This is a genomic window from Flavobacterium sp. P3_A6, from assembly GCF_056403035.1.
On sequence record NZ_JBFUGG010000014.1, the window covers coordinates 1 to 57,671 of the forward strand.

Below are 57,671 nucleotides of genomic sequence, written 5' to 3' on the forward strand. Positions count from 1 at the left end.
CGATCATCGAACAGGAAGCGCAGATGCGTTTGCTGGAAAAGGTAAAAAACCATTCGGGACACCAAAGTTTATTGGCACTGCGCCCTGCCGATGCCATTGAAACTTCCGTGGCTTGGGATATGGCTTTGAAAAACACCAAAACGCCAACGGCTTTAATCCTTTCCAGACAAGGCATAAAAGATATTCCAGCAGCTAAAACTTCAAGATACGATGAAGCAACTGGAGCCAAAAAAGGCGGTTATTTGGTAAAAGAAACCACAAATCCAGACATCACTTTAATTGCAAACGGGTCGGAAGTTTCGACGCTTATCGATGCTGCAGTGATCTTGGAAAAGGAACACAATCTAAAAATAAACATTGCTTCCATTATTTCAGAAGGCTTGTTTAAAACGCAGTCTAAATCATATCAAGAAAGCATTATCCCAAAAGAAAAACTAGTTTTCGGACTCACCGCAGGTCTTCCTGTAAACCTTGAAGGACTCATTGGCGACAGCGGAAAAGTAGTAGGACTGGACCATTTTGGCTATTCGGCTCCAGCGAGCGTTTTGGACGAAAAATTCGGATTTAACAGCCACAGCGTTTCTGCAGAAATATTAAAATATATTGAAGAGAGTGCTCAGATATTGAGCAATTAAGACTTTAAGAAACTAAGTAAAAAACTTAGATTCTCAGTATCTTAGAAACTTAACAACTATTAAAAAAAATTAAAAACTCAGAATCTTAGATTCTCTAAAAAAAACAAAAACCATGAAATTTTTTATCGATACAGCAAATTTAAAAGACATCAAAGAAGCCAATGATTTAGGAGTATTGGACGGAGTAACTACAAACCCTTCGCTAATGGCGAAAGAAGGAATCACCGGAGCCGACAATATCATTGCGCACTATGTAAAAATATGTGAATTGGTGGATGGCGACGTAAGCGCCGAAGTAATTTCGACTGATTTTGACGGAATGGTTGCCGAAGGAGAAAAATTGGCAGCATTGCATCCGCAGATCGTGGTTAAAATCCCAATGATTAAAGACGGAGTTAAAGCCATTAAATATTTTTCGAACAAAGGAATCAGAACCAACTGTACATTAGTGTTCTCTGCAGGTCAGGCATTGCTTGCCGCCAAAGCTGGAGCAACTTACGTATCTCCATTTATCGGAAGACTTGATGATATTTCTACAGATGGCTTACAGCTGATTGAAGACATCAAATTAGTTTATGACAATTATGGCTATGAGACTCAAATTCTGGCAGCTTCTGTGCGTCACGTCATGCATATTATAAATTGTGCCAAAATTGGTGCCGATGTAATTACTGGACCATTGAGCGCAATCGAAGGTTTACTAAAACATCCGCTTACCGACAGCGGATTGGCAACATTCTTGGCGGATTACCAAAAAGGCAATAGTTAGGACTAAAGTACCTTTAAAAAAAACACTCTTAGCCTAATACATGTTCTTGTATTGTGTCTATGTAATAAAATAATAGGGCAATTGATTGCCCTATTATTTTATATGAGCCCCGTATTACTTTTTCAAGCCTAGACCATAACCATAAATTAGTAAAAATGAAAAATATCTTATCCTCCCTGATTGTCATATGCTTTTGTTTAAGCGGTCATGCTCAAAATTTTCAAAAAACAAGTCATGGGATTAAAACTGTTGCAAATGGCAACACTGTTGAAATACAATTTTATAGTCCGTCTATTGTGAGAGTTATCAAATTCCCTGTAGGCAAATCTTACTCCAAAGAAAGTCTTTCAGTAGTTTTAAACCCTTCCCAAACAACTTTTACAGCCAAAGAGGACAACAGGTTTATAGCCTTAAAATCAGATAAATTAAGCATAACGATAAATGCTACGTCTGGAGATATAACATTTGGCACAGCTTCAGGAAAGCCACTGTTAAAAGAGAAACCTGAGGGAACAAAATTTGTCCCTTTTAATGATGCCGGAGTTAATTCATATAATGTGTATCAATCCTTCAATTTAGATAAAGAGGAACCTATCTATGGTTTGGGTCAGCATCAAAGAGGAAATTTAAACCAAAGGAACCAAAAATATCATCTGGAACAGGGAAATACTGAAGATGCTGTAACCTTTTTCCAATCCGTAAAGGGTTACGGACTGTACTGGGACAACTATTCTCCGACCGAATTTACGGATGATGCAAACGAAACCTCTTTTAAATCGGAAACTGGAGATGGTGTAGACTACTATTTTATGTATGGAGGCAATGCCGATGGGGTGATTGCCAATATGAGAGAACTCACAGGAAAAGCTCCAATGTTTCCATTATGGACATATGGTTTTTGGCAAAGCAGAGAACGTTATAAAAGCCAAGATGAATTAGTAAATGTAGTAAAAAAATACCGCGAGCTGGGCGTTCCGCTAGATGGTATTATACAGGATTGGCAATATTGGGGTAATAATTATCTATGGAATGCCATGGATTTCTTAAATCCAGAGTTTTCAAATCCTAAAAAAATGATCGACGATATTCATGGTCTTAATGCTCATATGATAATTTCGATCTGGTCTTCTTTCGGGCCTGAAACCAAGGCTTACAAGGAACTGAACAAAAAAGGAATGCTTTTTAATATAAGAACCTGGCCTGAATCGGGTATTGAAACTTGGCCTCCCAACCTTGATTATCCTTCGGGGGTAAGAGTATATGACCCTTATAATCCTGAAGCACGCGACATATACTGGAAATATGCCAACGCCGGTTTATTTGCCAGAGGCATAGACGGATGGTGGATGGATTCAACAGAACCCGACCATTTTGGGGCAAAACAGGAAGATTATGATACCCAAACATATCTGGGCTCATTCCGTAAAGTACGTAATGCCTTTCCGCTGATGACTGTAGGCGGCGTGTATGACCATCAGCGCAAAACCACTTCAGATAAACGTGTATTTATCCTAACTAGGTCAGCCTTTGCCGGTCAGCAGCGTTATGGAGCCAATACATGGTCAGGCGATACAGGTTCTAGTTGGGAAACACTTCGTAATCAGATACCGGCCGGTTTAAATTTTTCGCTTAGCGGAATTCCGCATTGGAACTCTGATATAGGTGGTTTTTTCGCAGGAGCATATAATACAGGGAACGGAGGAACTGGCTCTAAAAACCCTTTGTATCAGGAGCTGTATGTTCGCTGGATCCAGTTCGGTACATTTAATGCGATGATGCGTTCTCATGGTACGGATATCCCGAGAGAGATATACCAATTTGGGAAAAAAGGAGAACCGATATATGATGCTATAGATAAATTCATCAACCTGCGTTATGCGTTGTTGCCATATATCTATTCTACTTCGTGGGAGGTTACCAACAAACAATCCAGTTTTATGCGTGCCCTATTTATGGACTTTGCAAATGACAAAAAAGTTTGGGACATCAATAATCAATACATGTTTGGCAAATCCATTCTTGTAGCTCCAATTGTCCAAGCTCAATATACTCCTGAAACTATAGTAAAAGTAAATGAAGAAAGTGGATGGGATAAACAGGATTCTAAAAGGAATGATGCAAAAGACACTGTAGACTTTACTTCAGAAAAAACGAGAAAAGTATATTTGCCTGAAGGGAATGTCTGGTATGACTTCTGGACAAATGAAAAACTCAATGGTGGCCAAGAGATTACAAGAAAAACGACAATTGACATGATTCCGCTCTATATTAAGGCGGGAGGCATAATTCCTGTGGGGCCACAGGTACAGTATGCCACAGAAAAAAAATGGGATGATCTTGAAATAAAGATATATTCTGGTGCAGACGGCACCTTTACACTCTATGAAGACGAGTTTGACAACTACAATTATGAAAAAGGAGCATACACGGAAATAGAATTTTCATGGAATGATGCATCGCAAAAATTAACTATTGCCTATAGAAAAGGGTCATACAAGGGAATGCTCCTTAATAGAAAATTTACTATTATACTGTCTTCTGGACAAAAGAAAGCAGTAAATTATGATGGTAAAAAAACGGTAGTAAAATTTTAGATTACACAGTAGAAAAAATATCACTTGAGTTTTTTCATTTTTAAAACTTAAATTTAACCACAATAAAAAAGGAAGTTTCTGTCGAAGAAACTTCCTTTTTTATTTATTTCAGAATTAAAACTAATTAATTCTTCTTAAAAATTTATAGCAAAATCATTCAAGAGTTTGGCATCATATTTCTCTTTGTCAAAAGTATACAGATAAGAACCTTTTCTTGATGATGTCATGTCTTTCTCATCCAATTTTATCAGGATATCCAATGAATTTATTTTGCTGATAAAATTTCTCTTATCAATTTCTTTGTCCAAAATCGATTCATACAATTTAAGCAACTGACTCATTTTAAACTTTTCGGGCAAAAGTTCAAAACCAACAGGCCGCATCGACGTTCTGTAGCGCAATCTTCTGATGGCATGTGCCAACATCTTATCGTGGTCAAAAATCAGTTTTGGAACTTCCGAAACACTAAACCATTTGGCATGATAATTCTGAATCAATTCAGCATTATGGTTTTCAATATTTATCAAAGCATAATAAGCAACCGAAATCGTCCTTTCAACTGGATCACGGTCTATTTCACTATACGTGTAAAGCTGCTCCATATAAATATCATTAAATCCTGTATAAGTATTTAAGACCCTAATGGCTGCATCATCTAATACCTCTTCTTTCTTAAGAAATCCTCCCATTAATGACCATTTTCCTTTTTCGGGTTCAAAATCCCTTTTAATCAAAAGAATTTTCAACCCTCCTTCATCAAATCCAAAGATGATACAATCGACCGCTAAAAGAACTTTATCTTCTGTACTATAACTATTTAACATATTTACATTTATATATATGATGTAAATATAAGAACTTCCTCAAAACTACCAAATTAATTTAGTGTGGTTTACACACTAATACTGCCTAGATCATAGAATATCGACTTTAAGTTACTGATTATCTGAATTTTTAATTAGAATTACGATTTTTTACACTATAGATTAAGTGCTGAACTAAACAATCAAAATTGTACTAAAACATCCCGTTACAAGTTGTTTTTAGAAAGCAAACAGAATAATTAAGTGTTAAAAATACATTTAAATCTATTTTTTAACTGATTTCAAGAGTCAAAAGGAGTTTTTTTCAATAAATTTTAACAAGTTTAATATTATGTTTTTAATAAAAATTTAGATGATGCTGAAAAAAATCAAATCAATTATTTAAAATTKAAAAAAATATTTATATTGTTGATTTACAGCATATTAAAAATAACGAAAACGTTTTTCAGTTACAAAAAATACACATATTCCTGCATTTTAAACTATATTTTAGGATATCCGTTTTTTTTATTGACTTTTTTTATCAGATTAATTTGTTTTTATGTTTTTTTTTTATTTAAATTTACAAATGTAAAAACTACACTTATAATTAACCCAAAATGCAATCAGTATGACAACAAACCACAGATTATTTTTTTATTGCAATTTTTTATTGCCTAAAAAAGAATGGCTAATAGCATTATTTATGATGCTCTTTAGTGTTTATGTATCGGCTCAACAGGCTGGTACTGTGACAGGAAAAATTACTTCCGACAAAGACGGAATGCCACTGCCAGGAGTAAATATTTTAGTTAAAGGAAGCTCAACCACTGCTTCTACAGGATTTGACGGCCAATATTCTATCAGTGCCAAACCTACAGATGTACTTGTTTTCTCGTACGTAGGGTATGAAACTAAAGAATTAACTATTTCTAACCGTACACAAATCAATTATGCCCTAAAAGATGACAACAACAAATTGAATGAAGTTGTTGTAATTGGATACGGAACGCAAAAGAAAGCGGATCTTACTGGTTCCGTTAGTATTATTAATGCGCAAGACGCAAAAAAAACAATCAGCTATGATGTAGCAAAAATGCTTCAGGGACAATCGGCTGGGGTTACTGTTCAATCATCTGGTGAGCCAGGTGGATTTGTAAACATTAAAGTCAGAGGAATATCGTCTTTCAAAAACAATAATCCACTTTTTATTATAGATGGTATTATTGTTAATGACCCTTATGATTTCGCTCCTGGAGATATTGAATCCATGCAAATATTAAAAGATGCATCTGCTGCAGCAATTTATGGAGTTCGTGGGGCAAATGGTGTTGTCATCATAACGACAAAAAAAGGGAAAGCAGGTAAAATAAACATGTCCTTTAAATCATTGTTTGGCGTACAGAATGCAATAAAACGGTGGTCATTAACAGATAGAGTAGGATACCAAACTATCACAAGTGAAGCAGAAAGGAATAAAAATATTCAAAGTGGAGAGGCTATAAACATAGCACCAGGTAACAATCCTGCAAGCCCATCGTACATCAATAATGTAGATACGGATTGGCAAGATGCTGCTTTTAAAACCGGGACAATTCAAAACAGTTCGCTAAATGTAAATGGCGGAGCCGAAAGTTTGGGTTACAACATGAATGTGGATTACTTTAAAAACAAAGGTTATATAGAAACACCACAAGACTATGAGAGAATTTCAACAAACATAAACTTAACGGGTAAAAAAGACAAGATAAGTTATGGAGCAAAAGTAGCCTATACTCAATCAAACAAAGCTTCTTTCAACGAATATAATGCTGGACAATCTCCTATAAGCGATTTATTGAGTGCTATCCCAACAATGCCAGTTTATGACAGTAACAGATTAGGCGGATATGGAGGAACAGATAATGCTACGCAAAGGGCAATATCCATGAATGTCATTGGTTTCAACAATTTAATAGAAAATACGACCAAAAGAAATCACGTTCTAGGTAATCTTTGGTTTCAAGCTGAAATATTCAAAGGCTTTAAATATAAACTTAGCGGAAGTTATGATAGACTTGATGTCCAAAACAGAAAATATAATCCACAAAGCGATTTAGGATGGTATTACGTAACAGAAGCTGCAGAAGCTGCTTTAGACGTATCCAACTCAAATACATCCACAACAAGCTTAGATAACATTTTCACTTATGAAATTACATTGGGCAACCATAAAATAGATGCGTTGGCAGGATTAGTACAACAAAATATTGATTTTTACAATCATTGGTCAAGAGGTGTTGGCTATCCAACTGGCACAATAGCTGAAATACAATATGCTAACGCTGGCATTTCAGCTGGAGAATACAACAGCAAAGAAACTACTAAGTCTTACATTAGCAGATTAAATTATAGTTTTAATGATTTATATTTCATAACAGCAAACTTCAGACAGGATAAATCTTCAAAATTTGCACCAGAAAACAATACTGGTAATTTTTATGGTGTTTCGGGAGCTTGGAAATTGAGTAATGAAAAATTCATGAGCTTACCAAGTTGGTTCAACACAATAAAATTAAGAGGAGGATATGGAGAGTTAGGAAACCACACCATAGGTCTTTATGCATATGCTTCAACTCTTAATTCTTTTGCAGCATACAATTTCAATAACACATTGGCAAACGGAACAACTTCTGTAAGAACAACTGACCCAGACATTACTTGGGAAACTACGGCTACGACAAATTTCGCTTTGGATTTGGCTTTTTTCAATAATAAATTGCAATTTACGGGAGAATATTACATTAAAAAATCATCAGATTTACTACTTAATTTCCCTATTCCATATTCAACAGGATCCATTTCATATGCTGGTGGTGGATTCGCGAATCCAGACATAGAAACGAACGCTGCTTCATTGCAAAACAAAGGTTTAGAATTTACTGCATCATATAGAAATGATGACCACGCTTTTAAATATGGTATTTCAGCTAACTTTAGCACATTAAAAAATAAAGTTTTAAGTTTAGGCAAAACGAATTCACCTATTTATGGTGCGGCTTCAAAAACAGAAGTAGGACGTTCAGTGGGTGAAATTTACGCATATCAGACTGATGGTATATTTCAAAATGTGGGAGAAATTGCTTCATCAGCAACACAAACCAATGCAGGAGTGGGAGACATCAAATTCAAAGACCAACTAACAGTGGATACTGATGGTGATGGTGTGAACGATAAAGGCGATGGTATAATCAATGACAAAGACAGAATATATCAAGGTGTAACTATACCTAAATATTATTACGGTTTGACGTTTAACGCCGAATACAAAAATTGGGACATGTCATTAATGTTTCAAGGTGCCGGAGGAAATAAAGTATTTAATGGTATGTACCGCAATTTAATGTTAGGAGACTATGGAAATCATCATACAGATGAATTAAATTACTGGACACCAACCAATACAAATACAAATGTTCCAAGACCAATTATTGGAGATCCAAATGCAAATGCAAGAGATTCCAATCGATTTATTGAAGATGGTGATTACGTAAAATTACAAAATTTTGAAATTGGATATTCATTACCAATCGGTCCGAAAAGCCCAATACAAAAAGTTCGTCTATACGCAAATGGACAAAACTTATTAACAATAACAAATTATCGTGGATATGACCCGGACTTCAACAGCAACGATGGACTGCTGTCAAGAGGCTATGATGGGGGATCTTTTCCAAACCCAAGAACATTGTCTTTGGGAGTTCAAGCTAATTTTTAAAAAAAGATAAAATTTAACATATATACATATGAAAAATAAAAATATAAAATACTTAATCTTATTTCTTTCACTTGCTTTAACAACAAGTTGTGTAAGCGATGATGATTTAGTTCAGGTTAATCCAAACGAAGCTTCATCCGAATCTTTTTGGAAAACAGATGCAGACGCATTAAAAGGATTGAATGCAGCATACAGCAGTCTTTTAAATGAAGGAACCTATATGAGAAGCTCCCCTCTTTTGTTGGATTTAAAGGGTGATGACACTCGCAGTAACAGTCCTTGGGGATCTATGAAAAATGTGGGATATTTCAATTCTAATGTTTCAGATCCAGCAATTTATGGATGGGCATTTAGAGAATATTATCAAGGAATTAATCGTGCCAACCAGGTTTTAATAAATGTGCCAAATATTACTTTTACCGACGAAGCACTTAAAAATAGAATTTTAGGACAGGCTTATTTTTTAAGAGGATTATATTTATTTCATTTAGTAAATATGTTCAAAAACGTGCCAATACCTTTGGACTTATCTGTATATCATCAACAAAAAAGCCAGGCAGAAGGTTGGACGCAAGTTATGGACGATTTTAAGCAAGCTGCTGCTTTATTACCAGCTACTTATAGTGGCATTTCAGGAATAGACACAACAGTTGAAGCAGGAAAAGGTTTGGGGCGCGCAACAAAAGGAGCCGCTTTAGGATATTTGGGAAAAGCTTATTTATTCACCAAAGATTTTGAAAATGCTAAGAAAACTTTTAAACAGGTAATTGATTTAGGTGTATATTCTTTAGTTTCTAACTATGCCGATAATTTTACGGATACTAATGAGAATAACTCAGAATCACTATTTGAGGTACAGTTTAGCAGAGCAGTAGGCGGTGTTGGTTTGAGTTGGGGAGGTATTCCAGCATCTGACTGGGGAAAAACATCTGCCAGAGCGATTACTTATGGAGCTGCTGCTTTTGGGTTCAAAGATGTACAACCAACATTTACATTGTTAAATGAATTTCAACAAGAAAAAACGAAAACAGGTGCACTTGACCCTCGTTTGGATGCTACAATTTTTTATTTAAAACCTGGAGGTGCTACACCGATATACCAAACGACATTCGAAATACAATATAAAAATTCACCTGCAGATTTAAATGATATTTATTGCAAAAAATATGAAAATGGAGGCGGTGCATTTGCAAATGAATACGATTGGCGTTCAGGAAATAACGAACGTTTACTTAGATATGCTGATATTCTTTTGATGTATGCTGAATGTTTAAATGAAACTGGCGATACTCCGGGTGCTTACACTTACATCCAAATGGTGAGAGACCGTGTAAATTTACCAAACTTAAGTACTGCAAAACCTGGACTTAGTCAAGCTGGTATGAGAGACCAAATCGGACACGAAAGATTCTTAGAATTTGCACTTGAAGGCCACCGATTCGATGACATTCGCCGTTGGGGATGGTTGCAGGATCCTACAAAATTGGCTTGGTTAAAATCAAGAGATGCTGAATTTAATTCGTATGCTCCAGGAAGAGAATTCTTCCCAATACCACAATTAGAAATAGATACAAACGAGTTTCCAATAACACAGAACGATAGTTATTAAATTTATTTGAGTTAGTTAGTTTTAAAATCATGTGGTAGCCTCTAAAAGGATACCATGTGATTTTATAACATAAAAACTAATCAAAAAAAATAAGTTTTAATTAAAAATACTAATAACATATTTTATGAAAAACACAAAATTGATTGCTTGTATTTTATTATTTGGAATGCTTATTGTTAGTTGTCAAAATGAAGAAGCCAATACTGCTTCATCAGATATAATTAAAACATCTACCGGTACTGTAACAAACACTAAAAGTATAACAGCTAAGACCGTAACTGGTACTGTAGCATCACATGATCCTAGTACGATTGTAAAAAGCGGTGTCAACTATTATGTATTTACCACCGGAGACAATATCCCAATGACATATTCAACCAATTTAATCAATTGGTCTTGGGGAACATCTGTTTTTACTTCTACTCCAAGTTGGATAACCAGTTATGTTCCGGGTTTTACAAAAACATATTGGGCGCCTGATGTTGCTTGGTTTAATAATCGATGGAATATGTATTATTCTTGTTCTACTTTTGGTTCATCCACTTCAGCAATTGGTTTGGTAACTTCTCCATCTATTTCACAAAGTGCTGGCACAAAATGGACAGATAGAGGACGAGTAGTTTCATCTACCTCATCATCAGACGTAAATGCTATAGATCCTTCTATTTTGGTAGATGGCTCCAATGTATACATGGCGTATGGCTCTTGGCACGCAGGAATAGGCGTGGTACAAATTACTCCATCAACTGGAATGCCAATAGGAACTAGAACAATTGTAGCTGGAGGAAATTCAGCCTCTTGGGAAGCTCCTTGTTTAATTAAAGAAGGAAGCTATTATTATATGTTTGTAAACCGTGGTAACTGCTGCCAAGGAGTTAACAGTACTTATTACATTATTGTGGGCCGTTCTACAAGCCCGTTTGGACCATTTGTTGACAAAAATGGCGTAAACCTAACCGCTGGCGGAGGAACAACTGTACTAGCAACACAAGGAAACTATATTGGCCCTGGACATTTATCAAGAATTTCAGGCACTCAAAAAGGATCTGTACATTACTACGACGGAGCCGATAGCGGTAATCCAAAACTAGAAATTGTTTATTTTACATGGTCAAACGGATGGCCAACGCTTTCATATTAAAATTATCATATTATACATTAAAAAAAAGTCATGGGGTAAACTCCACAAAAGAACCCCATGATTTTATAAATCAGAAAAGACATGAAAAAGACATTTTTATTATTACTAGTTTTAACTTTTTGCGGCCAAACCGGTTTTGCACAAAAAGAAACTACAGCACTTACTATAAAAAATACTGCAGATGCACCAACAATCAACAAAAATATCTATGGCCATTTTGCAGAGCATTTAGGAAGGTGCATATATGGTGGCTTTTTTGTGGGTGACACTTCTAAAATACCAAATACTGCGGGTGTGCGTAATGATATTGTCAAGGCCTTAAAAGAATTAAAAATTCCAAATTTAAGATGGCCGGGTGGCTGTTTTGCAGACACATATCATTGGAAAGACGGTATAGGGCCTAAGGAACAAAGACCAACTATTGTAAACAAATGGTGGGGCGGTGTTACTGAAGACAACAGTTTTGGAACACATGATTTTTTAAACATGTGTGAATTACTTGGAGCAGAACCTTATTTATCTGGAAACGTAGGAAGCGGAACGGTTCAGGAATTAGCTGACTGGGTTCAGTACACCAACTTTGGAGGTAAAAGCCCAATGAGTGATCTGCGTAAAAAAAACGGGAGAACAGAACCTTGGAAAGTGAAATTCTGGGGAATTGGAAATGAAGCTTGGGGCTGCGGAGGAAATATGACCGCAGATTATTATGTTGGTGAATATAGAAAATTTGCAACCTTCATGTCTGATTGGGAAAACACAGGCGGTTTAACCCGCATAGCTTCCGGATCAAATAGTTCCGATTATAACTGGACCGAAACTTTAATGAAAGATATTCCCCTAAATATGTTGGGAGGAGTTGGAGTGCATCATTATGCTGTAATCAATTGGGATAAAAAAGGAGACGCAACAGATTTTACCGAAGACGGATATTTCCATACGATGAAATCAGCTTTAAAAATGGAAGAACTGGTAACTAAACATTCTGCTATCATGGATAAATACGATCCAGAGAAAAAAGTAGCGATGATTGTAGACGAATGGGGAGCTTGGTATGAAGTGGAAAAAGGAACAAATCCAGGTTTCCTATACCAGCAAAACACAATGAGAGATGCCGTTCTAGCCGGAGCGACATTAAATATTTTCAACAACCATGCCGACAGAGTCCGTATGGCGAACTTGGCACAATGCGTAAACGTTTTACAAGCTGTAATCTTAACCGATAAAGCAAAAATGATTACAACTCCAACCTATTCTGTAATGAAAATGTACAGTGTACATCAAGATGCCAAATTATTGCCAGTTACTTTTCAAACGCCTTTATACACTTTTAATGGAGAAACACTTCCTGCAATATCTGCATCTGCATCAAAAGATAAAAATGCTGCAATTCACATCTCATTAGTAAATGTTGATGCACAAAAAACAAACAAAATAGAAATTGATATAAATGATCTTGGCGTTAAAAATTTCACTGGAACAATATTAACGGCAGCTAAATTGCAAGATTACAATTCATTCGAAAACCCAAACAAAATTATACCAACAGTTTTTAAAGGTTTCGAAAACAAAAAAGGAAAACTTGAAATCACTATTCCTCCTTTCTCAATAGTTGTTTTAGAAGGAAAATAAAAACATACAGAAATGAATAAGTCAAATTCAATTTTAAGGTTAATGTTAAATACTGCAATTCTATTGTTAGTATTTACTGTGGCTAGCTGTTCTAAAGGAGATGATCCGGCACCGGATCCAACTCCGACACCCACACCCACTCCTACTCCGACTCCCACATTTCCAGGGCCAACCTATGCTGATAATTATTCGTCGATAGCTTCTTGGAGTACTAATTCGCAATGGAATTTGGCTAATGTGCATGATCCATCGGTAGCCAAATGTGGCGATTATTACTATATGTACCAAACAGATGCTTCTTACGGAAATGCAACTGATGGTCACGGACATTTTTTCTACAGACGTTCCAAAGACCTTATTACTTGGGAATTCATGGGATCATCTATGACCACGGCACCTGCTTGGGTAAAAGATTCTTTGAATAACAAGAGAGCCCGCATGAATCCGGCTCTGCCAGCCATCACAAACCCTAATTATGGATATTGGGCACCTTGTGTTCGAAAAGTGGGTAACAAATACCGTATGTATTATAGCATTGTAGTCGATAATCCAATAATCGGCACCAGTTTTGACAACTCTTGGAGTGAAAGAGCCTTTATTGGTTTGGCAGAAACCGATGATTTAGCCACAAATGTTTGGACAGATAAAGGAATGGTCGTTTGTTCAGAACCCGATGGCTTAAAACCATATTCATTTACAGGTACCCGAAATTGGGAAGATGCTTATTTTAAATTTAATGCAATTGACCCTAGTTTTATTGAAACTCCAGAGGGAGAGCAATACTTAATTTATGGCTCATGGCACTCAGGCATCGCTGCCTTAAAACTGAATCCAACAACAGGAAAACCAGATCAATTAAAAACCCTTGCCGATTATGGGACTCGTATCGCAACACGCAGTGCAACCAGCCGTTGGCAAGCTTCAGAAGGTCCAGAGATAATCTACAACTCCGATACTGGCTATTATTATTTATTTTTAGCCTATGATGGTCTTGATGTACCCTACAATACCAGAGTTTGCCGTTCCAAAAATATCATGGGACCTTTCGTGGGAATCAACGGTGCCAATGTAACAGCTGGCGCCGATTGCTGGCCAATGCTGACGCATCCTTATAGCTTCAATAATCATACTGGCTGGGTTGGAATTTCGCATTGTGCTATTTTCCAAAATCCAGAAACAAAACAATGGTATTACTCTTCACAAGCTCGTTTACCAGTAGGTGTTTCGGGAATTGCTGTTTCTAATGCCATAATGATGGGACATGTCCGCGAAATCCAATGGACAGAAGACGGATGGCCTGTAATTGCTCCCGAGCGTTATGCAGGCGTACCAGCTACAACCATTACCGAAGCTTCTTTTATTGGATCTTGGGAGCAAATTACTATGAATTATCAATATGCGACCATTCAAAAATCAGCTACTATTTATTTAACCGCAGATAAAAAAGTGAGTGGAGGCGTTTCTGGAACATGGTCGTATGACAGCACTGCTAAAACATTAACCGTAAATGGCGTAAAATGCAAAGTAAATGATGCTTGGGACTGGGAAAGTGCTACACGCAAAGTGACACTTACTTATTCCGGACTTACCGGAGCTGGCTTACCAGTTTGGGGCAAAAAAATAAATTAATCTTTAAAACAATCAAAACCCTTTTTTAAGCTTTAAAAAAGGGTTTTCAATTTCAGGAAATCCCGTTTTCAAAAAATCTGACTATAATGAAAAATATTTTTATCCCTATTCTTTCTTTTATTCTGATGACATCAGCCGAAACAATAGCACAAGATAAAGCTTTGGCTTCCGCCAATAGACAAAAAACAGCACCAGTAACCAATAATCCAATTATAAAAGACAAATACACAGGTGATCCTGCGGCTTTGGTTTACAAAGACAAAGTGTATCTCTATGCAGGCCATGATGAAGCTCCAAATGATTTCAATTTTTATAAAATGAACGAATGGCTGGTATATTCCAGTTCCGATATGGTGCATTGGCAGGAACATCCCGTTCCGCTGAAAGTCAATGATTTCGCTTGGGCAAAATCCGATGCTTGGGCAGCTCAAGTAATTGAACGCAACGGAAAATTTTACTGGTATGTTACTGTTGAACACGGAACAATCAATGGAAAAGCCATTGGAATTGCGGTTTCCGACAGTCCGACCGGTCCTTTCAAAGATGCATTGGGAAAAGCCCTTATCACCAATGACATGACAACCCAGACCAGCATTACTTGGGATGATATTGACCCGACGGTAATGATTGATAATGATGGACAGGCCTATCTGTTTTGGGGAAATACCGTTTGCCACTATGCCAAACTAAAAGCCAATATGATTGAACTTGACGGTCCTATCCAAACAATCACATTACCCAATTATACAGAAGCTCCTTGGATTCACAAGCATAACAATTGGTATTACTTATCGTATGCTTATCAGTTTCCGGAGAAAATTGCCTACTCCATGAGTAAATCTATCAACGGACCATGGGAGTACAAAGGAATTCTGAATGAAATAGCCGGAAACTCCAATACCAATCATCAAGCAATTATTGACTTCAAAGGGAAATCCTATTTCATTTACCACAATGGGAGCATCGAACCCAATGGTGGCAGTTTTAGAAGATCTGTTTGTGTGGATCGTTTATTTTACAACAAAGACGGAAGCATGAAACGCGTGATTATGACAACCGAAGGAATAACGGAGTAGACAGTTTGCTGTCGCAGTTTCCAATTTTCAATGCGCAGAATCGTATTGATATAAACGATTAATAAAACCAGTGAAACTCATATTTCTTAAATGACTTATATGTTTAAAAACCTAGCTATGAAATTACACAAAAACATACAACTCTTATTTTTCCTCCTATTTATTTTAATTGGGACATCGTCATTTGCCCAAGACGTTACCGTTCACGATCCGGTAATGATTAAGCAAAAAGACACCTACTATTTGTACTGCACCGGTAAAGGCATCAGTGTTTTCAGTTCCAAAGATTTAAAAAACTGGAATAAGGAACCTCAAATATTCCAAGAAAAACCAGTTTGGGCAGATGCGGTCGTTCCAAGTTTTGACAATCACATTTGGGCACCGGACATTTCTTTTCACAACAATAAATATTATTTGTACTATTCAGTTTCCGCTTTCGCAAAAAACACTTCGGCGATTGGCGTTACAACCAATACCACTTTAGACCCAAAAGACCCTGCTTACAAATGGGTAGATCAGGGAATTGTCATTCAGTCCGTTCCTAACCGTGACCTTTGGAATGCCATCGATCCTAATTTGACATTTGACGAAAACAATACGCCTTGGCTGGCTTTTGGTTCTTTTTGGGAAGGATTGAAAATGGTTAAATTGAATCCCGATTTAAAGTCGGTTGCACAACCGCAGGAATGGCACACAATTGCTAAACGCAAAAGAACATTTGAACTTGCTGATTCGGATCCAGGTGACGGTGCTCTTGAAGCTCCTTTCATTTTCAAAAAAAACGGTTATTATTATCAATTCCTGTCTTGGGATTTGTGTTGCCGAGGCGAAAAAAGCACCTACAAAGTAGTAGTAGGCAGATCCAAAACCATTACTGGTCCTTATGTAGACAAAGACGGAAAATTATTGACTGAAGGAGGAGGAACTTTACTCATTCAAGGGGATAAAAATTGGTTCGGTGCTGGACACAACAGCACCTACACTTTTGACGTAAAAGATTATATCATCTATCATGCGTATGATGCCAAACAAAACGGGAGGCCATTACTGCAGATAAAACAATTACAATGGGATGCTGATTTATGGCCAATGCTTTAAAAAAGAAATCAGTAATCATTTTTAGTACTCAGTCAAAAAAAACAGTTTATCTGTAATTATGTAAAAAGACATTCAATAAAATTTAAAATATTTTAAAAATGTATTTTATACACTTAATTTTTTTTATATTGCAGCTTGATAATAAAAACCAACAATCTTAAATTCTAAGTTACTAAGACTATAAAATTGTTGTACTAAATAAAAGAAATATGAAACCAAATTTAATTACTAAAATAACCCTTTGCGGACTATTATTAAATGGTATTTATGCTAATGCGCAAAAAACAACACTCGAGGTAAACACCAGCAAAACTATTACTAAAATTCAGCCTACAATGTATGGTGTGTTTTTTGAAGACATCAACTTTGCCGCCGATGGAGGTTTGTATGCCGAAATGATTAAAAACCGTTCATTTGAATTCGAAACTCCGCTTATGGGTTGGAAACAGCCTAACAGTGATACGCATTCTTTCAATAAACAATCCGGTATTGCTACAACCATAAAAATATCTGAAAATAAAAACAACCCAAACTTTTGCCGTGTTTTAATTAATGATGACAAAGGATATGAGCTTATTAATGAAGGCTTTCGAGGCATCGGAATCAAAAAAGACGCTAAATACAATCTTTCGCTGAAAGCCGATAACTCAAGTGGCGACATCAAAAAAATTATCATTCAGTTTATTGATAAAGACAAAAAAGTTCTGGGTGAAACCAGCATTACTCCTACTGCTAAGGATTGGCAAAATTACACCGCCCAATTTACCGCCACACAAACTGAAGCAAAAGCAAAACTGAAAATTACTTTTCAAGGAACAGGAACTATTGATTTAGACATGATTTCTATATTTCCGGAAGATACTTGGAACAATAGAAAAAATGGTCTGCGCAAAGACATTGTACAATTATTATATGATATGAAACCAGGATTCCTGAGATTTCCTGGAGGCTGTATTGTGGAAGGAAGAACTTTGGCGCAGCGTTACCAATGGAAAAAAACTGTTGGTGATGTAGACAAAAGAGAAACCTTAGTCAATCGTTGGAATACTGAGTTTGCCCATAAGCAAACTCCTGATTATTTCCAGTCTTTCGGATTAGGATTTTTTGAATATTTCCAGCTTTCTGAAGATATTGGAGCGGCTCCGCTTCCAATCTTAAGCTGCGGTATGGCTTGCCAGTTCAACACTGGGGAATTAGTTCCTTTAACCGAATTGGATCCTTATGTACAAGATGCCTTAGATTTAATTGAATTTGCAAACGGTGGTGTTGATACTCCTTGGGGGAAAGTACGTTCGGATATGGGACACCCAAAACCGTTTAATTTAAGACATATTGGTGTAGGTAACGAGCAATGGGGGCCTCAATACATCGAAAGATTCAAAGTTTTTGAAAAAGCAATTAAAGACAAATACCCAACAATGACAATTGTTTCGGGAGCTGGACCATTTCCAGATGGTGATTATTTTGACTATGGAATGCAGGAACTAAAAAAACTGAATGCCGAAATTGTAGACGAACATTATTATAAAGATGCAAAATGGTTTAGAGAAAATGCAACTCGTTATGACAATTATGACAGAAAAGGCCCCAAAGTATTTGCTGGAGAATATGCTGCTCAGAGTGTTGCTACTGTAAGCCCAGAAAACAAAAACACTTGGGAATGCGCTTTCTCCGAAGCAGCTTTTATGACAGGTCTGGAACGAAATGCAGAAGTGGTTCACTTAACTTCCTATGCTCCTTTAATGGCGCACGCTGAAGCTTGGCAATGGACACCTGATATGATTTGGTTCAACAACTTAGAAGCTTATGGATCGGCAAATTATTATGTGCAAAAACTGTTTGCTAACAATAAAGGAACTGATTTATTAGCCATTACCAAAGACGGAAAAGCGCTTATTGGTCAAAACGACTTATTTGCATCGGCAGCGAAAGATGTTAACACCAAAGAAATAATTGTAAAACTAGTGAATACAGCTTCAAAACCGCAGGAAATCAATATTGATTTAAAAGGAAGCAAATTACAATCGGCAGGAAAAATTATTACGCTTACAAGCCCAAATCTGAAAGATGAAAACTCATTTGCTTCACCAAAAAAAATCAGCCCTACAGAACGTGAATACAAATTGAATGGTGAAAAAGCATCATTAAATGTACCTCCTTATTCGGTAACGGTTTTAAAATTAAAAATGAAGTAACCAAATTAAAAAAGAGGCATTAAACCAATTTTTTAGCTTTCAATGCAACGGCTATAATCTTGGCATCTACGGGTATATTTATAACATTAAATAAATTAAGTGTTTATTACACACTTATTAAATAATTATATTATATTTGCACTATATAAAAAGAATCGTGATGAAAAATTATGTAATAGGATTAGATTATGGCTCAGATTCTGTTCGCGCAGTATTAATAGACACTGAGAATGGACAGGAATTAGCGTCAAGCGTTTGTGATTACAAGCGATGGAAAAACAAAGAATATTGTAATGCCTCAATAAATCAGTTTCGCCAGCATCCTTTAGATCATATTGAAGGGTTAGAAACCACTATAAAACATGTAGTCGAGAACAGTAAAATAGACCCTTCTCTTATTCGAAGCATTTGTATCGACACTACAGGATCTTCACCGGTACCAGTTGCCGAAGATGGGACTCCATTGGCGTTGACCAAAGGTTTTGAACATAATCCAAATGCCATGATGGTTTTATGGAAAGATCACACCGCTATAAATGAAGCGAACGAAATAAATGAATTGGCAGCCAGCTGGGGTGGAGAAAATTTCACAAAATACGAAGGAGGAATCTATTCATCAGAATGGTTTTGGGCCAAAATTTTACATGTTGCAAGAGAAGACGAAGCTGTAAAAAAAGCAACCTACACTTGGATGGAACATTGCGATTTAATGACATATTTATTAATCGAAAATAAAGATTTAAAAACCTTCAAAAGAAGCCGCTGCGCTGCGGGTCACAAAGCGATGTGGCATGAAGACTGGAATGGATTGCCACCAGAAGAATTTCTTGGACAATTAGATCCATATCTAGCCACTCTTCGTGGCAAATTATATAATGAAACCTATACATCCGATTTAGTAGCGGGTAATTTAAGCCAAGAATGGGCAACTCGATTAGGGCTTTCTACAGACACTGTTATTGCAGTAGGAACTTTTGATGCACATTCAGGAGCTGTGGGAGCCAAAATAGACGAACACACATTGGTTCGTGTAATGGGAACCTCAACTTGTGATATTATTGTTGACACTAAGGAATCTATTGGAACAAAAACCGTTCGCGGTATCTGCGGACAAGTAGATGGTTCTGTAATTCCAGGTTATATTGGACTAGAAGCGGGACAATCTGCTTTTGGGGATTTGTTAGCTTGGTACAAAGAATTATTATTATGGCCAACAGATAATTTATTGGCTACTTCTACTCTATTGACTGATACTCAAAAAGAACAGTTGAAAGCCGAAATCAGCGACAAACTAATCGTGCAGTTAACCGCCGAAGCAGAAAAAATTCCATTATCCGAGAGTGTGCCAATCGCCTTAGATTGGATTAACGGGCGACGAACTCCAGATGCGAATCAGGAACTGAAAAGCGCAATATCAAACTTATCTTTAGGAACAAAAGCACCGCATGTATTCAAATCATTGGTAAATGCGATTTGTTTTGGTTCTAAAAAAATCGTGGATCGTTTTGAAGAAGAAGGCGTTCGCATTGACACTGTGATTGGTATTGGCGGTGTGGCTCGTAAATCGCCATTCATTATGCAAACATTAGCCAATGTACTGAACAAACCTATCAAAGTAGCTTTATCAGACCAGGCGCCTGCGCTGGGAGCTGCCATTTATGCTGCTGTTGCCGCCGGAATTTATCCAAACGTAATTGAAGCAAGCCAAAAAATGGGAAGCCCATTTGAAAGCGAATATACTCCGCAAATCGACAAAGTGGCTGCTTACAACAAATTGCTTTTAGCATATGACCAGTTAAGCGCTTATGCTGATCCATCAATTAAAAAAAGAAAAAATGAGCTCACAGTATAAAGATTTAAAACAAGAGTGCTACGAAGCAAACATGCAGTTGAATGCATTGAATTTGGTAGTTTACACTTTTGGGAACGTAAGTGCGGTTGACCGCGAAAAAGGTGTTTTTGCGATCAAACCAAGCGGTGTTCCTTACGAAGACTTAAAACCGGAAGATATCGTGATTGTTGATTTTGACAACAACATTATTGAAGGAAGCTTACGCCCTTCTTCTGACACCAAAACACATGCTTATTTATACAAAAACTGGCCAAATATTGGCGGTGTTGCACATACTCATGCCACATATTCTGTGGCTTGGGCACAATCACAAAGAGACATTCCGATTTTTGGAACCACACATGCCGATCACTTAACCTCCGATATCCCCTGTGCTGCCCCAATGAATGACAGCTTAATCGAAGGAAATTACGAGCATAATACGGGTATCCAAATTTTGGATTGTTTCAATGAAAAAAACCTTTCGTACGAAGAAACAGAAATGGTTCTGATAGGAAATCACGGTCCTTTTGCATGGGGAAAAAACGCTGCCAAAGCCGTTTACAACAGTAAAGTTCTGGAAGTCGTAGCCGAAATGGCTTATCTGACATTGCAGATTAACCCTAATGCTCCACGACTAAAGGATTCTTTAATCAAAAAGCATTATCAGCGCAAACACGGAAAAGATTCGTATTACGGACAGTAATTGTTTATTCGGTCAGTCGTTGAATCGTTTAATCGATTCGGCAGTTAAACAAATAAACAGTTAAACAAATAAACAGTTAAACGATTAAACAAAACATAAGATAATGATAGATATATCTCAAAAAGAAGTTTGGTTTGTAGTAGGAAGCCAAGAATTATACGGACCAGAAACATTATTAAAAGTAGCAGAACATGCTGCAATTATGGCAAAAGGATTTGATGAAGCTTCACAAATTCCAGTAAAAGTGGTTTGCAAAGACACTTTGAAATCGCCAAAACAAGTATTGGATTTGTGCTTAGAAGCTAATTCAGCTAAAAACTGTATCGGAATCATCACTTGGATGCATACTTTTTCACCAGCCAAAATGTGGATTGGCGGTTTAAGCATTTTAAATAAACCGTTGTGCCATTTACATACACAATACAATGCTGAAATTCCATGGGCTACTATAGATATGGATTTCATGAATTTAAACCAATCGGCTCACGGAGACAGAGAATTTGGCTTCATGATGTCAAGAATGCGTAAAAAACGTAAAGTAATCGTAGGACACTGGCAAGAAGACCGCGTTTTGACAAAACTAGGAAGCTGGACAAGAGTGGCACTAGGATGGAACGAACTTCAAAACTTAAAAGTAGCCCGTATTGGTGACAATATGCGTGAAGTAGCGGTTACAGAAGGAGACAAAGTTGAAGCTCAATTGCGTTTTGGAATGTCTGTAAACGGATATGATTCATCAGACGTGACTAAACATATTGAAAAGGTTACAGATAAACAATTAGCTGATTTATTAGCTGTTTATGAAGCATCTTATAATTTAACTCCACCACTTTTAGAAGGCGGAGCACAAAGACAATCTCTAGTTGACGCAGCAAAAATTGAATTAGGATTAAGAGCTTTCCTTGAAGAAGGAGGGTTTGGAGCATTTACAGATACTTTTGAAAACTTAGGAGTTTGGAAACAGCTTCCTGGTATTGCAACACAGCGCTTAATGGCCGATGGATACGGTTTTGGAGGTGAAGGAGACTGGAAAACAGCTGCAATGGTAAGAGCATTAAAAGTTATGAATATTGGTCTTGAAGGAGGAACTTCTTTCATGGAAGATTATACCTATCACTTTACTCCTCAAAAATCATACGTTTTGGGATCGCACATGTTGGAAATCTGTCCTTCTATCGCTGACGGAAAACCATCTTGTGAAGTACATCCGTTAGGAATTGGTGGCAAAGAAGATCCAGCACGTTTGGTATTCAATTCGCCAGCTGGTGATGCTATCAATGTATCATTAGTAGATATGGGAACTCGTTTCAGATTAATTGTAAACGAAGTGACTGCAGTAAAACCTTTGGCAGAATTGCCAAAACTTCCAGTAGCTCGTGTATTATGGGACTGCAAACCAAACTTAGATATTGCTGCTACAGCTTGGATTCTCGCTGGTGGTGCGCACCATACTGTTTACAGCCAAGCGGTGACTACGGAATTCATGGAAGATTTTGCTGATATTGCTGGTATCGAATTATTAGTAATCGATGCAAATACAACTATCCGCAATTTCAAAGATACTATCAATGCCAATGAAGCTTATTTCCATTTGTTTCAGCATAAGCTTTAATGAATTGTGAGTGGTGAATTGTGAATTATAAATGGCCTAAAATACCTGCAAATGCACAATACTTCTCCTTTGAAATGTTATATAAAAAAATTGTTTAGTTAAGTTAGTTAGTTAAACTCCTGAAAGATTTTTAAAAATCCTTCAGGAGTAATTTCATCAGAGTTTTTGAATTTGCCTTCTCTCTTTTGAAAATTAAATTTGTATGTTAACACGAATCCGCGTGAGGGATGCAGTGGAGCTCTTTTTTCTTTTTCATTTGCCGGGTTTAAACCCGAGACAGATGATAAAGAAAAAAAGCGGGAATGGAAGCCCGACCCGAAGTTTTTTTACGGAGGGTCACGCCCAATCCCTTGAAGTTAAAATATTAAATAATTTCAGGATAATCTGTTAAAATTATCCCAATCTAAGTATTGTTTTGCTTTGACGTTTCTTATTTTTATAATATGGCAAAGCTTTATGAAACTGAGGAACTAAATTGAAATGTTTTTTGTATAAAGTAGTAAACCAAAAAAAATAAAATAATATGAATCTAGTAAAACGTTGTGTTTATGGAATTTCCATTTTAAGTTTAGTAAGTATGAATGTACAGTGCAAAGGAGAAAAAAAAGAAGAAGCATCTAATGCTTTAGAAGCTAAAGCTACAGATTCTGTATCTATAGCAAAAACGGTATATGGTAAAACCGAAAAAGGAGAACAAATAGACCGTTACACCTTGAAAAACCAAAAAGGCATGGAAGTAAACATCATTACGTATGGTGGTATTATTACGTCCTTAAAAGTGCCTAATAAAGCAGGGAAATCTGAAGAGGTGGTGATTGGTTTCAATTCATTGGAACAATACCAGAAAGCCAATCCGTATTTTGGTGCTTTGATTGGAAGATTTGGTAACCGAATTGCAAAAGGTAAATTTACTTTAGATGGAAAAGAATATTCTTTAGCCATTAATAATGGTACAAATGCCTTACACGGTGGACCGGAAGGTTTCCACAGAGTGGTTTGGACTGCCGAGGAAGCTAAAGGCGGTGATACTGCTTCTCTAAAATTGAAGTATACAGCCAAAGACATGGAAGAAGGATATCCTGGAAACTTAACTGTTTTTGTTACTTACACTTTAAACAAAGACAATTCATTGGATGTGCTTTATGAAGCTACTACTGATAAGAAAACGGTTGTGAACTTAACGCAGCACTCGTATTTCAACTTGTCATCTGATTTCTCTAAACCAATTTTAGATCATGAAATCACTATCGATGCTGATAAATTAGTTCCTGTAGATGCTACTCTTATTCCAACAGGGAAATTGACAGATGTTACTAATACTCCTTTTGATTTTAGAAAACCGAAATTAGTTGGAAAAGAAATCAACGCTGCTGACGACCAATTGAAAAAAGGATTGGGTTATGATCACTGTTGGGTGTTGAACAACCAAGACAAAGGAGAGCGTCTAGTTGCCTCAGCTTATTACCCTGCAAACGGAAGACTTTTGGAAGTGTACACTGACCAACCTGGAATTCAGTTCTACTCTGGTAACTTCCTTGACGGAACTTTACCGATGAGAAACGGCGGAACGTATGCACACAGAACTGGTTTTTGTCTTGAAACACAGCATTACCCAGATTCTCCAAATCAAAAAGATTTCCCTACGACTGTATTAAATCCAGGACAAAATTATAAAACAAAAACTACTTTTAAGTTTTCGGTTAAGTAGTTAAAAACATACTAGTTATTATATAAAATTTGGTTATTAGTTAGATATCTAGTCCAAAGCTAATGAAAGTTAGTTTTAAAAATTCCTCGGGAGGTTATACTTCCCGAGGTTTTTTTATGGATATAATTAGCTTTAAGATTATCTGTAAAAATAAGGAGCGGAAGAATAGGCATTATCAGGAAATATGGATTCCTGCTGTCCGCTGTATTCCATATCGTCTCGTCTTTAGGGACAAGACAATATGGGATGCCACTCCCATCAGGGCTAACGAGCCAACATGGTTTATTTTTTGGTTATTTTTAATTCTATGTCTAATGCAGGAACGTGTAAATTTGTAAGTAAACGTATCATCTTTTTAAGATATTTATGAAAAAAGTCAAGAGACTTTGGAGCGGGTAAAGTTAAGATGTGAATGCGAAAGACCAGATCCCATTTAAGTTGCTTTGCACAACAGCTAGTATAGAGAAATATCTATTTTCAATAAGAAACCGTACTCTTACTTCTGTTCGTTTGCAAACTATCATTGCTTTAATTTTCCTCCGCATGACATTGGATAAATCAATCCAGGGCGCAACGACAAGAGACTGCATCACCGCCATCAGAACCATAGCCATCGTAACGGAACACTTTTGATTTAATTGGACCACCATAACTCATGTCCCATCCCCAGGCTCCTTTACCCTTACCCGCAGGTGTGCACGTCGACCAGAAACCGAAAAGATTCACCCACTCATAGCGATTACCTCTGCGAATACCTGCCGGAAGCGCGTTAAATCCACTGCTGTTAGTCCCGTTGCCGTCTTCGTCCCAGCCTTTGACGCTTTTCAGGGCTTTATCGGCCTTGTCGGTTCCACCGAATTTATTCACCAGCGTAAATCATTCGCTATCCGTTGATAAATGCCAACCGCTGGGGCAGGCTTTTTACGCTGCTTCCCAAGTATAAAGCAAGCCAAGCTCTTTTCGATTACTCTCTTTGTCGTCATAAGCGTAGCTCCCCTGCACTTTGTAGTTCAGGTTTTGGGCCATCCAGGTAACCGTGGTGCCAGTCAAAGCATTTTTAAAGCTGAATGTTTTATACGTTTGCCCATCGCGTGAGTAGGTAAAGGTGCCCGTGGATTGGGCAATTTCTGCCTGAGTAAAAACAGGGTAGCAAGTAGAGTAAGGATGATTGATAGCTTGTTGCTCCTAGTACAGAAATAATATTGATTAATGATAATTGAAAAATGATTTTAAAATAAGCTATACACCTTATTTCTGACCGGCTGCATTTTTAAAGTCCGTGATGGTCTTTCCATCATAGCGATACAGTCCACTCTTAGATCCCAAAGCTCCAACCCAAATACTTCCATCGTTAGCTTCTAAAATTCCCAACAAAAAAGTGTTTCCTCCTGACACTTTAATTTCTTTTACCGTAGGTTTTATATTGAACAAGGACTGTTGATCATAACGCAAAATGCTATTCCCTGAACTAGTCCAGATGTTTCCTTTTTTATCTTCAATTATAGCATAAGCACCCCTCTCACTAATTTTAGTAAACGTACTGCCGTCATAGCGCCAAAGACCATCAACGTCACTGAACAAAATATTACCTTTTTTATCTTCGATTATGCACCCAACGTTCTTAAAAGCTTTGCCGTCTTTATTGGTGAGAGTGGTAAATGTTTTTCCATCATAAATGAGGGTATTGCCCCCTGCGCCAAACCATAACTTGCCGGTTTTGTCTTGGAGGATCAAACGAATACTGTTACTGAGAAATCCATCTTTTGTGGTAAAAGTTCGAAAAGATTTCCCATCGTAACGACTTGCTCCGAACCAAATATTACCAGTTTTATCTTCATAAATATGAAAAGCTTGATTACTGGCAAGCCCATCCTTTGTTGTAAAATGCTGAAAGGATTTTCCATTGTAATAATAAACACCCGAATCTTTGGTACCGAACCAAAGATTTCCTTTTCGGTCTTCCAGCACATCCCAGAAGCTGGAGAAGCGGGGCGAACTTATTTTACTTGTTAGATTGGTAAAAGATATTCCATCGTATCGAAACACGCCTAAGTAAGAAGCAATCAAAATGTCTCCGTTTCTGGCTTGCTTTACATTCCGAACCATACTCATAGGCACCTTGGAGGTGTTCGCCTCTTTAATTTGAGACTCGGAGTATAGTCCTTTACTGATATTATCTTTTGGGAGGTTTGTTTGGCTTTGTCCAAAGGAAGTGTAAAAAACAAACATTAAGAACGGAGCAAATAATTTTACGTGTTTTATCATCTTCTTCTTTTTATTAGGAACAACTTTTTATTAAAGGAAATCTTTTAGTTCTCGCCGGTTTTGGATTTTGCGATGAATACTAACTCATTTTTTAAAAATGATATGTCCGCAGGGAAGAGAATCAATCTGCGGGATCATTCTATAAAAAAGTTCTTGTCCTTTTAGGACAAGTTCTGCCCGGTTACCCCCCCTTGACTCGTCTTTTTTCCATGTAGTACCTCTTGCTTGATAAAAGACCGTTCCGATATAGAAAAGACAATCCTCTTTAGGATTAATAGTTCTTTGAAACATAGTTGGTTTATTAAAGTCTAAAAATGATTCTAAATTTTTTCCACCATAGTTATACAAAATTTGTTTTTCGTTCATCATTGTATCGGGAGGTAGGAATACTTTCATGTACACGTTTCCCCCTTGGCCGGTTGCGAAGGAATCTGCAGGAAAATTAATGGTTAGCTCCAAGGGCTTAGCAGTTTCATTAATTATACGAGTGAAGAATATTAAGAAACTATAATTACTGTTTTTACCCTTAGAACCAGTGTACGGCTCACCTCTTGGAAAGCCGTTTTGTATGATTATGCTTTTGCCGTCAGAATCAGGATACTCATACTTAGTGTAAATATTATGTTCATTAGGTCTGGGAGAAGTAACTGTGTCTTTGGTTTCGGACTGGATATTTTGTTTTGAGAGGGGTGTTTTTTTGTTTTGTCCTTCACAGGAAATGCAAAGAGCAGACATCAACAACAAAGCATATACGTGTGCATATTTCATAATTTCTTTTAATTAAATTACTTAAGAATTTCAGAAACCTAAAAGCTCTTCTACCGGAATAGAATAACATGATCTGATCTTGGTTAAAGTCTTTTATGGATTTCAGATGTTTATTTTTTTGCTATGATCTTAATATGGAATTCAATGGAATCCGACATAGTTTGATCAGCTAAAAGATCATAGAACTTTCCTGATTTATAACGGACATCCCATTTTGTTCGATCAATGACCAACTTGCCATTCATTTTGACAATTCCGTCCTTAACTTCAATTTTAGCTGGAAAAGTAACTGGGTGTGTAATACCTTTAATCGTTAGATTCCCGGTAACTTTTTTATTCTCATCAGTTGTTGATTCAGCCTTGGTAAGTACGATTGTAGAAATGGGGAATTTTTTAACATCAAAAAAATCAGGATCTTTTAAGTGCTTAATAAGTCCATTATCACTCCCATGGTTTTCATCTTCAATTGTATTCATGTCGACTTCAACTGTACCACCCACAAGTTGGCCGTTGTCAATCATCAATTCTCCTTCTGATATATAAACATACCCTGTGTGACTGTTTGGGCCAATTAGCATAGAACCTTTCCATATCACAACACTTTCCTTCGTGTCTATTATAACATATTTTTCATTCCCAACATGTCCCCAAGAGACGAAGCTTGCCGATGCATTGTTTTTATTTTCCTCTTTTACAGGTCCACGGCAACCGAAGAACAAAGGAGTAATAATTAAAATTAAGTAAGTGATTGATAGCTTGTTGTTCATACTACAGAAATTTATATTGATTAATAATAATTGATTTTAAAATCAGCAACACACATTATTTCTGACCGGCTGCACCTTTAAAGTCAGTAATGGTTTTTCCATCATAACGATACACTCCATCTAAAGCGCCAAACCAAATACTTCCTTTATCATCTTCTAAAATCCCGAAAATCATTGGTTTATTGGTTATTTCGGTTACAGTTGGCTTTTTATTGGACAATGTCTTTTCATCATAGCGGGAAAGTCCCCAGCCCAGACTATTACCATCCTTTCCTGAACTCGTCCAAATATTGCCCTTTTTGTCTTCGTAGATATACCCAACAAAATTTTTAGTGAAATTGGTAAATGTACTGCCATCATAGCGCCAAAGGCCATCATAACCCCCCAGCCAAATATTGCCTTTTTTATCTTTGATTATCGAACGAACATTTGCAAAAGGTTTGCCGTCTTTATTGGTGATAGTGGTAAATGTCTTTCCATCATAAACGCTGGCATAGCCCCTTGTACCAAACCAAAGTTTTCCTGTTTTGTCTTCAATGACAGCATTAACATCATTATGCATCCAACTAACTTCCGGAAGCGGATGTTGGTAAACTGAACTATGCAAAGAATCAGCAGGAGTAACGGAGGGAGCTTCTTTCATTTTAAAATTTCGAAACGATTTCCCATCGTAACGGCTTACTCCGTCTCCAGTGCCAAACCAAATAGTACCGGTTTTATCTTCATAAATATTAGTAACCCGATCATTTGCAAGCCCATCCTTGGTTGCAAAATTTTGAAACGATTTCCCATCGTAATAATAAACACCTGAACCAATAGAAGCGAACCAAAAATTTCCTTTTTTATCTTCTAAAACAGAAAAGAAGCGGGCCGAACTCACTTTACTGGTGATATTAGTAAAAGATTTTCCATCATATTTAAAAACACCCTCCCATGAAGTAATCCAAATATTGCCCTTTCTATCCTGCTTGATTGTACGAACGATGCCGTTGGGTCCTTGAGAAGTGGATATGTCTTTGGTTTCAACGGCATCCTGAACACCATTTTTTTGTTGGGCCTGTACGGCAAAATTGACTACTCCTGTCAGCATAATGATCAGGCTGTACAAAACATTTTTTTTATTTTTCATATATGTAAAATTTATTTATTAGCGGTCATATACAGTATCGCCTTTTATTTATTGGTGTTTGGTGTTTGTACAAACTTTTTGTTAGTGGCGATTTCATATCTTATCTAAATGATTCAGCGAAATTAATTTGATATTTTTCGGCTTGAGTGATTTGGATTGTAAATAAAAATGTAAACTTTGTAAATAAAAACTTGACACTATGCATCTTAGTCAAAATCTCCTTTCAGGGAAACTCAAATACTTGTTCGGATTAGGATTACTATTGCTTATCTCTGTAATCTGTGTGGCTTTCAATATGGAGGATAGCGAGGATTTTGATGTCTCAAGAAGGGAAGTTTTGCTCCGCAGGATTGGACATGAACTACTTTTACAGTCGGGCGACAGTACATCCAGAGTACTTCCTGTAAAAAAGATTGCTGAAAATGAGTATCAGATCAGGTTTGAGAATGATCTGACTTTTCAACCGGACTACCTGGTGAATATTACCCGGCGTTTGTTGGCTAAAGACCCGCTCGCACGTGATTATGTTGTTAACGTTCTGAACTGTGGTAACTCCAGTGTAGCTTATGGATATGCTATATCAAAAAATAAGAAAGATGATATTGTAGCATGCATAGGAAGAAAACAACCCATAGCATGTTACATGATTAACATCAAATTTAAACCATTGGGTATAAATACAGCAAAGAATGGATATCTTCTGGGTGGCTTGTCATTTTTAGCATTTGTTGGTTTTATTTTTTTGAGACCTGTTAAGCCGCGAAGAGCTTTACCTGAAGATATTCAGAATACTAACATGATTACTTTGGGCTCAGTTTTGTTTGATGCGAAAAATCGGAAGCTCATCATAAATGGAAATACCATAGACCTAACCGGAACGGAAACCCGTGTATTGCTCATTTTCGCATTGTCTCCCAACGAGATCATAGAGAGAAGCCGACTGCAAAAAGAGATATGGGAAGATGAAGGTGTTATAGTAGGCCGCAGTCTGGATATGTTTATATCAAAACTTAGAAAAAAACTGGAATTTGATCCCAATATCAAAATTGTTGTGATACGCAGCAAAGGATATAAACTTGAAATTAGCTCTTAAGAAAATCTTCCCGCTCCACTTCGCAAAGTCTCCCGACTCCCGTGAATGTTTTTAGAACTGCATGTCTTCAAAAGTTAAACAGCAAACAATAAAAGAAGCCAGCAGATACTGTAATCTGCTGGCTTCTTAAACTAACTTAAACAATCTCTTCGCGCTAAATCTTCACCACAAACCCGCCATTAGGTTCCATCGTTACTTGCAATTTTGTCTTTTTTGATACTGGAAGCTGTTGAAAACCTTTCTCATTTTCCAAAATAATATAACCTGAATCATTGTTTACAAATGACAAATCGATTTCAATTTCTTTCGCAGTATTTTGACCATTAACTCCAACAATATGCCAAACATTGTCTTTCTTTCTGGCCATAACAATATACTTTCCTGGGTAGCCGTCCATAAATTTGGAGTTATCCCAATTCGTTGGAATGTCTTTTAAATAATCCACTACATATTTTGGCATTTTGGCCATACCAGCAGGAGTTTCGGCAATGTGCTGAATCCCGGAAAGGAATAAAACAGGCAAAGCCAACTCAAAAGCCGGTGTCGTTTTTCGCTTAATATTAGGAATAGCATCCAAAACCATAGGAGTAAAATCCATTGGGTCAAAAACGTTTCTGGCAAAAGGAAGCATCGCACAATGGCTTGGCTGTAAATCGGCAGTGGCTTGAGTAAACGTAATATACTCTTCCCCTTTTACAGCTTCGGTAGTTAGTAAATTAGGATAAGTGCGCTGCCAGCCTCTAGGCAAAGTTGCCCCATGAAAATTGATTAACAGTTTATGTGCAGCGGCATCTTTTAATATTGCATGATAGTACGCAATCATAGACTGACCGTCTCCGCCAAAAAAATCTATTTTGACACCCGCAATACCCAATTCATTTAATCTCGTAAATTCCTTGTCCCTATCGGCGTGGGTTAGCAGTTTCCCTTTTGGATGGTATTCGGTACCGTTCCATGGACCGGATGAGTTATACCAAACCAATAGCTTTACGTTTTTTCCTTTGGCATAATCTGCCAATTCCTTCATTTTAGCATCACCTATTCTTGTATCCCAATCGGCATCAATCAAGCAATACGGCCAATTCATACTTGAGGCATAATCAATAAACTTCAAGGTAGTCTCAAAATTAACCGAATCATCTTTCAACAAAACCCAACTCCAAGAAGACAAACCGCTTTTGATAAAAGAAGTATCCATCGGAACTGCCGGATCAGCTAAATCGGTTCCTAAGGTGCTTTCGGTAATCGTTTTTAAAGAACCGACAGTAATCACGCGCCATGGGGTGTACCATGGCAATTGCGATTCTGGATTGAGAGCACCGTTTGGAAAAATTTCTTCTTTTTGCGGAAAAGTAACCTGCAACGCTTTTTGTGAATCATTATACACCAGTCGGCTGCCACAGTAATTGTCCTTCAAGCCCGTTTCGGTAATCACTAACCAAGCACCATTAGCATTGAATAAAGCGGGATACACCCACCCTTCTCCAATTGCGGGTTTTGTATTTACAGAAACTCCCATCGCATAATGCTCTTCATAGGAAGGATTGGTTTCTTTCCATCCTGTTTTTGCTTTAGACATGGGTTGCAGCCACGCTTTTGCGGAAGCATCAAAATTATAAGTTGTTTTCTCTTCTACAATTTTTTTGATGTCATTGGACGTTTTAGGAAAATGGTAACGCAGACCGATTCCATCGTGAGAAAGCTGGAAAATAATCTCCATCGATTCTCCAGTGCCGTTTTGCAGACTTACCGTATATTGATTGGCAGTATAATCAATGTTTTTTCGTTTTCCCTGAAGCATGCTATAGGAAGATTTCAACGGGAGTGCTTTGGACACTTTTATAATTTTCATATTAGTATAAAAATTAGCATCTTCACGGATAATTCCAAGCTGTGAAGTATTGATAACCTGCTTATTTTTATAGAAAACTTTGTAATAGGGTATCTTTTTTGCGTCCAAATTAAATGCGACGCTTATCGTTTTGTCTGAATTGACAAACGTATAATCAATACTTTTTTCTGCAAATGACAGAAATGAAGCGGCCAAAAAAAGGCAACTAAATATTTTTTTCATAAATTAATAAGTGTTTGTTTTACACTTACAAGTTTACAAAAAAATAATCCCTTAATTATCAATTTAGTTGAAAATATTTAATGAGGCCATAAAATAGTTAGATCTAATAAAGCAAAACATTAAGTCTGTCTATTTTACTATAATTTTCGAACTGCTTTTTCGCTCACCATCGACAAGAGTAACAATATAAATTCCCGCTGCTGCATTTGGCAACTGAACAGCCTCGCTGATACTGCCTGTGTTTTTAATTGTTTTCTGGTAAATTCTTCGTCCTGATAAATCCGTAACATATACCTGCAGATCAGCTGTATCGTTACTTTTAAACTGAATGGTAAAACTTCCTTTATTAGGATTAGGATACAGCACAAAATTACTGATTTCGTAATCAGGAACAGCCAAAGGGACATAAGTACTAGCGCAAATCTCAATAGACGCCACATCTATTGTTCCCGAATCCCCAACCCCAGTATCTCTAAACCGTAATTTCCAGATTCCTTGGGGACTCTCTCCATTAAAATTTGCTAAAACACCAGCAGGAGCAACCGTCTGGCTGGTTGTAACCCCGCATCCTAATTCCCCTCCCAAATCATCATACGCCAAAGTCAAACTGGTACTAGTAGAACCGCAAGATTTATCAAACAGTTTTACGGTGGTACCTTTTGGACTCACCACTTCAATCTGAACATCAGAAATATAGGTATGGGTAAAACTAACATTAAAATTAACATCCGCAATTTCTCCAGCAGTCGCCGGGACTACAATTGTTCGCTCTGCATAGGTTTGTGATTCCGGAATAGAATAAGGCGCTGAAAAACTATAAGAATTACAAGTTGTTTCCACACTATATCCCAGCGTAAAAGGAGTGCTGTTCACTGCATAAAAAACATTCCCAGTAGGTTCAATTAAAATTCTGCAATTCTTAGCGGCTGTTGTTGGAGCCATTATTGCTTCAGAACCGTCATTGGGTGTATTAGAAGCCAATATAATTGGAAAAGTCAGTCCCCCATCTGTAGACAATTTGACATTTACGTTAGTCGAACCGGGCAATAAATTAGTTCCATTCACATCCCAAGTAATGGTTTGGGACGAACCTAAAACCCAACTGACACCAGAAGCATTCTGCGAAGTTACGGCAAACGGACCTTTAGTAGCATCAACGGTAACAACCAAAGCATCTGAATTAGTCTGTGCTAAGCCCGACGATGCATTATCTCTTGCCGTAAATACAAAATTCAATGATCTTCCTATGTTGGAAACCGATTCCCAAGACGTACTCAATTGCCCAACCAATACTCTGCTGAAAGCAGGGAAATAACGATTGGTAGCACTGGTAGGTAAAAAGGATCGAAAAGTAGGACCTGTTGTTTTAGTATCATAAGCAAGACTGTTTCCATCGCTTTCTTTGTTTGCAGCAGAATCATTCTGTTCCCAGCAGTACGTCATACTATCGCCATTAGGATCCGAAGCAGTTCCATTCAAAACGAATGGAGTTCCTTTCGGAATGGTGTAATCCAATCCTGCATTTACTGTTGGCGTCTGATTACTTAGTGTTGTTTTGACAGGACATGATTTTATGGCTAGATTATCTTGAATCTGTTTAATACTGGCAAACGAAAAATAATCATCCGAAGATTTTTGAACATCATAATCCGTTATTCCTGCATATCCCATAATGGTAGAACCGCTTCCAGGCTCAACGCTTACTCCTGTGCCTTCAACATCATATGAAAAAGTGTGGTTTGCCCCCAGCTGGTGTCCCATTTCATGAGCCACATAATCGATATCAAAACTATCTCCTTCTGGACTACTGCTTGATGGAGATGTATAACCGCTTCCTTTTCCAATCGAATAAACAGGTGTCGAATTCGTATTCTGTAAAGCACTGCATACACAGCCAATGCAGCCCGCATCTCCTCCTCCCCCTGATGCGGTAAACAAATGACCAATATCATAATTTGCTTCACCAATTTTGGATGTTAAAGTGCTTTGCAGTTCCTGATTCCAAGCTGCGGGACAATCACCTGTACAATCCTTAATTGGATCCATACCAATCGCAGCATCAGAATAAGGATCGGAAGTAGTATTAGTATAGATAATGTCAGATTCATTGGCGATAAGCAGTAATTTTACAGCAAGATCTCTATTAAAAATGCCATTCACTCTAGTCATTGTTGCATTCATTCCTGCTAAAGCATCCGCAACAGTCCCTCCAAAATATTGAGTATACTCAGCTGTACAGGACAAAGCCAGCCGCATGGTTTTAAACACCCCATTGCTGGATTTTAATGCGCTTGCTTTCTGAGTCAAAACTTTATTCAAAGCAACATCTGCCGTTTTACAGGTGAGAGGCAATGTCCCTTTGCTTCTCGCTTTGGAAGTGGAAACTGCATAAATAGATTTATTATCAGATAAGGGATCAATAAATTCAGAAGTGCTGTCTCCTCTCAAAACCATTGATTGGATACCATTTGGAGCAATACTAAAATTAATAGAAGCCCCGGGATCTGTAATTCCAGTTCCGGAATAAGATTTGATATTAGGATATTTTGATTGCAGCTCAGGAACAAAATTGGAAGATTCTACCACTAAAAACTGTTCCATTTTTCCATCGCTATTGGGAATTGCGACAGAAACTCCTTTACCCAACCCATTTACATCAATTGCTTCAAGAGACTGCTTGAATTGGCTTAAATCTAAAGTAAATAACCGTTTTGCATTGATTATATTATCGTTTTGCTTTTGAGCTGCTGCTTTTTGAGTACCACTCACTTCTTTCCATGAGGAATTAGTTTGTGAAAATGCAGAAAAACCCATTGCAAGAATTCCTAAGCAAAAAAATAATCTATTCATATTCAGTTACTAGATTTAATAATAAAATGAGATTGTTTAATATTATAAAACAAAAATGACAAACAAAATTAAATTATTTGTAATGGAATACACTATGAATGAGTACAATTTCAGAAAAAATTAATATTTTGAATACAATACCCAGCATTATTTTGCAAATTAAATTGAGTTTACGATTCAATCATTTAAAAATAGAAACTTCTTCGTCTAGTTTTAAAATAGATAGTATAAATTTGCAAAAAATTTTAAAACAGGTACTTTGAAAATTTTTCATTCAATAAACGATTTCCAAATTGCATCTGAGAAAAATGCAAAAAAAACAATTCTTACTCTTGGAACCTTTGACGGCGTTCATTTTGGCCATAAAAAAATACTTGAAAAAGTAACTCAAAATACCGAAAACGAAAAGTACGAAAGCTTAGTCCTTACTTTTTTTCCGCATCCGCGAATGGTATTACAAGAAGATTCAGGTATAAAAATGCTCAATACTATCGATGAAAAAGTAGCATTACTCGATCAAATTGGAATACAAAATTTGGTAATTCACCCTTTTGATGAAAGTTTCTCAAGACTGACTGCCGAAGAATTTGTAAAAAACATACTTGTAGATAAATTCCACATACATAAAATAATTATAGGTCACGATCATCGCTTTGGCCGTAACCGGACTGCCAATATTGATGATTTAAAAAGATTTGGAGAACAATATGGTTTTGAAGTCGAGGAAATTTCGGCTCAGGAAATCAAAGAAGTATCAGTAAGTTCAACAAAAATAAGACATGCTTTGGATGAAGGCAATATGACTTTGGCCAATGAATATCTGGGCTACAGCTATTCTTTGACAGGCATTGTCTCCAAGGGCAGACAGCTGGGCAGAACTATTGGATTTCCTACTGCTAATCTAAAAATAGAAGAAAACTTTAAGCTGATTCCTAAAAATGGCGTTTATATTGTCAAGAGCATTATTGGCTCTAAAACAGTTTTAGGGATGATGAACATTGGTTTTAACCCTACTGTCGATGGTAAAAATCAAACTATAGAAATCAATTATTTTGATTTTAACGAAGACTTATACGATCAAAAAATTACAGTTTTTATATTGAAAAGAATCAGAGATGAAGAAAAATTTGATTCGGTTAATCACTTAAAAGCACAATTAGAAAAAGATAAAAATACGGCTTTGGCTTATTTTGAAAAACACTAAAATATTCCCACAAAATTTTTCTGTTCGACAAAGGTTTCCCTCAATATAATGATAATGCTTTTGAATGAATAAACGTTATGAGATTGCTTCGTTCCTCCAAAGACACACCGTGAGTATTTGCGAGGAACGAAGCAATCTCACCGACAATGACAACACATCACTTAACAACATCAAATAATATTATTTTTACTTAAGCAACTGCTCTTGAGTGTAGGGATTATTTCACTATACATTAATTTTTATCTGAGCCCGGTGAATTTCATTTGAAATAAACTAACAAAATCGCATGAATAACCCTACATAAAAGCATTTAGTCCATATTGCTTTTTATAAACCCGCAAAAAAACTCTCTGTTGATTAATTACATCGATTTCGTTTATTTTTTGTAAATTTATATCAGCCTACGTGATTACCAAAAAGATACTGAATTTCTAACTTTTAAAAAAACAACGACATGAAAGTGAAAAAAGAAATTAAAAATGGGTACTTTATTTTTATCTGCATAGGAACATATTTCCTATTAATGGAATTCTTAGGTTTGTCCAATCTTTTCTATTTAAGGCTGTTGAATATTGTATTCATTGTTTATGCCGTAAATGACACTTTGCAATCAAGAATTGCCCACGGAAAGAAAAAATTTATCACAAATGCTTTGGCCGCATTGGTTACGTCACTTGTTGGTGTGTTTTTATCCATTCTCGGTTTATTGGTTTATAGTTATATGCGCGGAGGTGACAAATACATTCATAATTTATCCGAAACCTTCCTATTCGGCGGTCATCCTTCTATTAACATGTATTGCTTGACTTTGTTTTTTGAAGGAATAGCTTCTTCGGTAATTGTTACTCTGTTACTCATGCTGTATTATAACGACAAATTTGTCGCCGATTAAACTATTTTAATCCATTCGCAATAAGTCTTTTTAAAGTCCGTTCGTTGGTTGTTTATAACAATTTGATTACTTTTGAACCATCAAAATAAAGGATCAATGAGTATCACAAAACACAACTGGACTAAAGAAGAAATAATTGCTATTTATAATAAACCTATGATGGATTTGCTTTTTGAAGCAGCTACTGTCCATAGGGAACACCATGACCCAAATGTAGTTCAAGTGTCTACTTTGGTTTCTATCAAAACAGGTGGCTGTTCTGAAGATTGCGGCTATTGTCCGCAGGCTGCCAGATATAACACTGGAGTTGAAGGAAATAATTTAATGTCGGTAAATCAGGTAAAAGAGCAGGCTATTCAAGCTAAATCAGGAGGTTCTTCACGCGTATGCATGGGAGCTGCCTGGAGAAATGTAAAAGATGGCCCTGAATTTGATCAGGTTTTGGAAATGGTGCGTACCATCAACAAAATGGATATGGAAGTATGCTGTACTTTGGGCATGATTACCGAAAATCAAGCGCAGCGATTGGCCGAAGCTGGTCTTTATGCTTACAATCACAACTTAGACACTTCGGAGGATTATTACAAAGAAGTAATCTCAACCCGTGGATTTGAAGACCGTTTACAAACGATAGAGAACGTTCGTAAAACCAGCGTTACAGTATGCAGCGGCGGTATTATAGGAATGGGAGAAAGTATCGAAGACAGAGCTGGAATGCTAGTCGCTCTATCTACTTTGAACCCACAGCCTGAATCAGTGCCAATTAATGCATTAGTTGCTGTAGAAGGCACTCCAATGCAAGACGAAAAACCGGTAGAAATTTGGGAAATGATCCGAATGGTTGCTACTACTAGAATTGTTATGCCAGAAACACAAGTACGTTTATCTGCAGGAAGAATGAATATGAGCCGCGAAGGCCAAGCGATGTGTTTCTTTGCTGGTGCCAATTCTATTTTTGCTGGTGATAAATTACTGACAACTCCTAATCCGAATGTAAACGAAGACATGAAAATGTTTGATTTATTAGGGCTGAAACCTCAAAAGCCATTTAAAAAAGCAGCGCAAAGACCAACTGTAGAGGCTGCTGATTCTCAATTTGAATCTCTTGGCGAAAAACCAAAATGGACCCGTCCAAATCATACTATTGAGAAAAATCTGGAAGTTTCTATCAAAGGAAAATAAAATCTTTTACTATAAAAGAAACCCCAATTTCTAGCTGAAATTGGAGTTTCTTTTATTACAAATACAGTATAATTTATTTCAAATTAGCGGAACTGAAATTAAAATTAATCATCAAAAATGATTTTTTCACTCACACTTTTTCCATTTTCCAATTGAATCATTACAATCAATATTTGATCACCAGCCACTAAATGATTTATAATAAATTCATTTTTATCCACTTTATTATTCTCATAAAGCAGGCTTCCTTTCAAATCGAATACTTTTACCGAAGACATAATATGCTCAAAAGAGTTAATTTTTATTTGGCTGCTTTTTAGTGACACGACGACTTCTTTTCCATTAGCTTCAAAATCATCTGTCCCCAATTTAGAAGTAGTATAACGCAGTACAAAACGATTCTTAAATTCTCCAATTGCTGTTGTAAAGGAATAAGAGCCTTTGGTCAGATCATAAACAGTATTCGTTGTTTTATCCTCTAAATAAACCGCTTGATTAGCTAAAACGCCATCAGTCTTCTCAATACTGATTTGGAATGTTCCTGCTATGGTGGTTTTATAACCCAATGGCACTTCATCAGCTAGATCAAATGGCAGTCTGCGTCCCTGAATAGTATAATTTCCAGAGTTGTTTATGCTGAAAAAATCAACATAGGCATTCCCGTTAAGAGTTGCACCATCATACAAATTATCAAAATCATTTGTTGCCCCCGTTACGTAACCAACCAATAATTGTTTAAAAGCACCGCCATCATTGGTTAAATTCAGCCAAATCCTGTTCTTTTCAATTTTTGCTGTTTTATCAATACCGCCTTGTTTGAAAAATTGGCTGTTACCTCCAACTGCAGAAATTCGTATCGAATTAGTAAATATAAAATCTCCTGCAATTTTACTAACTACAAAAAAGGATTGACCCGCTGCAATTTTACCAGAGGGCAATACTCCATCTCCTATTCCGTCTCCATTTACATCAGTGCTTTTGGCTGCCGTGGCAGTAGCCACACCTCCCGTAAAATTATAAGCAGCATAATCATCCGAAGTATAAACATACTTAGTGCCCGCATTATTTAATGTTCTGGAAGTGTTGTGAGTCCAGAAATACAAGGCTCCATTAATTATTGAAGCATTATCTGTAATAAATAAATCTGCGTTTATTGCAGATGCATAGGGATTTCCTATCAAGTTAGCTTTCAACGCTCCTTGAGCTGCTATCAAAATGGTACCGTTATTTGGCTCTCCGATAAATTCAGCGTTTTGAGGAGAAGTATATCGCGGAACCCGAGCGATGAAACCCTTTCCTGCAGTCATTATGCTGCCTGTAGTCTCAGCAACCCAAGCTCCATTGGCATAACTCCAATATTTATCGCTGGAAGGCGACAAAAGTCCCAGTGTTTGACCTGCAACAGGGGAGCTCCAATACACATAATCAAAGTCTTTTACACCAGATGTAGCTCGTTTATAAATTATATTTCCCGAATTGTCAGCTGTATCATTCAACTGAACCAAACTCGCATTATTCTCAAATGTTAAACTAGTAGAAGACTCAATATCAAGACCTCCATCTATAAATAATACAATTTCCGAATTAACAATAACAGAACCTGAGTTAATTTGGCATGAACACATATCCATATTAGCTGAAACTGTAAATAATGTTCCTCCATTAAAAACTGCTCTTTTTGAAAGAGATGGCAATCCATTTGACCAAGTAGCTCCATCCCAAGAAGTTTCCGAAATTGGAGATGATGCAATCGAAATATTTGCAGAATTAGCAGAAAAACACCCGCCTTCTGAAACGGTTACGGTATAATTTCCTGTTGCCAACCCCGGAATAGTTACGGTTGTTCCGCTACCTGAATACGTTTCTCCAGAACTAAAATTTAAAATCCAATCCCCAGCCGGTAATCCGCTTAACTCAACACTTCCCGCAGGTCTGGCACAGCTAATTTGATGTACTAATCCCACCACTGGCAAAGTCGGCCCTGAATTAATATCAACTTGAACTACATTAGACGGCGTTACAACTGTACCACAGGCAGCGTTTGAAGACCGCACCCTATAATAATAACTAAACCCAGAAGCTAGCGATATCACCGAAATAGAGGTAACATTACCTACATATAAATTATTATAACCCGACACGAAAGTACTAAATGCCGGATTTGTAGAAACATCTAAATAATAAGCAGTAGCATCAGATACTGCATTCCAATTGGCATTGAAGCCACTGCACAATACATTCGTTGCGTCAATAGCTGTTGGAGAATTTATTTGCTTCGTGTCATAGGTAATTACATTCGAACTGGTACTCACCCCACAATTGCTGTTTTTTCGAACCCTATAGTAAATATTCCCAGGCGGCACTCCTGTCACTGCATAGCTCGTTACATTACCTACATTTAAATTATTAAACCCCGAAACAAAATTAGTGAAACCACTATCTGTTGCAGCATCCAGCAAATAACTTACCGCACCCGCAGATGCTGCCCAATTTGCCGTAAAATTACTACTGCAGTCTACTCCCGTTCCAGCCGATGCCGTCACAACACTGGCAGATCCAACCGAAAAAGTAACTGCATTAGGACTGCTCACGCCAATTAATGAAACGGTCACTCTATAATCACCCGGTGATAAACCAGTTAAATTCTTTGTAATAGCAGAAAAACCGGCATTTCCTATTTTTTGCCAAAAATAAGTATAAGGATCAATCCATTCCGGAGTGTTTTGAAAAGTTCCGTTGTTACCAGCTGGATAAGAATAAATTGTAGTTCCAGAACCTACATTAATATTATACCCTGCAATGATTCCTGCTTCATAACCGGAATAAGTAGTTAGTCCAATTGCCAGAGCAACAATGCCACCCGCTGAAAGTGCTGTACTATACAATCCTAACTTTGCTACTTGTCCTGTAAATGAATCTCCTGTTGCATTATAGACACCGCTTCCAATCTTAGTATTATAAGAGGAACTGCCGTAGTTTGAAGTAGTGACTACTCCGCCAGTAACGGCAACACTAACTCCGTTTAAATATATCTTGACAGTAGAACCATTTCCTACCGCCGCTATATGATGCCAAGAACCATCGCCAAGAGAAGCTGGGAGAGCGGCAGTAACTGACCCTGTAGCTGGCGTTGACAACTCAATAGTTGATGAATTTGCAAACCCAAACTCTATAGCATCATTTTGCCCAAACAAGCTCATCCTGCCCGTAACATCGGCGATATTAAATTTTATCCAGCCCTCAATAGTGAAAGCACTTTTATTGGAAAGCAAAGGACTTCCTAAATCAATATAGTCAGTATCGGCACTGATAAATTTTATGGCATTGTTCATATTAGTTATCGTAATCGCGCCATCAGTGCCTGCTGCACACGAAGCCTCTGTCACAGTGGCTGTAGGAGCAGGCAGTAGAGGAAAAATAGTCATTACTGCCGATGCATTAGAACAGCCAGCCACAGTATAAGCTATAGTAAACGTTCCTCCAGCACTTGCCGCTAAATTGACTTCACCCGTTGAAGAGTTCAAACTCAGCCCCGGCGGCGTAGCTGAATATGTTCCTCCAGCAGCACCTGTTTGCGTAACTGCTACCTTGCCAATAGCAATATAAGCATTACCCGGATAGGATATTGTAGGCGGCGGCTTAAATTGATACACTTGTCCCGATGCAGGTCTGGACGCTATAGTAGTAGTAAATGTTCCAGACTGTGCCGTTGGACTTGCTCCTGAATCGCTCAGGGTTAAATAATTCCCATTTGCATCATAAATCCCAATAGTCGCCGAGGGCGATTTTACGGCAATTGCTTCTTGGTTATAATAATACTCAATTATATTAGTGCCCTCATACAGCCATATTTGAAAAGATATTACATCTCCATTGGCTGTATGATCCCATTTTTGATGGTACCATTCTATTTTAAATATCCTGTCAGGAGCAGCGCCAACCGTAACATATCTAATTTTCTCCGTGCATTTCAAATCATCCCAAAGGGACATCAAAACAGGTTTTATTAATGCGGCATTTGTCGCGCTGTTTGCCGCATTCTGAGCATTTGTAATCGTTGGTGATCCAAAAGTAAGCCAGCCGTTTGAAGATGCCTTTACATTTGTATAAGTAGTACCCGCAAACAAAAACGGAAAGTCCAGCGTAATGGGATTTGTAATACCGTCATCATCTACTGCACCAATCCCTCCAACCGGCGAAGTTCCAGTTAGGATCCCATAAGTGGCTGCCGATGCAGTAAAACAGTATTTACTGGCTATAAGACCCGCTGTTGATGGCGGCGTAAATCTATAAATTTGTCCTGATGCTGGCTTTGTACTAATGTTATCAGTAAAAACAGTATAATCAGCCGATGGACTTGCTCCAGAATTTGTAAGCGCTAAATAATTTCCATTTGCATCGCACATTCCAATTGATGCACCACTCGAACTATTGGAAACCGCTGTGGCACCTTGGCTATATAAATATTCAATTACATTGGTAGTTTCAAAAAACCAAACCTGAAACGAAACCGTATCTCCCGAAGATTGGGCATCCCATTTTTGCTGACTCCATTCCACTTTAAATCTTCTGTGAGGATAAATACCGGTTGTTACATATCTGGGTTTTACTGTACACTTTAAATCATCCCATAAAGGAAACAAAACAGGTTTTACAACACCAGCATTTACCAGTGAATTGGTACTATTTTGAGCATCTGTTACTGTAGGCGTCCCAAAACTAAGCCAGCCATTGGGCGAAACTTGTATTGAAGAATAAACTGTACCTGCAAAAGTAACAGCAAACGGCAAGGCAATACTTGTAGAAACACCTGTATCAGCTGTTGCTCCCAAAGAAGTATCTACAGCTCCAGGAACTCCTGTAAGCGAAATGTAATTCCCTTGTATGGCCGTAAAAGTATAACTGCTTGCAGTTTGACCAAAAGAAAATTGAGAAATCAAAAACAACGCAGGAAATAAAAGAAAACTTTTTTTCATTTGAATAAAGCAGATTAGGATTATACTCACTGTTTATTTCATTGATAAAATAAACAAACTACTTTTCAAATCACCATCTACTAATATCTGCACTATTTTAAATAGCAAACAACACATTTAGCAACCAAGAAATGGCTAAAACTTAATTCATACTAACTTTATAACCAAAACTCTAAAGTATTTAATTTTAAATATTTTTTTATAACTATATAAACTTAAGCAATAAATTAAATAAATCGTGTAAAAGCAATTTTTATCGATTAAATACATCTTTTAGAATATATTGGCGATAATTAACCTACAAAGAATTTAATTATTATAAAATTAAATACAAAAATTAACAAGAAAAAACATTATTTATGTTTAGAGAAAATTTCACGAATTACATTTACCATAAAAAAATCAACCTTCAAAAATATATTCAAATGGATGTCAAATAGCCTTTAGTTTGATTCAAACGCAGTATGTTTATTTTCCTTGAAATCTTAAATTAGTAGAACAAAAAAATCCCATTCTGAATAAACAGAATGGGATCAAAATTTTAAAAAAAGATTATCGTTTAATCGTGAAAAATAATTTCTTCACTTATCCATTTACCGTCTTCCAATTGTATCATTACAATCATAAACTGATTACTGGCGTATAAAGTGTCAACAATGAATTCATTCTTGTCTACTTTGTTTTTTTCATACACTAAGCTTCCTTTCAGGTCATATACTTTTACAGAACTCATTGTCTGGTCAAAAGAATTGATCTTTATCTCACGGTTCCTTACCGACACAAAAACTCCTTTTCCTTTGGCTTCAACATCTCCTGTACCTAATTTAGAAGTATTGGTATAACGCAGTACAAAGCGGTCATTAAATACACCCGTTGCTGTTGTAAAAGAATATGATCCAGACTTTAAATCATGAATAGTATTGGTCACTTTATCTTCCAAATAAATCGCCTGATTCACCATACTGCCATCAACATTATCAATACCAATCTGGAATGTTCCTGCTATTGTACTTTTATACCCCAATGGCACTTCATCGGCTTTATCAAAAGGTAAACCGCGGCCCTGGATAGTATAATTTTTCGAATTATTAACGCTATAAAAATCTACATAAGCATTCCCATTGCGGGTTACGCCATCATATAATTTATCAAAATCATTAGTCGCTCCTGTAATGTAGCCCACTAATAATTGTTTGAAAGCACCTTCATCATTACTTAAATTCAGCCAAATCCTATCTTTCTCAATCTTTGTCGTTTTCTTAGTCCCCGATGGCTTGAAAAATTGACTGTTATTGTTGACACCGCCATTTTCATAATCAAATCGCATCGAATTATTAAAGGTAAAGTCACCGTCATTATCACTAATTACAAAAAAGGATTGTCCAGCAGCTATTTTACCTGAAGGAATTATTGTAGCCGAAGGAGGTATTGTGCCATTATTAATAGCGTTTTGGATGCTTGGTGCTGTGCCAATTGATCCTGACAAACTAAATAAAGCGTAATCATCAGCCTCATACTTATATGTAGTCCCATCTAATCTTCTAGCACTGAAGTGCGTCCAAAAATACAAGGATCCAGTAATTATTGAATTAGCAGGATCAAGTATAAACGCTTCAGCATCTATGGCAGAAGGATATGGATTCCCAATTAAATTGCTTTTATTAGCACCTTGTGCAGTTATTGTTTTAATTCCGTTATTTGGTACTCCATTAAACTCAACACTTTGATAAAAAGGCGGACTGTTTGTACGGACACGGATGATATATCCTCGACCAATATCCATTGCAGTACCACTTGTCTGTGCTTCCCAAGCTCCATTTGTATACCTAAAATAACGATCGCTCGGCCACAAACCACCCAAAGTTTGACCCGCCACCGGAGAACTCCAGTATTCGTAATCCAAGTCATTTAATCCAGGAGTAGTACGTTTATAAGTGATTGATCCGTTATTTACTGCATTATCATTAGTCTGTATCAAACTCGCATTGTTCTCAAAGGTTAGAGACCCTAGCGCATCTACTTTTAAATCATTTTCAAGTTTTAAAATTCCTGAAGAATCAAATATAATATGCTTATTACTATTGACTTCACAAGAACAGCCTTCAATAAGGCCTGTAAGAGTACCGCTTGCATTCAAAATGATTTTTTTAGTATTGTCAGGCAGACCATTACTCCATGAGGCTCCACCATTCCAAGTGGTACTAGGCATGTCTGGAACATTAATTATTCCAGAAAATGTAGCTCCTCGAGCGTTAGTAATTTTAAAAGTATAATCTCCTGCTGTCAAATTATTAACCGTCAATGTATTTCCTGATCCAGGAATATCAGTAGTATTTACGCCTTTTATCTTAGTAAGAGTCCAAAAGCCATCAGGCAGATTATTAAAGGTCACACTGCCAAACTGATTACAACTAACAGCAACTATTGCACTTGCAACTGGTGCTGATGGCGGGATAGAACTTAAGGCAACCGTTATAGAACTTGGACAAAAACTATTAATAGCCATTACCGAAACTGTAATATCTAGATCATCATAGGATCCTGTTGTAGCAGTTATCTCACGTGTTCCATCACCAGCAGTTATTGTCCATCCTGAAGGAACATGCCAAATATACCCTGTAGCTCCAGCAATATCAATACTAAATTTAACACTGCTCAATTCAGAATATGTTGTAGAACCTCCTGATGGAATAATTGTGCTTCCATTCATCGTAATAGCTCCTGAATTGGACTTAACATTTAATATTACAGCAATACCAGCAAAACTCTTAGTACAGCTTGTAGTTGTAGTAGTCACTCCAGTTATTTGTAATGTTTGACCATCGTTAGCAGTTGTTAAAACTCCTGTTGTAAAAGTAGCAGATCCAGATCCATTTGCTACTACTCCGGTTTCTGTAAGTATACTTCCGCCATTAATGGTATAACTAATTGTCGAAGAACTATTCGGTAACAAACCAGTTAAATTTATAGTAGCTCCCGATCCATCACAGGCTAAAATTGTTTGTGTAGCTGATGTTAATGTTGGGGTTGGGTTGACTGTTATAGTAATTGCATTTGATGCTGCCGTAGCGGGCGAAACACAAATTGCTGTTGGAGTTAATACACAGCGGATAATATCGGTACTTACAAAATCTGTCCCTGCAGTGCCTGTATAGGTGGAAGAAGTTGCTCCGCCAATATTTGTTCCATTTTTAGTCCATTGATAAGTTGGAGTTCCTCCATTGGTTGGTGTTGCTGTAAAGGTTACGGAACTTCCGCTGCATGCCGGATTTGAACCACTTGTAATAGCGATACCAACCGAAGGAGTAACACTTGCAGTTACGGTCAAAGTAGCAGTATTTGAATTGGTAGTCCCACAAGCATTAGTAGCGTAATATCTAATCCTTTTTCCATTATCTGCGTAAGCAACTGTATAAGGCACTGCTATATTAGAATATACTGCACTTGAAACTGCTGTCTCCAATTGCCAGCCTGAAGCAGTAACTGTTGAACCATTATTAGTAACTGTAGGTGTTGCTGGATTTAAAGATGCTCCTGCACACAATGCTGATGGCGTAGAAATAGATGCAATTGTTGGTTTATCATTTACAGTAATTGACCCCGTTGCATTAGCACCACCACAACTACCCCCTGTTAATGGAATACTGTAAGTAAATGATCCTGATACAGTTGGTGTACCGCTAATAGTTACAACATTTGATGCAAAAGAGGCACTTACTCCAGCTGGCAAGCCATTTGCTCCTGAAACACCACTATTAGATATTCCTGTAAACCCACTTGTTGTATGAGTAATATTAGTCATTACTGTATTGACACAAACCGTTGGAGCTGATGAAGCCGCCGAAACCGAATTATTAACTGTTATTAAAACTGGTGTCGAATTAGTACTACACCAAGATCCAAATTGATTTTGAACAACTGCTCTAAAATAAGTACTGACATTTAAAACACCTATTTTAGCACTAGTTAATACATTTGTTGTTTCAGAAATATAAGCTACATTGGTTGTAAACGCAGCATCAGTAGCACTTTGCCAATTAGTTATAACAGTACCAGCAGTAGTTGTATGTCCGCTTAACGTCAAATTGCTTGTAGGAACTGCTCCTGCACAAATAGTTTGAGCTGGAGAAACCGAACCTCCCAAAGGAGCAGTTGTTTGAAAAGAGACAGTATTAGAATTACCCGTAGTTACATTACAAACATTTGTTGCTCTTACTCTATAATATAATACACCAGCAGGCAAGCTTCCTACAAAATAACCTGATGATGGATAATATCCTATATATAGATTATTGTACCCAGAAACAAAAGTTGAAAATCCACTGTCAGTGGCAATATCCAAATAATAAGCAGTTGCATTAGTTATGGAATTCCAATTTAGTACTGCCTGATTACAATCTATGCTTGTTGCTGCTGTAACTGTTGGTGCTACAGTTGGACTAGCCGTAGTTGCATAATTCATCGTAGTAGAACTAGGACTCGTTCCACAATTACTATATGCTCGAACTCTGTAATAATAAGTTGTCCCAGGATTTAACCCAGTTAATGCATAACTCAAAACATTACCGACATCTAAATTATTGTATCCTGAAACAAATGATGAAAACCCACTATTCGTAGAAACATCTAGATAATATTTTGTCGCATAGAGTGTATAAGCCCATTGAGCCGTAAATTGAGTGCAAGATGGTGAATGTGGTCCTGCTGTACCAGGTGCAGAAGGCACAGGATCAACTGTTACACTAAAATTATTTCCATAGCCAGATCCACAAGCATTAGTTGAATACACAGTTATTTGTCCCGAAGTAGCATTTGAAGCAAAAGTTGCAGTAGCTGAACGCCCATCTGCACTTGTAACAAAAGTAACTCCAGTGCCAGAAGCATAACTCCAGGTATGATTGGAATTAGCACTATTAGATGTTATTGTATAATTAGCTGTAGTACCTGGACATTGCGAATTGGAACCATTAATAGCACTTACACCGCCTCCAGGGCTACCAGCAACGTAAACATCCCTTGTTGCACTTCCAACACCCGTTACTGTATAAGTTATAGTTGCTGTACCTGCTCCTGTAGCTGTAACAACACCTGTTGAAGAGTTTACCGAAGCAATTGAGGGACTGCCACTAGACCAAGTACCTCCAGATACTGTTGAAGTAAATGTTGTCGTATTAGTGCCATAAGTACAGATGTACTGATTTCCTGATAATATAATAGCGGTATTGATACCTCCAGCAGTTTCAACTTGATCAAATGTATATGCAGCACCACTTCCAGTGCAAACAGCATAGTTCGTCGTGCCTACATGTATTTCTGTGTTATTGCTACAAACTCCATTACCATCTGTATTTAAACTGTTTGTACCATTTTGAAGATACAAAGAAACATTTGTGGGAAAAGTGATTATAGATTTTTTATTAAAATAAATACTGCCCGAGGGAGAAGTTATAACAACTAATAATGAATTTATGCTAATATTACTATCGGAAGGAATACTAATTGTTCCCGAAACAGTTATACTTTTTGCAGAAACATTTACATTAACCGTCACTGTGCTTCCAGATGCAATTACAACATCATCTGACGCTGTTGGAACAACACCTCCAACCCAAGAACTTGTTGAATTCCAGTTTCCTCCAGCACCAGTACTTGTTATGGTCGCGCCAAACCCAATAGTTTGGGCAAATACAAAAAATAGAAAGGCAGCTAAAATTTTAGGTTTAGGTAAAATTATTTTCATATGACCTGGGGTTTTGTGGTATTATTATTGTAAAAATAAGAAAAAAAACTCTCTTTTAGGCTAAATATAATTCCCTAAAACAAAACACGTATTTTTACGCGTCAAAATTAAACAATAAAAGTCATCTTTTACAATAAATCATCCAATTTACTTGATTAACAGATAACTAACCAAAAAAACGACTGTATTGTAAACCTATATGTACAAAAAATACAATTACAGTATTAATACACTATTCACTATAGTCTTGAACTGTCTTTTTTCTTACTGTAAAAGAATTATCTCAGTAACCCAAACGATATTTCTAGCAGAACATTCGCTCATAGAACTTTAAAATATGCAAACTTTTGAAAAATAAAAATGGCACATGGATAAAACGGGTTAAGCAGATTTTAATTCAACATAACTTATTATAAACAAAATGTACTAATGCAAACAAAATTCACTGAACTCCTTTGAAAATATAAAAGCAAAGTGAAATAATCGGGGATCAAAAAGTAAACATTTTGCTTTTCTGCCATTATTCAAAAAAAACTATAGTTAACGGTTTCAACGATTGACAATAATAATAACCCGTTGGGTATAATTCTGTTTAAAAAAAAATGAATAGAAACAGCACTATTTTTCATATAGATTGACTGTTTGAAAATAAAACGTCTATCTGGCTCTTTTAAAACACTATAAATTCTATATATGTATTAAAAAATAATTGCTCCGAACTGGTGACTATTTTATAAAAGTTAATAGATATAATTTATTGAAAAATGGTGTTTTATCCTTCTATACAGCTGCACTCAAATTCAGGCAATAAAAAAATCCATTCCGAACAAACAGAATGGATCTTTCATTAAAAGAAACAGTATTATTAGTTAATCATGAAAAATAATTTCTTCACTTATCCATTTGCCGTCTTCCAGCTGCACCATAACAATCATAAACTGATTACTGGCGTTTAAAGTATCAATAATGAATTCATTTTTGTCTACTTTGTTTTTTTGATACAGCAAGCTTCCTTTTAGATCATATACTTTTACGGATGCCAAAGTCTGGTCAAAAGAATTGATCTTAATCTCACGGTTCCTTACTGATACAAAAACTCCTTTTCCTTTGGCTTCAACATCTCCTGTACCTAATTTAGATGTATTAGTATATCGAAGCACAAAGCGGTCATTAAATGTTCCAATTGCTGTTGTAAAAGAATACGACCCAGACTTTAAATCATGAATGCTGCCAGTCATTTTATCTTCCAGATAAATCGCCTGATTCACCATGCCGCCATCAACATTATTAATACCAATCTGGAATGTTCCTGCTATTGTGGTTTTATATCCCAACGGCACTTCATCGGTTTTGTCAAAAGGCAGTCCGCGTCCCTGAACAGTATAATTCTTGGAATTATTAACACTGTAAAAATCTACAAAAGCATTTCCATTGCGGGTTACGCCATCATACAGCTTATCAAAATCATTGGTCGCTCCTGTAATATAGCCTACTAATAATTGCTTGAAAGCACCTCCATCATTGGTTAAATTCAGCCAAACTCTATCTTTCTCAATTTTTGCAGCTTTCTTAGTCCCCGATGGCTTGAAAAATTGACTGTTATTTATAATATTACCATTACTATCCAATCGCAATGAATTATCAAATTTAAAATAATCATCCAAATCACTAACTGCAAAAAAGGCTTGTCCTGCCGCTATTTCACCCGTAGGAATCACACCTGTACCATTGGTGCTTGGAGCTGCGCCAGTTCCTCCTGTCAGATTAAACAAAGCATAATCATCTGCAGTATAAATATAGGCAGTCCCAGCAGTATTCAACTGTCTGGCGGTGTAGTGCGTCCAAAAATACAATGTCCCTCCAATTACCGCTTCATTATTAATTATAAATGCTTCTCCATCTATAGCAGAAGGATATGGATTCCCTATTAAATTGCTTCTATTGACCCCTTGCGATCTTATTGATTGGAGACCGTTATTCGGCACTCCTTTAAACTCAACACTTTGATAAAAAGGCGGACTGCTTGTACGGACACGAATAATATATCCTCGGGCTACATCCATTATAACATTACCTCCCTGTGCTTCCCAATTCCCAAGAGTATATCTGAAATATCTGTCACTAACCCACAAATCACTCAGCTTTTGAGCCGCTACTGGCGAACTCCAGTACTCATAATCAAAATCTTTTAATCCAGGGGTAGTGCGTCTGTAAGTTATTGTTCCTTGATTTACAGCATTATCATTTGTCTGTACCAAACTCGCATTGTTCTCAAATATCAATCCGCCCTGCACATTCAAACCGTTTATAATGTTTAAAGCCAATCCGGAAGCAATCGTAACAGTCACACCGGGATTGATTACACAGGAACAAGAATTTACTGAAACTGGCAGGCTGTAATCGGCATTAAAAATAACAAAATCATTCAAAGACGGTGCGCCAGCAGGTGACCAGGAGCCATTCCAAGTTTTTGTAGCCAGCGGCTGTATTGTAGCAGATGCACTTGCCGAAACACATGCTGCACCTGTTTGAGACGTTACTGCATAATCACCTGCAGCAAGTCCTGAAAAACTTCCAGTAGTATTTGTTACTGCTGCCACCACCGGATTAGTGCCTGTTAAAGTATATACAGTTCCCGGGGCTGGTGAACTAACAGCTATTTTCCCTGTAGGAACTGAACAAGTGGGTGCTGTGACTGAAACAGCAGGTGCCGCTGGCGGAGTATTACTTAATGCAACCCATATATAACTCGGGCAGAACAAATTATTTGCCATTATCGAAACTGTCCCGCTTTGTGCGCTACTGCCTGTTTTTATAGTTAAAGTAATCGTTCCCTGCCCGCTTATGACTGCCCAGCCCGATGGATATCCCCAAGTATAACCTGTAGCTCCAGCAACCGGCGCTATACTAAAAACGGCTGTTGTCGATGGACAATAAACTGCACTTCCATTTGAAGCATAAGCTACTCCATTCAAAGAAATATTTCCCGAATCGGTATTTACGTTTAGCGTTACTGCATTTGAAGTCACCGATGGCGTACAGGTGCCGCTTACCACACAGCGATACTGATAGGTATTCATGGCAGCAGTTGCTGCCGTGATGTTCATCGTAGCTGCTGTTACATTTGAATAGGGTGCACCATTGGAAAGATTATTAAAAATTGTCCCTCCATTAGTGCTTAACTGCCACTGGTATGTTACTCCTAATCCAGAAGCTGCTACTGTAAATGAAGTATCGCCTGTTGCGCATACTGTACTGCCAGATGGCTGTCCTGTTATTGCTGGTATGGGATTAACCGTTATAGTTGCCACTCCTGTGATTGAAGTGCTGCAAGCTGGAGAACCTTGATAAGCAATACTTACCAAATTATATGCAAATGTACCAGCGGCAACTGTAGATGCCGATACTGTCGCAGTTGTGCTTGCCCCGACATTAACACTCGAACTAGCTCCCCCATTAATATTGTATGTAATGGTTACTGCTGCTGTTTGAGGATTTGTAAAAGTAATATTAGGAGCAGTGCCTCCTTGACAAACACTGGCTGTTCCGCTGATAGCTGCTGCAGGAGTAGCATTAACCGTTACAGTTGCAGTTCCTGTGATTGAAGTGCTGCAAGCCGGAGAACCTTGATAAGCAACACTTACCAAATTATATGCAAATGTGCCAGCGGCAACTGTAGGTACCGATACCGTCGCGGTTGTGCTTGCTCCTACATTAACGGTCGCACTAGCCCCCCCATTAATATTGTATGTAATGGTTACTGCTGCTGTTTGAGGATTTGTAAAAGTAATATTAGGAGCGGTGCCTCCTTGACAAACACTGGCTGTTCCGCTGATAGTTGCTGCAGGAGTAGCATTAACCGTTACAGTTGCAGTTCCTGTGATTGAAGTGCTGCAAGCCGGAGAACCTTGATAAGCAACGCTTACCAAATTATATGCAAATGTACCAGCGGCAACTGTAGGTGCCGATACTGACGCAGTAGTACTCGCTCCAACATTAACAGTCGCACTAGCACCTCCATTAATATTGTATGTAATGGTTACTGCAGCAGTTTGTGGATTTGTAAAAGTAATATTAGGAGCGGTGCCTCCTTGGCAAACACTGGTTGTCCCACTGATGGTTGCAGAAGGTGTAGCATTAACCGTTACAGTAGCCGTTCCTGTGATTGAAGTGCTGCAAGCCGGAGAACCTTGATAAGCAACGCTTACCAAATTGTATGCAAATGTACCAGCAACAGCTGTTGGGGTCGATACTGACGCAGTTGTGCTTGCTCCAACATTAACAGTTGTATTAGCTCCTCCATTAATATTGTATGTAATGGTTACTGCTGATGCCTGAGGGTTTGTAAAAGTAATATTAGGCGCAGCGCTTCCTTGACAAACACTGGCTGTTCCGCTGATAGTTGCTGTAGGAATCGCATTAACCGTAATTGTAGCACTACCCGTCATGTCTGCTGCAACAGCTGTACATTTTGAATCACTTAATGCCGTTACTGTATATGTTTTAGTCGATGATGGCGTAACATTAAAAGTATATGGACTTGAAGCTATGCCAGTAACTGGAACTGAAGTCGTTCCATCAGTATAAGTTAAATTCCATGGACCTGTGCCGGTCAAGGCTATAGATATAGCTTTTGATGTACCGCTGCATGTCGTTGCTGTTCCGCTAACAATAGAAGTTGGATTTGCATTAACCGTAATCGTTGCAGGAGCAGAATCCTCAGGACAGCCTCCAGAATTTGCTAACACAATCGCTCTAAACTTAGTTGTCAGACTTAAATCAGTTACGGTTAAAGTTGTAGTTGTATTGGCAATCACGGTGCTTGTTATAAAATCATCTACTGAGCTTTCCCATCTTATTACACTTGCTTTCCCTGCTCCATTACCAATAGGCAGAGAAGTACCGGACAATGTTAATGTTGTACTGTTTGTATAAGAACAATAACTAGCACTTGTACTTACTGTTCCTGCTGTCACTGTAGTGGCAACAACCGTTACTGCAAGGGTTTTAGCCGCACTTGTTCCGCAACCATTACTAGCCGTAACGCTGATATTTCCATTATTCCCAACCAATCCTGTTGTTACAAAAATTGATGTTGTGCCGTTTCCAGAATTTATTGTCCAGCCTGATGGCACTGTCCAAGTATATGATGTAGCTCCAGACACAGCTGCAATTGTATATATTTGCCCTGTATTTGAAGGACATTGCGGAGTGGTTCCCGTAATAGTACCTGGAGTTGATGGAGCAACTGCAGTTATGGTTAACGTTCCATAATCCCCGTTTTTAGTACATCCTCCAGAAGTAATTTTTGCTCTATATTTATTCCCGCTTAATCCTGTTCCAGAAATTGTTACCGTAAGAGTATTTGTTGTAACTCCCGAATACGGGGCAGAATTTGTCAAATCACTCCAGCCAGAACCAGAATTTACCTGCCATTGATATGAAGGTGAGCTGCCACTAGTAACAACCGTAAAAGAAGCTGTAGGCGTACTTGTGCAGACGATAGCATTTGAAGTGCCGCTAACTGTATAAGGACATATTCCATATAAAACTAAATTTACTAAATCAACAAAACTTTGGGTTTCAGGAGGACTATTGACAGTTGTTCCTGGTGGCACATTATTATCTATGGAAACCGGTGTTATTGTTACTGTTGCATTAGGATTTACAGCATAAATTTGACCAATCCCATTTCCTCCAGTCAGATCAAAATCACCTATAATATTACCTCCCACCACTACATTTCCTTGTTTTTGTAATTGAGAAGTAGAGGGACTTAACAAATCCCCTACAATAATAACGGTGCTTTTCCAAAAATCGGTAGTGCCATTATTGATATAATTTCCATAAACGATTACTGTTGACAATCCGGAACCATTTGCTGTGCTAAAATTTCCTCCAGAATTTACTGTGAAATTCCCTGAAGTCGTACTGCTTCCAACCGTAAACACAACGCCGTCATTGGCCATTAAAGTTCCTGAAACACTTATACTTTTTGCGGCAGCATCTGCAGTAATGGTTACAGTGCCTGCTGATGCTATTACAACATCATCAGCCGCAGTTGGAACAATTCCTCCAACCCAAGAACTCCCTGAATTCCAATTCCCTCCAGTGCCAGTACTTGTTATAGTTGCTCCAAACGCTGTTATTTGCATAAATACAGAAAACAAAAAAACAGCTAAAATCTGAGATTTAAGTAGAATTATTTTCATCTGATTTGGTGATTTGGTGATTTTATGGTATTATTATTCTAAAAAGAGAAAAACAAAAAGACTCTGACGGCTTTTTATTTCTTAGAACCAACAATGTTCTGTTTGCATGTTAAATATTCACACACTACTACAAAACACGTACTTTTGCCTATTAAAGTTAAATATTAAAAGCTTAAGTACCACCACAATCCCAATGTTATACCTGATTATCAGATAACTAACATAAAGACAGTAATTTTGTAAATTTATTTATACAAAAAAAACACGATACTTATAGCTTCAAATCGCATTCTTTTTACTGTTTTTTTTCACAAATCAATTTTCTAACTGTAAATAATTCTCTTTGGCTGTAAAAGGCCATTTTTAATACTGCTACTTCCTTGTTTGGGAATTCGATTCAAATTACTTTGGCAGACTAAGAGCCAACAAAGCCAGATTCTAAAGAAGAGCCATCTGTGTACCATTTTATATGTGTCCAAGAGGCAGGCATCAGCTTCATAGAAAGATAGCATTCCCCTCTCATATAACTGCTAACTGCATTCAAATTCAGTCAAAAAAAAATCCCATTCTGAATAAACAGAATGGGATCAAAATTTTTAAAAGATTATCATTTATTCATGAAAAATAATTTCTTCGCTTATACGCGTGCCATCTTCCAGCTGCATCATGACAACCATAAACTGATCACCGGCATTTAAAGTGTCAATAATGAATTCATTCTTATTCACTTTGTCTTTATTGAACAGCAAGCTTCCTTTTAGATCATAAACTTTTACAGAAGCCAGAGTCTGATCAAAAGAATTGATCTTTATCTGATGGTTTCTTACAGACACAAAAACTCCTTTTCCTTTGGCTTCAACATCTCCAGTACCCAATTTAGAAGTATTAGTATATCGTAATACAAAACGGTCATCAAATGCCCCGCTTTCTGTTGTAAAAGAATACGATCCTGTCTTTAAATCATGGATAGTATTAGTCAGTTTATCTTCCAAATAAATCGCCTGATTCACCATACTACCATCAACCTTATCAATTCCAATCTGGAATGTTCCTGCTATAGTACTTTTGTAACCTAACGGCACTTCATCGGCTTTGTCAAACGGCAATCCACGACCCTGAATAGTATAATTCTTGGAATTGTTAACACTATAAAAATCTACATAGGCATTTCCATTGCGGGTTAGGCCATCATACAATTTATCAAAATCATTGGTCGCTCCTGTAACGTAGCCAACTAATAGCTGCTTGAAAGCACCGCCATCATTCGTTAAATTCAGCCAAACTCTATCTTTCTCAATCTTTGTCGTTTTCTTAGTGTTTGATTGCTTGAAAAATATACTGTTATCTATACTATTACCATTATCCAATCGCAACGAATTATCAAAAGTAAAATCACCCGCATGATCACTAACTACGAAAAAGGCCTGACCTGATGCAATTTTTCCATTAGGAGTTACTCCTGTTTGGTGTGCATCAGTGATACTTTTCGCTACAGTACTAGTTCCACCTGACAAATTAAATACAGCATAATCATCTGCATTATAGATATATTTAGTACCTGTATTATCTACTTTTCTAGCCGAAAAGTGCGTCCAAAAATATAAAGCTCCCGTAACTATTGGATTATTAATCATAAACGCTTCTCCATCTATGGCAGATGGGTATGGATTCCCTATTAAATTACTTTTATTAGCCCCTTGAGCCGTTATTGATTTGATTCCGTTATT

31 protein-coding genes (1 of these 31 running past the window's edge) are annotated in these 57,671 nt (G+C 37.2%); 19 read left to right on the top strand and 12 right to left on the bottom strand.

All coding sequences use genetic code 11. From position 1 onward, the window contains the following. The 3 genes from AC1DVP_RS14075 to AC1DVP_RS14085 all read left to right on the top strand — a co-directional run. The coding region (locus AC1DVP_RS14075; protein WP_477184115.1) for a transketolase-like TK C-terminal-containing protein at positions 1–635 on the top strand (635 nt) is incomplete at its 5' end. A 112-nt stretch (positions 636–747) separates the two neighbouring features. After that, a complete protein-coding gene (fsa, locus tag AC1DVP_RS14080) occupies positions 748–1,404 on the top strand; it encodes a fructose-6-phosphate aldolase (RefSeq protein ID WP_477184116.1) in 657 nt (218 codons plus the stop codon). Between the two features lie 155 nt (positions 1,405–1,559). Further along, positions 1,560–3,998, top strand: a complete 2,439-nt coding sequence (locus AC1DVP_RS14085) for a glycoside hydrolase family 31 protein (protein WP_477184117.1) — start codon at positions 1,560–1,562, stop codon at positions 3,996–3,998. A 134-nt stretch (positions 3,999–4,132) separates the two neighbouring features. On the opposite strand, the gene AC1DVP_RS14090 is transcribed toward AC1DVP_RS14085, so the two are convergent. Continuing rightward, positions 4,133–4,822, bottom strand: coding sequence for an NUDIX hydrolase (locus tag AC1DVP_RS14090; protein ID WP_477184118.1), 690 nt, complete (start codon positions 4,820–4,822; stop codon positions 4,133–4,135). A 610-nt stretch (positions 4,823–5,432) separates the two neighbouring features. Here AC1DVP_RS14090 and AC1DVP_RS14095 point away from each other — a divergent pair. From AC1DVP_RS14095 to AC1DVP_RS14150, 12 genes are all read left to right on the top strand, one after another. Beyond that, complete coding sequence (locus tag AC1DVP_RS14095) at positions 5,433–8,558, top strand: SusC/RagA family TonB-linked outer membrane protein (RefSeq protein WP_477184119.1); 3,126 nt, start codon at positions 5,433–5,435, stop codon at positions 8,556–8,558. A gap of 28 nt (positions 8,559–8,586) precedes the next feature. After that, on the top strand, positions 8,587–10,167 hold the full coding sequence (locus AC1DVP_RS14100) for a RagB/SusD family nutrient uptake outer membrane protein (RefSeq protein ID WP_477184120.1): 1,581 nt from the start codon (positions 8,587–8,589) through the stop codon (positions 10,165–10,167). Positions 10,168–10,291: 124 nt separating this feature from the next. After that, complete coding sequence (locus AC1DVP_RS14105; RefSeq protein ID WP_477184121.1) at positions 10,292–11,308, top strand: arabinan endo-1,5-alpha-L-arabinosidase; 1,017 nt, start codon at positions 10,292–10,294, stop codon at positions 11,306–11,308. Positions 11,309–11,389: 81 nt separating this feature from the next. Beyond that, positions 11,390–12,937: an alpha-N-arabinofuranosidase gene (locus AC1DVP_RS14110; protein ID WP_477184122.1), complete on the top strand. Its 1,548-nt coding sequence runs from the start codon at positions 11,390–11,392 to the stop codon at positions 12,935–12,937. 42 nt (positions 12,938–12,979) lie between these two features. Next, complete coding sequence (locus AC1DVP_RS14115) at positions 12,980–14,566, top strand: arabinan endo-1,5-alpha-L-arabinosidase (RefSeq protein WP_477184123.1); 1,587 nt, start codon at positions 12,980–12,982, stop codon at positions 14,564–14,566. Positions 14,567–14,652: 86 nt separating this feature from the next. Next, complete coding sequence (locus AC1DVP_RS14120; protein ID WP_477184124.1) at positions 14,653–15,642, top strand: glycoside hydrolase family 43 protein; 990 nt, start codon at positions 14,653–14,655, stop codon at positions 15,640–15,642. A 117-nt stretch (positions 15,643–15,759) separates the two neighbouring features. Further along, on the top strand, positions 15,760–16,740 hold the full coding sequence (locus tag AC1DVP_RS14125; protein WP_477184125.1) for a family 43 glycosylhydrolase: 981 nt from the start codon (positions 15,760–15,762) through the stop codon (positions 16,738–16,740). A gap of 209 nt (positions 16,741–16,949) precedes the next feature. After that, complete coding sequence (locus tag AC1DVP_RS14130; protein WP_477184126.1) at positions 16,950–18,935, top strand: alpha-L-arabinofuranosidase C-terminal domain-containing protein; 1,986 nt, start codon at positions 16,950–16,952, stop codon at positions 18,933–18,935. 160 nt (positions 18,936–19,095) lie between these two features. Further along, positions 19,096–20,787 (top strand): ribulokinase, encoded by a 1,692-nt coding sequence (locus AC1DVP_RS14135; protein ID WP_477184127.1) that lies wholly within the window; start codon positions 19,096–19,098, stop codon positions 20,785–20,787. Continuing rightward, on the top strand, positions 20,771–21,472 hold the full coding sequence (locus AC1DVP_RS14140; protein WP_477184128.1) for an L-ribulose-5-phosphate 4-epimerase: 702 nt from the start codon (positions 20,771–20,773) through the stop codon (positions 21,470–21,472). The genes AC1DVP_RS14135 and AC1DVP_RS14140 overlap by 17 nt, the downstream gene beginning before the upstream one ends. A gap of 103 nt (positions 21,473–21,575) precedes the next feature. Then, complete coding sequence (gene araA / locus AC1DVP_RS14145; RefSeq protein ID WP_477184129.1) at positions 21,576–23,084, top strand: L-arabinose isomerase; 1,509 nt, start codon at positions 21,576–21,578, stop codon at positions 23,082–23,084. A 523-nt stretch (positions 23,085–23,607) separates the two neighbouring features. After that, the gene (locus AC1DVP_RS14150) at positions 23,608–24,792 is read left to right on the top strand and encodes an aldose epimerase family protein (protein WP_477184130.1); all 1,185 of its coding nucleotides are present in this window, start codon (positions 23,608–23,610) and stop codon (positions 24,790–24,792) included. A 921-nt stretch (positions 24,793–25,713) separates the two neighbouring features. Here the strand turns inward: AC1DVP_RS14150 and AC1DVP_RS14155 are convergent. From AC1DVP_RS14155 to AC1DVP_RS14175, 5 genes are all read right to left on the bottom strand, one after another. Beyond that, positions 25,714–25,965 carry an FISUMP domain-containing protein gene (locus AC1DVP_RS14155; protein ID WP_477184197.1) on the bottom strand — a complete coding sequence of 84 codons (252 nt, stop codon included), beginning with the start codon at positions 25,963–25,965 and terminating at the stop codon, positions 25,714–25,716. A gap of 75 nt (positions 25,966–26,040) precedes the next feature. Then, on the bottom strand, positions 26,041–27,057 hold the full coding sequence (locus tag AC1DVP_RS14160) for a ligand-binding sensor domain-containing protein (protein WP_477184131.1): 1,017 nt from the start codon (positions 27,055–27,057) through the stop codon (positions 26,041–26,043). An 84-nt stretch (positions 27,058–27,141) separates the two neighbouring features. Further along, entirely contained in the window at positions 27,142–27,825 is a 684-nt protein-coding gene (locus tag AC1DVP_RS14165; protein WP_477184132.1) for a hypothetical protein, read from the bottom strand. Positions 27,826–27,935: 110 nt separating this feature from the next. After that, on the bottom strand, positions 27,936–28,592 hold the full coding sequence (locus AC1DVP_RS14170) for a YceI family protein (protein WP_477184133.1): 657 nt from the start codon (positions 28,590–28,592) through the stop codon (positions 27,936–27,938). A 55-nt stretch (positions 28,593–28,647) separates the two neighbouring features. Further along, positions 28,648–29,721 (bottom strand): ligand-binding sensor domain-containing protein, encoded by a 1,074-nt coding sequence (locus tag AC1DVP_RS14175; RefSeq protein WP_477184134.1) that lies wholly within the window; start codon positions 29,719–29,721, stop codon positions 28,648–28,650. 199 nt (positions 29,722–29,920) lie between these two features. Here AC1DVP_RS14175 and AC1DVP_RS14180 point away from each other — a divergent pair, with 199 nt between their 5' ends. Further along, positions 29,921–30,814, top strand: coding sequence for a winged helix-turn-helix domain-containing protein (locus tag AC1DVP_RS14180; protein ID WP_477184135.1), 894 nt, complete (start codon positions 29,921–29,923; stop codon positions 30,812–30,814). A 154-nt stretch (positions 30,815–30,968) separates the two neighbouring features. On the opposite strand, the gene AC1DVP_RS14185 is transcribed toward AC1DVP_RS14180, so the two are convergent. Next, positions 30,969–32,888, bottom strand: a complete 1,920-nt coding sequence (locus AC1DVP_RS14185; RefSeq protein ID WP_477184136.1) for a glycoside hydrolase family 97 protein — start codon at positions 32,886–32,888, stop codon at positions 30,969–30,971. A gap of 129 nt (positions 32,889–33,017) precedes the next feature. Next, complete coding sequence (locus AC1DVP_RS14190) at positions 33,018–35,738, bottom strand: zinc-dependent metalloprotease (protein ID WP_477184137.1); 2,721 nt, start codon at positions 35,736–35,738, stop codon at positions 33,018–33,020. Between the two features lie 259 nt (positions 35,739–35,997). Between AC1DVP_RS14190 and AC1DVP_RS14195 the strand changes: the two genes are divergently transcribed. The 3 genes from AC1DVP_RS14195 to bioB all read left to right on the top strand — a co-directional run bounded on the left by AC1DVP_RS14195 (position 35,998) and on the right by bioB (position 39,016). Continuing rightward, positions 35,998–36,942, top strand: a complete 945-nt coding sequence (locus AC1DVP_RS14195; RefSeq protein ID WP_477184138.1) for a bifunctional riboflavin kinase/FAD synthetase — start codon at positions 35,998–36,000, stop codon at positions 36,940–36,942. 454 nt (positions 36,943–37,396) lie between these two features. Then, complete coding sequence (locus tag AC1DVP_RS14200; protein WP_477184139.1) at positions 37,397–37,834, top strand: hypothetical protein; 438 nt, start codon at positions 37,397–37,399, stop codon at positions 37,832–37,834. A 96-nt stretch (positions 37,835–37,930) separates the two neighbouring features. Beyond that, the gene (bioB, locus tag AC1DVP_RS14205) at positions 37,931–39,016 is read left to right on the top strand and encodes a biotin synthase BioB (protein WP_477184140.1); all 1,086 of its coding nucleotides are present in this window, start codon (positions 37,931–37,933) and stop codon (positions 39,014–39,016) included. A 104-nt stretch (positions 39,017–39,120) separates the two neighbouring features. On the opposite strand, the gene AC1DVP_RS14210 is transcribed toward bioB, so the two are convergent. The 4 genes from AC1DVP_RS14210 to AC1DVP_RS14225 form a co-directional block, all read right to left on the bottom strand. Continuing rightward, entirely contained in the window at positions 39,121–43,992 is a 4,872-nt protein-coding gene (locus tag AC1DVP_RS14210; RefSeq protein WP_477184141.1) for a LamG-like jellyroll fold domain-containing protein, read from the bottom strand. A 559-nt stretch (positions 43,993–44,551) separates the two neighbouring features. After that, positions 44,552–49,732 carry a G8 domain-containing protein gene (locus AC1DVP_RS14215; protein WP_477184142.1) on the bottom strand — a complete coding sequence of 1,727 codons (5,181 nt, stop codon included), beginning with the start codon at positions 49,730–49,732 and terminating at the stop codon, positions 44,552–44,554. A gap of 869 nt (positions 49,733–50,601) precedes the next feature. Continuing rightward, entirely contained in the window at positions 50,602–55,944 is a 5,343-nt protein-coding gene (locus AC1DVP_RS14220; protein WP_477184143.1) for a hypothetical protein, read from the bottom strand. A gap of 611 nt (positions 55,945–56,555) precedes the next feature. Next, a protein-coding gene (locus AC1DVP_RS14225) for an Ig-like domain-containing protein (protein WP_477184144.1) crosses the window boundary here: on the bottom strand, positions 56,556–57,671 show its final stretch. Its footprint extends 6,504 nt past the window's final position; the window shows 1,116 of its 7,620 coding nt (coding positions 6,505–7,620); its start codon lies off the right edge, out of view; it ends in the stop codon at positions 56,556–56,558.

Bases quoted from the DNA above. Each gene is read 5' to 3' on its own strand.
- fsa (WP_477184116.1), top strand. From the start codon at position 748: ATGAAATTTTTTATCGATACAGCAAATTTAAAAGACATCAAAGAAGCC.
- AC1DVP_RS14085 (WP_477184117.1), top strand. From the start codon at position 1,560: ATGAAAAATATCTTATCCTCCCTGATTGTCATATGCTTTTGTTTAAGC.
- AC1DVP_RS14090 (WP_477184118.1), bottom strand. From the start codon at position 4,822: ATGTTAAATAGTTATAGTACAGAAGATAAAGTTCTTTTAGCGGTCGAT.
- AC1DVP_RS14095 (WP_477184119.1), top strand. From the start codon at position 5,433: ATGACAACAAACCACAGATTATTTTTTTATTGCAATTTTTTATTGCCT.
- AC1DVP_RS14100 (WP_477184120.1), top strand. From the start codon at position 8,587: ATGAAAAATAAAAATATAAAATACTTAATCTTATTTCTTTCACTTGCT.
- AC1DVP_RS14105 (WP_477184121.1), top strand. From the start codon at position 10,292: ATGAAAAACACAAAATTGATTGCTTGTATTTTATTATTTGGAATGCTT.
- AC1DVP_RS14110 (WP_477184122.1), top strand. From the start codon at position 11,390: ATGAAAAAGACATTTTTATTATTACTAGTTTTAACTTTTTGCGGCCAA.
- AC1DVP_RS14115 (WP_477184123.1), top strand. From the start codon at position 12,980: ATGTTAAATACTGCAATTCTATTGTTAGTATTTACTGTGGCTAGCTGT.
- AC1DVP_RS14120 (WP_477184124.1), top strand. From the start codon at position 14,653: ATGAAAAATATTTTTATCCCTATTCTTTCTTTTATTCTGATGACATCA.
- AC1DVP_RS14125 (WP_477184125.1), top strand. From the start codon at position 15,760: ATGAAATTACACAAAAACATACAACTCTTATTTTTCCTCCTATTTATT.
- AC1DVP_RS14130 (WP_477184126.1), top strand. From the start codon at position 16,950: ATGAAACCAAATTTAATTACTAAAATAACCCTTTGCGGACTATTATTA.
- AC1DVP_RS14135 (WP_477184127.1), top strand. From the start codon at position 19,096: ATGAAAAATTATGTAATAGGATTAGATTATGGCTCAGATTCTGTTCGC.
- AC1DVP_RS14140 (WP_477184128.1), top strand. From the start codon at position 20,771: ATGAGCTCACAGTATAAAGATTTAAAACAAGAGTGCTACGAAGCAAAC.
- araA (WP_477184129.1), top strand. From the start codon at position 21,576: ATGATAGATATATCTCAAAAAGAAGTTTGGTTTGTAGTAGGAAGCCAA.
- AC1DVP_RS14150 (WP_477184130.1), top strand. From the start codon at position 23,608: ATGAATCTAGTAAAACGTTGTGTTTATGGAATTTCCATTTTAAGTTTA.
- AC1DVP_RS14160 (WP_477184131.1), bottom strand. From the start codon at position 27,057: ATGATAAAACACGTAAAATTATTTGCTCCGTTCTTAATGTTTGTTTTT.
- AC1DVP_RS14165 (WP_477184132.1), bottom strand. From the start codon at position 27,825: ATGAAATATGCACACGTATATGCTTTGTTGTTGATGTCTGCTCTTTGC.
- AC1DVP_RS14170 (WP_477184133.1), bottom strand. From the start codon at position 28,592: ATGAACAACAAGCTATCAATCACTTACTTAATTTTAATTATTACTCCT.
- AC1DVP_RS14175 (WP_477184134.1), bottom strand. From the start codon at position 29,721: ATGAAAAATAAAAAAAATGTTTTGTACAGCCTGATCATTATGCTGACA.
- AC1DVP_RS14180 (WP_477184135.1), top strand. From the start codon at position 29,921: ATGCATCTTAGTCAAAATCTCCTTTCAGGGAAACTCAAATACTTGTTC.
- AC1DVP_RS14185 (WP_477184136.1), bottom strand. From the start codon at position 32,888: ATGAAAAAAATATTTAGTTGCCTTTTTTTGGCCGCTTCATTTCTGTCA.
- AC1DVP_RS14190 (WP_477184137.1), bottom strand. From the start codon at position 35,738: ATGAATAGATTATTTTTTTGCTTAGGAATTCTTGCAATGGGTTTTTCT.
- AC1DVP_RS14200 (WP_477184139.1), top strand. From the start codon at position 37,397: ATGAAAGTGAAAAAAGAAATTAAAAATGGGTACTTTATTTTTATCTGC.
- bioB (WP_477184140.1), top strand. From the start codon at position 37,931: ATGAGTATCACAAAACACAACTGGACTAAAGAAGAAATAATTGCTATT.
- AC1DVP_RS14210 (WP_477184141.1), bottom strand. From the start codon at position 43,992: ATGAAAAAAAGTTTTCTTTTATTTCCTGCGTTGTTTTTGATTTCTCAA.
- AC1DVP_RS14215 (WP_477184142.1), bottom strand. From the start codon at position 49,732: ATGAAAATAATTTTACCTAAACCTAAAATTTTAGCTGCCTTTCTATTT.
- AC1DVP_RS14220 (WP_477184143.1), bottom strand. From the start codon at position 55,944: ATGAAAATAATTCTACTTAAATCTCAGATTTTAGCTGTTTTTTTGTTT.